The organism is Proteus vulgaris (assembly GCF_016239305.1).
GTDB lineage: Bacteria > Pseudomonadota > Gammaproteobacteria > Enterobacterales > Enterobacteriaceae > Proteus > Proteus vulgaris_C.
The window spans coordinates 1-57671 of record NZ_JAEHOQ010000013.1 but is presented as its reverse complement, the minus strand read 5'-3'; the positions used below and the strand labels follow the sequence as shown (position 1 = coordinate 57671).

The window sequence follows — 57671 nt, the reverse complement described above, 5'->3', positions numbered from 1 at the left end:
AGCATAACGGCTATACATACGGAATAAATCACCAGCAAATAACGCGGCTTCATCCCCACCTGTTCCTGCACGAATTTCAAGGAAACAGTTAAATTCATCATCAGGATCTTTAGGCAGTAACAACACTTGTAATTGTTGCTCTAAATCATCGTTTAGTGCTTGCGCTTCTTTCAGCTCTTCTTGCGCCATTTCTTTCATTTCAGGATCATCAAGCATCATTTCTGCTGCTTCGATGTCGTCTTGCACTTTTCGCCATTGACTAAAACAAGCCGTGACGTCGGTTAATTGAGAGTATTCTTTTGAAAGCGCACGAAAACGCTCCTGAGAGGCAATCACATCGGCTTCTGACAGAAGTGCCTGAATTTCTTCATAACGCTCTTGTAGAGCTTCCAACTTAGCGACAATAGAAGGCTTCATTCGTAGATTAAGATCCTGTTAGACAAAGTTAATTATGGGTAATACCCAAACTTTCACGTAATAGATTCAGGCGTTCAATATCACCATCACTGGCAGCCTGTTGAAGAGATTTTGTTGGTGTGTGAATTAGACGATTCATCAATTGATGCGAGAGTTGCTGAATAACTTTTTCTGCATCTGCTCCGTTTTGTATCAATGTGATGGCTTTTTCTGTCATTTCTGCACGTAACATTTCAGCGCTGTCTCGATATTCTCTAATCGCACCCACGGCACCTTGCGCTCGTAGCCAATCCATAAATTGTCCACTTTCTTGTTGGACAATATGTTCGGCTTGAATAGCTGCAGCTTGGCGTTGTTCGCGGTTATGTTGAATAATCGCTTCTAAATCATCAACACTATAAAGGTAGACGTTATTGAGCTTTTCAACATCTTGTTCAATATCTCGCGGAACCGCAATATCCACCAGCAACATAGGTTGATTGCGGCGTTTTTTAAGTGCCCTTTCAACCATCCCTTTACCAATAATAGGCAAAGGACTTGCGGTAGAACTAATAACAATATCAGCTTGCGATAGACATTCATCAATCTCTGATAATGTAATAACATCCGCATCGACTTCATTGGCTAAACGCTGAGCACGCTCTTTAGTTCGGTTAGCAATAATGATTTTTTTAACTTGATGTTCACGAAGATGACGAGCAACTAATTCTATCGTTTCACCCGCGCCAACCAATAAAATAGTCAAAGAAGATAATGATTCAAAGATTTGACGCGCTAAGGTACAAGCAGCAAAAGCAACAGAAACTGCATTAGCACCGATTTGTGTCTCTGTTCTCACTCTTTTCGCAACTGAAAAAGATTTCTGAAACAAACGTTCCAGCTCTGAAGAGAGCGAATCATAACTTTGAGAATCAGCAAAGGCTTTTTTAACTTGCCCTAAAATTTGAGGTTCACCTAATACGAGAGAATCTAAACCGCTTGCCACTCGCATTAGATGACTGACAGCTTGATTATCTTGATGCCAATAAACACTGCTTTTCAGTTCATTGGGCTCTATTTGGTGATATTGACATAACCAGCGAATAAGCTGTTCATGGCTATTTTCTTTGTCTTCCATACTCAGATAGAGCTCAGTACGGTTACAAGTGGACAGCACAACACCGCCTCTGACAGCGGGTTGCTGTAAGAGGTTATTTAAGGCATCACCCATGGTATCGGGAGAAAAAGAAACTTTCTCACGTAAAGCAACGGGGGCTGTTTTATGATTAATACCTAATGCTAATAACGTCATATCAACTATATCGAGTTATGAATAAATACCGCCTCGCGACTTGACTTAGTGTAAACCTAAAACAGCGCATTTAGTATGGACTCTTCATTTCCGCCATTCTACTTGATGAACAGATTCAATAAAAGAGCTTACTTGAGTGATAGAAGATTTCTATACACAATTTAACGAAATATCGTTATATCATAAGGTTTATGATACTCTTTTTTTTAACTAATAACGAATTAAAGGAATGTCTCAGCTATGCGTTCACGCTTTTTTTCAACCAAACAACTCCTGCGTATCATCCCGCTTACGGCGTTGTTGCTGAGTGCCTGTAATCTAAATCAGATAAAGACACAAGGCTCTGCGTCTGATAACGATGTGCAATGGCAAGCTCGCCAACAAGCATTAAAGAAAATTTCACAATATGAAACTCGAGGCGCTTTCGCTTATTTCGAAGATACAAACAAAACTTATGCCCGATTCTATTGGCAAGATAAAGCAGATGAGCGTTATCGTTTATTATTGACGAATCCGCTAGGTACCACAGAGCTTGATTTAAATGTTATGCCAGGTGTCATTGAAGTCACGGATAATAAAGGCAAAAAATACTATAGTGATAACCCCGCAGAGATGATTTATCAACTTACCGGCATGGTTATTCCACTGAAAAACCTACGCGCCTGGCTTGTTGGTTTACCGGGTGATGCAACTAATTTTGAGTTAGATGCAAATCACTTATTAAAATCTGTCACTTTACCCACACCCGAAGGTGATTGGCATGTAACTTACCAAGCTTATGATTCAAGCACTACCCCCAACCTGCCACAACGCCTTGAGTTAAAACAAGGTGAACGTATTATCAAATTAAAAATGGATAACTGGGATATACAGCAATGACTCTAAGTTGGCCTTCTCCTGCCAAATTAAACCTTTTTCTCTACATCACAGGGAAACGCTCAGATGGTTATCATAATCTACAAACGTTATTCCAGTTTTTAGATTACGGTGACACATTAACGATTACCCCTCGTGATGATACCCAGTTAACTATCTTAACGCCGATTGAAGGCGTAGAAGATAAAGATAATTTAATTATTAAAGCCGCTAAATTATTGCGTGACTATTGCCAACAACATAATATTCCTTTGAAGTATCAAGGGGCTGATATCAGTGTTGATAAAAAACTTCCAATGGGGGGTGGCTTAGGTGGAGGCTCATCTAACGCTGCAACCACATTAATTGCACTTAATTACCACTGGCAAGCGGGTTTAAGTGATGAAACCTTAGCCGAATTAGGGGTAAGTTTAGGGGCTGATGTCCCTGTTTTTGTAAAAGGTCATGCTGCGTTCGCCGAAGGCGTTGGTGAAATTTTGACCCCTGCAGAGCCAAAAGAGCAATGGTATTTGGTCGCACACCCCGGAATTTCGATTCCAACCCCGACAATCTTCACAGATCCAGAATTAAAACGTAATTCTCCTATTCGCTCTCTTGGCGCATTATTAAAGGCTCCGTTCGAAAATGACTGTGAAATGATCGCAAGAAAACGTTTTCGTGAGGTTGAATATCTGCTTTCGTGGCTGTTAGAATATGCACCGTCACGCTTAACTGGGACAGGTGCCTGTGTATTCGGTGAGTTCGGATCACAAGTTACCGCTAGTGAAGTGTTAATTAACGCCCCTGAGTGGGTGCATGGGTTTGTAGCGCAAGGCGTCAACATTTCTCCTCTGCATTTATTCCGCTCAAGGATACCTGTGTTATTGCACCCGTAAGATGATGTTTACAAACCCTATGTTCATAAACACGTTCTTTACAGGTCAACAATATCTCTCTCTGGACGCAAGCCTGAGGTTTTTCTCGTGCCCGATATGAAGCTTTTTGCTGGTAACGCAACCCCGGAACTGGCTCAACGTGTTGCCAACCGACTCTACACTAGCCTAGGAGACGCGGCTGTAGGTCGTTTTAGCGACGGTGAAGTCAGTGTGCAAATCAACGAAAACGTACGTGGTGGTGATGTATTTATCATTCAATCAACCTGTGCACCTACTAATGATAATTTAATGGAATTAGTGGTCATGGTTGACGCATTACGTCGAGCTTCCGCTGGTCGTATCACTGCTGTTATTCCTTACTTCGGTTATGCCCGTCAGGATCGCCGTGTTCGTTCAGCCCGTGTTCCTATTACGGCAAAAGTTGTTGCGGATTTCTTATCTAGTGTAGGTGTAGACCGTGTTTTAACCTGTGACTTACACGCAGAACAAATCCAAGGGTTCTTTGATGTACCGGTTGACAATGTCTTCGGCAGCCCAATTCTTTTAGAAGATATGCTTCAAAAAGATTTGGACAACCCTATTGTTGTTTCTCCAGATATTGGCGGTGTTGTTCGCGCTCGTGCTATCGCTAAACTGCTTAACGATACTGATATGGCTATAATTGATAAACGTCGCCCTCGTGCTAACGTTTCTCAAGTTATGCATATTATCGGTGATGTTGCTAACCGCGACTGTATCCTTGTTGACGATATGATCGACACAGGCGGTACATTATGTAAAGCAGCTGAAGCGCTGAAAGAACGTGGTGCTAAACGCGTATTTGCTTACGCAACTCACCCAATCTTTTCTGGTAATGCTGTTGAGAACATCAAAAGCTCTGTTATTGATGAAGTGGTTGTCTGCGATACAATTCCATTGTCAGCAGAAATCAAAGCATTAAATAAAGTCCGTTCATTGACTCTTTCTGGCATGCTGGCTGAAGCAATTCGCCGTATTAGCAATGAAGAGTCAATCTCTGCGATGTTTGAACATTAATTTGTTATAACATTCATTGCAATTTGAGATAACTAAACCCGCTATAGCGTTTGTTATAGCGGGTTTTTTGTTGCCGTTTTCCAAAAACAAGGTAGTTTAGGCAATAAAAAAACCCGTCATGATATCAACGGGTCTATTGATGTGTATTACACTCATAATAATGACAGTTATTCACTTAATACCAGTTTATCTTAAACTTAGTTATTATTTTATCTATTCTGATATTAATTGTATTAACAATATTATAAATAACGGTGATTATCATGGCGACGATAACGTTCGTCATGATTACGTAACCACCAATATCTTTCTGCTATTGTTTCTCTACCACCGATACGGGCACCTGCTAGCCAAACCAGAGCTCCGATAAAGATCCCCATTAAAGAGATATCAGCTAAAAATTCAGGCAATCCTAATGGGAAAATATGACTAAGAAGTGTATAACCAAGACTACCGAGCATCACAACCATCCCCGTAGCCATACATAAATTACCCACTGCAAATGCATGTTTATATTTCATGTTGCACCTCCAAGCGCGTCGTCAGACGATTCAACAACAAAATGCATCAAATATCTTTTATTCATTGTGGTTATTATAGTCATAAATCCTAAAAAGGTATTGTCGAAGCGATCACATCGTTCTGATATTTATTGACAAATCTTCACAAAAAATGTGTTTTTTTCTTTTCAAAGTAGAAAATAACGCTGTTTTTATCGCTTTCGCTCTTTTTGTTAAATTTAAATAAGGATATTTCCTCGCTCCTCCATTTCTAAAAAACATTCTATATAATCTATTTTGTGCTTCTGTGCTTAGACAGGTAAACTATGGGCTTTCTTTTAAGACGATAACAGTGAAAGGCTATTGTGAGTAAAATTAAACTTATCGTCGGGTTAGCAAACCCCGGTGCAGATTATGCCCAGACTCGCCATAATGCGGGTGCTTGGTATGTAGATTTATTGGCTCAACGTCATCAGCAATCTCTAAAAGAAGAGAGCAAATTCTTTGGTTACACCGCACGCATTAATTTAAACGGTAATGATGTTCGTTTATTAGTTCCGACCACCTTTATGAATTTAAGTGGTAAAGCGGTACAGGCTATGGCGAACTTCTATCGTATTGAACTTGATGAAATTTTAGTTGCACATGATGAACTCGATTTACCGCCCGGCATTGTCAAAATGAAATTAGGCGGCGGTAATGGCGGTCATAACGGATTAAAAGATATTCAAAGTAAGTTTAGCAATAACCCAAATTTCTATCGTTTACGCATTGGTATTGGTCACCCTGGTGATAAAAATAAAGTTGTAGGCTTTGTATTAGGAAAACCACCAATGAGTGAACAAAAATTAATTGATGACGCTATCGATGAAGCCCTTTCGTGCACAGATATTTTAATGCGTGATGGTTATGAGAAAGCAATAAACCGCTTACATAGCTTTAAAGCATAATCATTACATTGATAGATTAAGCGATTTCAATATTCAGAGGGTAAAATCCCCCTCTTCTTTTGTGCGATTAATTCCTGATGATTTAATCAAACAGGGATTTGTTCTATAATAGCGCCAAATTTTTTTAACAGCACACAACAGGAACACTCCCTCCTGTTGTTTTTATGTGACAAGGTGAACGTTTATGGGATTTAAATGTGGTATCGTCGGTCTGCCTAACGTAGGGAAATCTACACTGTTTAATGCCTTAACTAAGGCAGGTATTGAGGCAGCCAACTTCCCATTCTGTACTATCGAGCCAAACACAGGTGTTGTTCCAATGCCTGATCCTCGCTTAGATAAACTGGCTGAAATTGTTAAGCCACAGCGTATTTTACCCACAACAATGGAATTTGTTGATATTGCGGGCTTAGTAAAAGGCGCATCTAAAGGTGAAGGTTTAGGTAACCAATTCCTAACAAATATCCGTGAAACTGAAGCAATTGGCCATGTGGTTCGTTGTTTTGAAAATGACAATATCATTCACGTTGCGGGTAAAGTTGATCCTGCTGAAGATATCGAAACTATCAACACTGAATTAGCTCTTTCTGACTTAGATACCTGTGAACGTGCAATGCACCGTAATCAGAAAAAAGCAAAAGGTGGCGATAAAATTGCTAAAGCAGAAATGGAAGTGTTAGAAAAATGCTTACCGCATTTAGAAAACGCTGGCATGTTACGCGCTTTAGATTTAACAGAAGAAGAAAAAGCAACCATTCGTTACTTAAGCTTCTTAACGTTAAAACCAACAATGTATATTGCAAACGTTAACGAAGATGGTTTTGAAAATAACCCATATCTTGAAACTGTTCGCAAAATCGCAGAAGCAGAAGGCTCTGTGGTTGTTCCTGTTTGTGCCGCTATCGAAGCAGACATTGCTGAGTTAGAAGATGCTGAACGCGAAGAATTTATGCAAGATTTAGGCATTGAAGAGCCTGGCTTAAACCGTGTTATTCGTGCTGGTTACTCATTACTGAACTTACAAACTTACTTCACTGCTGGCGTTAAAGAAGTACGTGCATGGACAATCCCTGTAGGTGCAACAGCGCCACAAGCCGCAGGTAAAATCCACACTGACTTTGAGAAAGGTTTTATCCGTGCTCAAACTATCGCTTATAACGATTTTATCACTTACAATGGTGAACAAGGCGCTAAAGAAGCAGGTAAAATGCGTGCAGAAGGTAAAGAGTATATCGTTCAAGATGGCGATGTAATGAACTTCTTGTTTAATGTGTAATGTTTAATGTTTAATAGCTGCTTATATTAAATGTCATTACTAAACCCACGAGTATATTCGTGGGTTTTTTTATATGTATTCATTTAGTTTTCTAATTAACAATCCAACGCCTCAAATCACGTTATTACATATAGGTTTACTTAGACTCGTGATATTAACACGTCTATATCCTAGAAGCCTCTTTTGTACACAACAAGGCAGATAAAAATAACCACTAAAAATGATGACGAGAAATGCAGCTTTTTTCTATGCTAATGTATAACTTAGTTTATCTTTTCAAATAACTCAGCCACAAAACCATCTACCTAACCATTTTTAGTTATCACTTTCATCCCACACACTCAATAAATATAACTTATCAATAATAATATTAATTATTAAACTATTTTTTACTCGGTAAACAGCATCAATTAAATCACAATAAAACAATAAGCTATGTTTAATTTTTAAAAATAAAACTATCACTCATCATTTAATTACAATAAAAACATTTGAAATACTTATGAATCAGGATAATACTTAATTTGATAATCGATTAATGATTGTTATTTATTTAATAAAGGAATGGCTTTACATGAATAATAATTTTCAACCTAATGTGCGAGATAATAGCGATATAAATCACAACAAAAATCATCATTGTCAATGTGGACAGGAAATAATAACAAACTTAAATAATTATATTAGTAAACACCCTGAATGTACTGTTTATCAAAATTCATTAATGAGTAGTTTAATTGCTGGTGTATATGATAGTGACGTTACTATTGCTGATTTATTAAAGCATGGTGATTTTGGTTTAGGAACTTTTGAACAACTTGATGGCGAACTCGTTGCATTCGACAATAATGTTTTTCAATTACGCTCGGATGGTAGCGCTCGTGAAGCTTTACATTCTCAAAAATCCCCTTTTGCTGTAATGACATTTTTTAATTGTGATATTGAACATCACTTTTCTTATGGCGTATCGCAAAAAGAGATACACAATACCATTAATCAGTTTGTTCCTTCTGACAATTTATTTTGTGCGATCAGAATTGAAGGTGAGTTTGAATTAGTTAAAACCCGTACTGTTCCTCGCCAAGCTCCTCCCTACCTTCCGATGTTAGAGGCTATCGAAAATCAGCCTAATTTCACGTTTCATAATGAAACAGGGATTATTGCTGGTTTTCGCTCACCACAGTTCACACAAGGAATAAATGTTGCTGGATTTCATGAACATTATATTAATCAACAACGCCAAGGCGGTGGTCATGTCCTTGATTATTATTTAAAACAAGGCACCTTACAAATCGGTATTATTTCCCGTCTTACTATTGACTTACCCAGTCATTCCACTTTTTTACAAGCAAACTTAATGCCAGACAATCTTCATCAAGCAATAGAACAAGCCGAAAATTAATTTAAATATCGCTTAACTTTATTCTTAATCTTATTTTTATTCACTTGCAAAATTAAAGAAGGTTATATGAACACTACTCATTGGAAATGTGGTGCAGATTTAGTTGTCAAACAATTAGAGCAACATGGCATTAAACAAGTGTTTGGTATTCCGGGTGCAAAAATAGATCGTGTATTTGATTCTCTTGTCGATTCAACTATTGAAACGGTGGTGGTCCGTCATGAAGCTAATGCTGCCTTTATGGCCGCAGCGGTTGGTCGTTTAACAGGTAAAGCGGGAGTGGCTATCGCAACATCGGGGCCGGGATGTTCTAATCTTGCGACAGGTATTGCAACAGCAACATCTGAAGGTGATCCATTAGTTGCATTGGGAGGATCAGTAAAATCCGCAGATAGATTAAAACTGGTTCATCAAAGCATGGATACCGTTACCATGTTTAATCCTATTACTAAATTTTGCGCAGAAATTGATTCATCAAAATCAATTTCTGAAACCATGGCCAATGCTTTTCGCCATGCGGAATCAGGAAGACCGGGTTCGGCTTTTTTAACTTTTCCAATGGATATTTTAAATAATGAAGTTAATAGTCCAATATTAATACCTAAATCAAAATCCAATATTGGTAGTGCAAATAATGATGCTATCCAAGAAGCCGTTAAATTAATGCTAAATGCTAAAAGCCCCGTTGTCTTATTAGGACTACAGGCTAGCTACCCTGAAAATGCATTAGCATTACAAAAACTACTTGATATTTTTCCTCTCCCGATTGTAGGTACTTATCAATCCGCAGGTGCGATTGCTCAACGCCATTTTCCTTTATTTGCTGGTCGTATTGGCTTGTTTAATAATCAACCAGGTGATGAGTTATTATCTCATGCCGATTTAGTAATTACTTTAGGTTATAGCCCTATAGAATATGAGCCATCATTATGGAATCACAATAATGCCAACATTATTCATGTAGACGAGATCCCTGCTGAAATTGATTTAGCTTACTGTCCTGATTTAGAATTAACAGGTAATATCAAACTAACAATTGATAATTTGACTCAGTATTTTGCTAAACAATCTACATCTCAATTTACACTCTCAAATAATACTCATCAAATTTTAGAGAAAATTCGTCACCAAAGAGAAATTCTGCAGCAAAATAGTTATTTTCGACATGGTTCTCCTATTCACCCTTTAACCATCATCCATGAGATGCAAAATATTATTGATAACGATGTAACACTTTGTATTGATATGGGGAGTTTTCATATATGGCTTGCACGTTATCTTTATAGTTTTAGAGCAAGACAAATGTTAATTTCTAACGGACAACAAACCATGGGTGTTGCATTACCTTGGGGAATTGGTGCTTCTTTTGTTCGACCTTCTGATAAAATTATTTCTGTTTCTGGTGATGGTGGCTTTATGCAATCGTCCATGGAGTTAGAAACTGCGGTTCGTTTGAATACCAATATCTTGCATATTATCTGGGTGGATAACGCTTATAATATGGTAGAAATGCAAGAGCAAGAAAAATATGGCCGTTATTCTGGCGTAAAATTTGGTGCAATTGATTTTAAGCGTTATGCCGAATCCTTCGGAGCTAAGGGGTTTTCTGTCGAATGTGCTTCTCAATTACGTACCGTTTTACATGAAGCGATGGCTGTTGATGGCCCCGCTGTTCTTGCTATTCCTGTCGATTATCGTGATAACGCTAAATTAATGGAACATATTGATTATAATTTGATCATTTAGTTATTTTACTTAAACGTTGTGTTATTAAAAATAAGGGTGAGCATTTTCTACTCATCCTTATCTCTCTCTTTGTTTTTTCTTCCTATTTTATTCTTTTGATACAAAACAACTTCATTGTTAATAAAAAGTTATTATCTATTTCTTCTTTCATTTTTTTTATTAATAATACGTTATGCGATTTTTGTGCATAAAAATGAAAGTAGATCATATAAAGTAAACTAAGTCTTATCTGACGCCGCCATTTTAGTGCTTACAATAACCATATAAATTAAGTATCGAACTTTCAGTTATTAGGATAATCACAATGTCTCACACCTCATTACTTTCTTCCCATGCTCGATTTATTCCACTTCGCCTTCTCCCTAATGAAGATGTGATTATGGCGTTACGACAGATAATGAAGGAACAAAACCTAAAATCGGCATTTATTGCAGGTTGTGTAGGAAGTTTAACAGATGTGGTATTACGCTTTGCAGGACGCGAAGAAAATCGCTATCTTACAGGTAAATTTGAGATTGTTTCACTCATTGGAACATTAGATGACCAAGGTGAACATTTGCATTTAGCTGTCTCAGATGAAAATGGATTAATGTGTGGTGGACATATGATGCCAGGTTGTACAGTGCGCACGACGCTAGAGCTCGTTATTGGTGAGTTAGAGCAAGTGACTTTTAGCCGTCAGCCTTGTAAACACTCTGGTTATGAGGAGTTGGTCATCACACCGCGTAAATAGCTTTTTATAAAAAATTGCTATATATGCAAAATAATAAAACCAATAGTCACTATCCTTTGTAAAGGTTTTTAAACTATGTCTACAACTCCTCAAATTTCGAGTCGTACACTCGTGCTAATTGTTGTTTCTATTGCAATAAATATGATCGGCGGTCAAATTACCTCAATGGTAAAACTTCCTATTTTTTTAGATTCTATCGGTACACTGATTTGTGCTTTATTAGGTGGACCATGGGTCGCATTATTCACTGGATTATTAACCAATTTATTATGGGGATTAATCAGTGGTCCAATGGCGGCTGCATTTGCTCCGGTTGCCATGATGATAGGATTAAGTGCGGGTTTATTGGCTCGTGCAGGTGGCTTCCGTTCTTTAATTCGCGTTATTGGTTCAGGTATTGTCATTACTTTAGCGTTAATGATTGTCGCCGTTCCAATTCGTACTTATTTATTTGGTGGCGCAACAGGTAGTGGTGCTGATTTCTTTGTTGCTTATTTTCATGCCGTGGGTGAAGGACTTATTGAGTCTGTTGCCATTACTGTATTAGGTGCAAATCTCGCAGATAAAATCTTATCAGCGATTATCGCTTGGTTATTAGTGCGTCAATTACCACAACGAACACAACGTAATTTCCCAGCGATTGCCAAGGTTCGCTAATAATGCATCCATTTACCTCATTGGCATTATGGCTTTGGCTAAGTGCTAGTGTGCTTTTTTTATCATTAGGCTTACCACTGCTGATAATCAGCAGTGGTATTTTTATTAGCCTATTAATTTGGAAAGCATCTCGCTGGCGTTGGCGTTTTATTGCTTGGTTGATGATCCCCATGGCAATCGGGTTATGGTTAGTCCATAGTGGCTGGTTAGCTTATTGGTTAACAGGTGAACCTTTAGATACCAGTAAACAGACTATGGCAATAACACTATGGCTAAGATTATTAGCAATAATAAGTGGCGCTCAATTGTGGTTACAACACACATCAACAGAGCAATTTATTAGAGCGTTATTTGCTAGCCGTTTACCTATGAGCCTTTCCTATTTATTAGCAGGACCTTTGTTACTTGTAGAACAATTACGCCAACAATTACACAATATAAGAGAAGCGCAATTAGCACGAGGCGTTCCTCTTGATGGATCATTTTGGCAACGCCTCATCACATTACCGGCTATTATTCTGCCTCTTATTAGTCATATATTAAGTGATTTAACTATTCGAAGTGCAGCATTAGATATGCGAGGATTTCGTATTATTACAAAACGGACAACCTTATATCCCCCAACGGATACGTCACTTCAAACAATGCTTCGCTACTTAATTTTATTGCTTATTTTGGTTGAAGGAGGTATTTGGCTATGGTACTAAATCTTCAACAACTGAGTTTTACTCCCAAAGGTGACGAACAACCCATTTTTGGTCCTATTGATTTGCAGTTAAAACAAGGGGAATGGCTTGTGATTTTAGGGGGTAATGGCAGCGGGAAAAGCCTTCTTGCGCAATTACTAGCAGGTTGGTATCCCGATTTATTAACAGGTTCCGTGCAAGGCTTGGGAATTGTACAAAACATTGCCCTCAATAAAAGTCGATTGGTGTCGCTAGCGCCTGGACGACAGCTCGTTCAACAATCGCCACAATTACAACTTTCAGGATGTGCATTCACCGTAGAGCAAGAAATTGCCTTTGGCCCCGAAAATTTAGGGTTGAGCGATAATGAAATTCGATTTCGAATAAAAGAAGCTATGACATTAACACAATGTGAATACTTACGTTTTCGCCACCCTTCAACCCTTTCTGGCGGTGAGGCTCAACGTGTTGTCATAGCAAGTGCACTTGCTATGCACCCCAAATTATTATTACTTGATGAAGCTTTTAGTCGCTTAACACCCAATGCGACCCAACAATTACAGCAACACATAAAACACTATGCAAAAGAGCATAAATGCAGTGTAGTCATTTTTGAACGCAATTTATTACCTGCAATAAATCTAAGTGAGCAATTTTTATTATTAGAGGCAGGTAAAGTGAAGGCAAAAGGTACTTTAGACTCTATTTTTCCGTTCTTGTTTTCAACGATTAATGCTCCAGATGCATGGCAAGCTTTACATTGGTTAATTGAAAACCATCATTGGAATAAGAATATAGTGAATAATGATAAAGCCTTGCTTAATGCTTTTAAGGAATTTTATGTTACAGCTCAATAATGTGACTTATCGCTGGAGCGATGATGTTCCGCCTTGTATCTCTCAATTATCCTTAACATTAAATCAAGGGGAATGGATAACCTTAGTCGGTGATAATGGTGCAGGTAAATCCACCTTATTACGATTAATTGCAGGGTTATTAGCTCCCAACGAAGGTGATATAACACTCAATAACCAGTCAATTTTTCAACTAAAAGCACAGCAACGCGCTCATTATATTGGGGTATTATTTCAAGAGCCTGAACGACAAATTTTTCATAATACTGTTGAGAAAGAGATCACCTTTGGTTTAAAACAACGTAAATTTCCTAAAGAAGAAATTAAAAAATGTTTAGATGAAACACTGTCGCTTTGTGGTTTAAGTGATGTTGCAGATGTTCATCCTTTAGATTTACATGCAGGCCAGCGTAGAATGGTTGCTGTTGCAAGTTTAAGTATTTTATCACCTCAAATATTATTACTTGATGAACCCACTCGTGATTTCGATGCACATTGGTTAAGCTGTTTTGAGAATTGGCTTCAAGTACAAAAGGTATTAGGTACAACGGTATTGGCGATTAGTCATGATCTTGATTTTACTGCTCGCCATTTTCAGCGTGTTATCCATTTATCTTCAGGTAAATTAATTGCAGATGGTTCCCCTGAAAAAGTGCTAATGAATTCAACACTGCAATCCCTTTCTGATATTCCGGCACCTACGCTATACTCATTAAGCCAGAAACTAAAATTACCAATTAAAAATACACCTATTGAATGGGCGACAATGTTAGTTGAAATGAATAAAAGTTCTAAAATAACCTCATAATAATCTTAAGATTTATCGCTATTATTGTATCTATTTATACGTGATTGGAGATAATTAAATGGAAATTATTCATACTTTATTAGACTCCTTGAGTCATTTATCTCCTATTACCTTATTCTTATCGATTATTTTAATCACAGCTGGAAAATCGACCATCGGTATTTCTTCATTTTTGCCACCTGCTTCTTTAATGTTGATCTTTATTTTTGGTGCCTGTTTACCGCTTTATTCCCCAATATTTCTTTGGTTAGCCACCAGTTGTGGTGCTTTATTAGGTTCAATTTTAAGCTATGAGTTGGGGCGTTCTATTTATCGTTTTCCTCGTCTTAAAATATGGGTTAATCGTTATCAGTCAAAAATTAATCGCACCCAACAGCTATTAAGAAACAAAACTCACTATATTTTGTTTATTTCTCGATTTTTAGCTGTCTTTCGCTATTTAACCCCTTTTAGTGCTGGCTTATTAAAATTACCTGTACCCGGTATTTATATCACCAGTGCCATTTCGGCCTTAGTCTGGTCTGCAATGTTTGTTTTAATTGCAACGGGTGTACTTACTCTTGCTTTGTAAACAGGCAAATTAGTGCTTAATTTTAATCCTTCCATTAATACTAAAAGCGATCTATTTTCTTTTTACATAATCATATTGTTTCAATATCTTCTGAATCCTCCTTTTTTCATTTTATTTTTAATTATCGATAATTAGACTGTTTTTTAGCTTCTTTTATCTTTTCTTCCATACTTTATTGATATTTTCTTTCGCATTTTGTGTCTATCACCATAATTATGATTAAAATTTGCATAATTACTATATTGATCACAATTTGTTATCTTCTTGTTTTAATTTCATTACGCCACATCACAAATTCTTAACAACACTTATTTCTATAAAAGTTGTCATGTTGTATACAAGTTGGTGTGAAACATTCACCTGCGTTTTTATGTACAGGAACAACATCATGAGAATAAGAAAAACAAAGCTTGCCATCGGTATTGTTGCTGTTATTGCTGTTGTCTCATTAGCAATAGCTGGCAAAAAAGAGAATGCGAATAAACAATTTCTCTCTGTAGCAACCGCTTCAACTGGAGGAACGTATTATCCAATGGGAGTGGGATTAGCAAACGTATGGAGTACGCACCTTAAGGATAGAGGCGTTCAAGTAACAGGACAATCCTCGGCAGGCTCGATAGAAAACATCTATTTAATGCAGAAAAATGAAGCTCAACTCTCAATTTTACAAAGTCTTTTAGCTGTAGAAGCTTATGAAGGTGTCCGTAATTTTGAAGGTAAACCAGAAAAAAATCTGCGTTCAATATCTATGTTGTGGCCCAATGTCGAACACTTTGTTTTAATGAATAACAAAGTAAAAACCGGCACATTAGATGATATTCGTGCAACAAGTTTTTCTGTTGGCCCTCAAGCTAGTGGTACAGAACAATCAACGATTATCATTCTTAAAGGTGTTAATTTAACCAAAAAAGATATCACTCCTGAATATCTTGGGTATGGTGACACCGTTTCTGCCATGCGAGATGGCCGTCTTGACGGTGGCGCATTACCTGCCGGTGTTCCAGCCTCAGCCGTCACCGATATGTATGCCAGTGGTGTGAGTGCAAAACTACTCGAAGTCACAGATAAACAACTTGATGATATCAATCATGTGGCAAACTCATGGTTTCGTTTTGAAATACCCGCGAATACTTACCCTCGCCAAACTGAAATAGTCAATACGATAGCTCAACCTAATATCTTAATGGCCACAACCAGTATTGATAATGACTTAGTTTATGAGCTAACAAAAACTATGTTTGAGAACCTTCCTGAGGTTCATCAAGTTCATAGCGCAGCCAAGTACATCACCACAGAAAATGCATTAAAAGGCGTTTCTGTACCATTACATTTAGGGGCTTACCGCTACTACAAAGAAATCGGATTAGAGATCCCTGATTATCTTATTCCACCAGAAGCTCAAACGCAGACTAATAATAAATAACAGGAGTGAGTTATGACTAATAATGACCACCTAACTCCGGTAGAGCCACCAGCATTAGATAAAGAAGCAGGCTCTGGCAGCCGCCAACTTGCCGGCATTTACCTGAAAATCACAACGACTCTTGCAATATTAATTTCACTTTATGCGATTTATTCCAACGCATTATCAAATACTCAAGAGTTTTACCGTAATACTATTTTTCTTAGTGGTATTTTAATTTTAGGCTTTATTCTATTTCCATTCTCTAAGCGTTTTTCCACACCTAAATTTAATGGATGGGATTATCTTTTTATTGCTTTAACATTAATCAGTTATGGCTATTTTTTCTTTAATTACGTTGATCTTCATGTAGTAAGAAAAAGTATTCCAAATACTACCGATTATGTCATGGCTATATTAGGTATTATCGTACTATTTGAAGCAGCAAGAAGAACCACTGGTTATTTTATTCCTGGCCTTGCGACTTTCGCTATTATTTATGCTCTTTTTGGTCAGTATTTTATGGGTATTTTCGGTCATGCCGGATTTTCTGTAGAAAGATTGTTATACCGTTTATTTATGACCAGTGAAGGGATTTTTGGTATTACTCTTTCAACTGCTTCCACCGCTATTGTGGTCTTTATTCTCTTTGGTTCATTCCTGAGTGTCAGTGGTGCTACTGCTTTATTTAACGATTTAGCGCTGGCTATCGCAGGTCGCCGTCGTGGAGGACCAGCTCAAGTTGCTGTTATTTCATCTGCATTAACAGGCTCTTTAAGCGGAAGTGCTGTTGCTAACGTAGCAACAACGGGGACTTTCACCATTCCTTTAATGAAAAGTATTGGATTAACTCCTCGTTTTGCTGGTGCTGTAGAAGCAACCGCATCAACGGGAGGCATGATCATGCCTCCGATTATGGGTGCAGCTGCATTTATTATGGCGGGCTTTTTAGGAATTTCGTATACCACTATTGTTATTGCAGCCATTATTCCAGCACTGTTGTATTACGCCGCGCTAATTATGGCCATTGACATTGAAGCCAAGAAGCAAGGATTAAAAGGGTTAAGCAAAGAAAACATTCCACAAGTTAAAGCTGTATTAAAAGCCCGTGGCTTACTGTTATTACCATTAGTTATTGTAATTGGAACCTTATTAGTAGGTAAAACACCTATTTATGCCGGCTTCTTAGGTATTCTAACCATTATTGTTGCAAGTTGGATAACACCTGACAAAACTGTTCGCATGACTTTAACTAAAGTGGCTGACGCCTTAGCCGAAGCGGCTCGTGGGTCAGTTCAAGTCACTGTAGCATGTGCGGCTATTGGCGTGATTATCTGTGTGGTTACAATGACGGGTATTGGGGCAACATTGGCCTTCAATATCGTCTCAATGACGGATAATACACTATGGATGATCTTATTAGTTGTTATGCTGGTATGCATTGTATTAAGTATGGGGTTACCTTCAACGGCTTTATATATTGTTGTTGCAGTTACAGTGTCACCTATCTTAATTAAAGCTGGAGTTCTGCCTTTAGCGGCTCATTTCTTTGTATTCTGGTTTGGTGCATTATCCAATATTACACCTCCTGTTGCATTAGCCAGCTATACAGCTGCAAGTATTGCAAGAGCAGATCCTATGCAAACATCATGGGATGCAGTGCGACTAGCACTTCCCGGTTTTATTATTCCGTTTATTTTAGTCTATAACCCTGCTTTACTGATGCAAGGTGATAATTTAGGTGTACTTTCTATTGGATTAATGATTATTACTGCATTAGTCGGAATTTATGCACTAAGTATCGCAACAGCAAACTTCTGGATGATTAAAACAACATGGTTTGAGCGTATTGCATTTGCAGCAGCAGCAATTCTAATGATTAAACCGGGCTTATATACCGACCTTTTAGGTGTTGCCTTGATCCTATTAACTGGTGCATTCCATCTATTACGGTCTAAAAAACAGTTAGCTAATATGGGGCATGCATCTGGAGAAAACTAGATGATACAAAAGATCTCACGCCAAAAAGCGTCGCATCAAATTCTTGAGCAGATTAAGCAAAACATTCATAACGGCACCTACCCTGTAGGTGAGAAGTTACCCTCTGAGAATGTCCTTGCTGATGCCTTTGGTGTCAGTCGAGTTCCTATCAGAGAAGCATTAGGTGTCTTAGAGGCCAGTGGTATTGTGACTTCACGCCAAGGAGGCGGTCGCCGTGTAATTGACCATTCTATCCTCAGTAAATATGAACCGATAGTCATGGAAATTGCTTGTCCAAAAGAGGTAGATTCACTGCTTGAGATGCGTGAGGTCATTGAACATGAAGCGGCAGCTATTGCCGCTTTACGCCGAACACCAGAAGAATTACGCGCTATCGAAAATGCCCACGATGCCTTTGTTTTAGCAACAAGACAAAACAAAAGTATTGGTCATGAAGAAGACTATCAATTTCATCGTTCTATTATGGTTGCCGCCCATAATCCTTTTTTTGTCAGGATCTTAGATAATATGCATGAACTTTATCTTGGTGTCTTAATGTATTCATTAAGTCAAAATAAAGGGCGAGAAGCAGAAACAGAGCGTGTTATTGCAGAGCATGAAGCGATTGTTGAAGCAATACGCCAACAAGATCACGATGAAACAAGCCATAAAATGCGTCTTCATTTAACTAATGTACGTGGCAAATTAAAGCGCTTACAACAAGAACCTTGTTAATATAAAATTTATAAAATGGATAAGATTATGACGTATGACGTGATTATTATTGGTGCGGGATTAGTCGGACTAGGGGTTGCAAGTGCGCTACAAGAAAGTCAACCTGAACTAAAACTACTGGTGGTTGATAAAGAATCCGGCCCTGCCGCTCATCAAAGTGGACATAATAGTAATGTTGTTCATTCTGGTATTTATTATACACCAGGGAGCCTTAAAGCAAGGCTGGCTAAACAAGGCAATATCACCACTTATGCGTTTTGCCAACAACATAATCTTTATTACGATCGTTGTGGCAAAGTAATTGTCGCTACCAATGAAAAAGAGCTAAATGCGTTAGAAAATATTTATCAGCGTGGCATTGATAATGGGCTTGAAGTCATCAAAATGACTGAAAGTGAACTAAAAGCAAGAGAGCCTTATGTTAATGGCATTGCTGCATTATTAGTTCCTGATGCAGGGATTGTTAATTATCCTGAAATTGCAGCAAAACACGTTGAAATCATTCAATCTCGTGGCGGTACATTTGCATTCGGACAAGCGGTTACAGCAATTAATGAAACCGATGATAGTGTCACAGTAACGACATCCAATAACCAATTTGCGGGCAAATGGTTGATTAATTGTGCAGGTTTATTTAGTGATCGTATTGCTAAAATGGCAGGTTATGACACGGGTATGAAGATAGTCCCATTCCGCGGTGAATACTTTATGCTTAATGCTAATAAAAACTACTTAGTAAACCATCTAATTTATCCCGTTCCTAACCCTGATTTTCCATTCTTGGGTGTACACTTCACGCGTATGTATAACGGACATCGCGATGTTGGGCCTAATGCGGTCTTAGCATTTAAGCGCGAAGGCTATAAAAAAAGCGATATTAACTTAAAAGATCTCGCTGACGTGCTCACTTATAAAGGCTTTTGGAAAATTGCAGGTAATTATTTAGGTGAAGGAATAGCCGAGCTTCGTCGTTCATATTCACGTAAATTATTTACTGCAAATGCACAAAAATTAATTCCTGATTTACGTGAAGCAGATATTCATCCGGGTCCTGCGGGAGTTCGTGCTCAAGCGTTAACTCGTGAAGGTAAATTAGTAGATGATTTTCATTTTGTGAAAGGTAAACGTTCTTTACATGTGTGTAATGCCCCATCACCCGCTGCAACGGCATCTATTGAAATAGGTAGAGAAATCGTTAAAGAACATTTTTCTTTATAATTAAAAAATATACTGCAAGTAAAAATAATAAATAGCGCTGAAATTAATCAGTGCTTTTTATTTTTATATCACTCACTACATTCTTTTAGCGCTTCATTCATTATCCACTGCTGAAATATTTCCATTGATGCGGTCATTGGTTTTGATTTTAAATACGTTAACCAATACTTACCCATTTCAACTTCTATTTTAAAAGGTTGTATTAGCTGACCACATTCTATTTCTCTTGAAAACATCTTTGCGGGTGCTAATGCAACTCCGCCTTCATAAATCGCACTTTCTACCATTAAACGTGAAGAGTCAAAAACAGAACCTGTGATTTTTATCGGCGATATATCTGCTTTTTCAAACCATTTTGACCATTCATCTTCTCGGTAAGAACGATATAAATTTTCATTTATTAAATCAGATGGATAATGTAGTCGTTCTGCTGTTTTTGATGAGCACAAGACCGTTAATGGTGCAGAAAATAAAGCTTTATTATGAGTTAGAGGCCATAACCCTTCGCCAAATCGAATGGCAAAATCAAGTCCTTCGGTTGCCAAATTAACTACATTATTATTTGTTCTTAAATTCACTTCTATTCTTGGATATTGTTGCTTAAATTCAGCCAATCGAGGTAATAACCAGCCAACAGCAAATGTTCCCACAGTGGCAATCGAAACAACATCACGGTATTCACCTCGTTCAAACTGTTTAAACACCCGTTCAATATCACTAAACGCGGTTGTTAATACCGAAAATAAGATCTGTGCATCATCTGTCATCTCTAAACCACGGGGTAAACGCTTAAAAAGCATCACGCCCAAACGTTCTTCTAGCATCCTCACTTGTTGACTCACCGCGCCTTGGGTGACATAGAGTTCTAATGCAGCTTTGGTGAAATTAAGGTGTCTTGCAGATGCTTCAAAAGCGCGTAGTGCATTGAGGGGAAGATGTGTTCGCATAATATTCTTAGCCATTAGATTTTCTATAAGCTAAGGTGATTTATTATCGATTGTCAATAAATCAATTAAATAGGATATTGCACCTGATAAATAAACAACGTCATCTCCTGTCGATAACTGTCTATTTATATTGAATTTTCTTTATTAAATTAATATGAGTATCAATTTCTATGTTTAAAACAACATGTCGTCAAACAGCAGTGATCGCAGTTTCATTACTATCTCTACTTGCTTCGCCAATGTTATGGGCGAAAACAAATAGCACTATTGAAGAACAATTAACTACACTTGAAAAAAATAGCCAAGGCCGTTTAGGTGTTGCATTAATTAATACTAAAGATAACTCACAAATAACTTATCGTGGTGATGAGCGCTTTGCAATGGCAAGCACCAGTAAAGTCATGGCAGTTGCCGCCATTTTAAAAGAGAGTGAAAAGCAAGCAGGACTGCTTGATAAGAATATAACTATCAAAAAAGCCGATTTAGTCCCTTATAGCCCAATTACAGAAAAATATTTAGCAACCGGAATGACACTGGCTCAATTAAGTGCTGCTACCTTGCAATATAGCGATAATACGGCAATGAATAAAATTCTAGATTATTTAGGAGGGCCTTCTAGCGTTACTCAATTTGCACGTTCAATTAATGATGTGACTTATCGCCTAGATCGTAAAGAGCCTGAATTAAATACAGCCATTCATGGTGATCCTCGCGATACGACCTCTCCAATTGCTATGGCTAAAAGCCTTCAAGCATTGACATTAGGTGACGCGTTAGGTCAATCTCAACGCCAACAACTTGTCACTTGGTTAAAAGGTAATACAACAGGCGATCACAGTATTAAAGCGGGTTTACCAAAAAACTGGATTGTTGGAGATAAAACCGGTAGTGGTGACTATGGTACAACTAATGATATAGCCGTTATTTGGCCTGAAAACCATGCACCATTAATTTTAGTCGTCTATTTCACACAACAAGAACAAGATGCAAAATACCGTAAAGATATTATTGCTAAAGCTACTGAAATTGTAACAAAAGAATTTTCCAATTCATCTCGAAAAAATTAATTTTTTATTGACAATCTAAATAAGAAAATAAATATAGTAATAGAGCTATTTATTGGTTCTATTACTACAAGTGCACGCAAAATAATATAAATAACTTACAGATAAATAATTAAACAGTAATAAACAAGCCTAATATACTGACTCTTATTAAATGGATTTATTTTAAGGAAGTAAGGTGTCCGATCTTTTTGAATTGATTGGTGAATTATTACCCTGCGCGGGTCAAATAACTCTCACGCAGATCAGACTTTGTATCGTTGTTCTAACCATTATCATGCTAATTATTGTCCCTTTATACACTTGGTCATTTGATCTCTATTTTATTAGTACATTATTATTTATCTGTATGTTGCTTTATACACCAGAAATATATCAGTTTCTTAAAAGCTGAATAGTTTAATTTATGGCAATAAAAAAGCCTCTGTTGAAATTTAACTAGAGGCTTTCTCTACTAAACATGTCTGTGATAATTTAAAATCAAATAGCTCTAAATATTTAGAAAATTAAAGTGGTAAAGCAAAACTCACTTTTACCGTTTCCATGGGTACTTCTGTTTTTATACTTTGGATGCTTGGAATTTGTGTTAAATAATCGGCATGAAAACGACGATATGTTGCTAAATCTTTAGTCACGATCCGAATTAACGCATCACACTCGCCGGCCATTAAATGGCACTCAACCACTTCAGGTAACACTTTGATAGCCTTTACAAATTCTTCTATAGTTTCTGCATCCTGAGCTCTAAACCAAATTCTTGCGAATAAAGATAAACCGGCATCAACCATACTGCCATCTAATACAGCAACATAACGCGTGATCACTCCCGATTCTTCAAGTAAACGCACTCGGCGAAGACAAGGAGACGGTGAGAGCCCAACTTCTTTTGCTAGCTCAATATTTTGGATTTTGCCATCACGCTGAAGCACCTGCAAAATATGTTTATCTATCTTATCTAATTTTATTGACATCAAAGATTAACCTTAATTCTATTTGTGGAATTTTATTGCCAATTAATTCTTTTTGTTAGCAACAAAGCAACCCGATTTTTTCGAAAACATCATATAATCTTTCCGCTAAATTTCACAGCAAAAACAATGTTTCTCTTAATCTATCTCTATCAGGTAAAAAGATGGAATTTAACACTTTATTATTATTCGCACTGACTGTTCTACCGCTTATCTGTACACCTGGACCTGATATTCTTTTTATCTCATCCCAAGGGTTATCAGGAGGAATGAAATCAGCATGGATTGCTAATTCAGGCGTGATATCTGGTTACATAGCTCATGCGTTACTGAGTGCTTTGGGGCTTGCAACCTTGGTATCTACATTTCCCATTTTATTTCACTTACTCAAATGGATCGGTGTTTTTTATATCAGTTATCTTGCCCTTAAAATGTTGATATCAGCCTGCAAAAAAGGAAAGTTAGTCCTTGATACCACTAAAACCTCATCTCTATTTCGTAAAGGTTTTTTAACCAGTTTCCTTAATCCTAAAGGCTTATTAGTTTATCTCGCTATTTTACCAAATTTTATTGATAATCATAATGATGTCACAACACAATCATTGCTGTTATCTGGGATATTTATCACGACTTGCTTAATTATTTATGGCCTTCTTGGTAGCTTCTTTGCTTATATCGGCTTAAAAGGTGGTTTAAGTGATAAACGTCGTCGCTATAATGATGGCATTGCCGGTGGATTACTCACTTTTGCTGCCATTAATCTGGCTTTTAATTAGCCATAATCCTAAGCATCATTTATTATTTCAGTCAGTATTTGACCACAAAAACACCTTTATTTTAGTGGTCGAATATCTGCCCATAATAATTGGCAATTTGCCGTTAACGGTCTTATTTCACCCTCACGAATATCTGGTAACCACCATGCACCTTGCCCTTTTGATAAATGCTGACAAGTAGCACCGGTTAAAGTCCATTCACCTTGCGTTATATAAATAAGTCCCGCGTGAGAACTTGGTAATATAAGTGGTTGTGTCACTAATGTGGTTTCTGCTTTCCAGCATGTTCTGCGTACCATAATATTTAAGCATTTTACGCCCCCTTTAATCAGCTCTGATTTAACATGAATATCGCCTGAAAAATCAAAAGGCTGGTAAGGATCAGTGACAGAGTGGCTCAGAAATCCAGTACTATTTAAATTAAGTCCATTGCCTTCTAATAGCACCATTTGCCGTTCAATATCAGGAAACTGCCCTAATGAGCCATTATCTTCGATAGATGTTAAACACGCTCGCCATGAAAAATCATTATTCACTGGCCAACACACAATTTCTTGGGTTGTGCCTTTGTGATTACTCCATGGAATAAACGGTAACTCTTGTTGATCAAAACAACGTAGCTTCATTGTATCCTCCTGCAATATCTGGCTAGTCAGTCTGATAATGAGGTTAAGAATTAATCATTGGAGATTACCGTTCATAAATCAATATCTAACTTTTAAAAATGTGCGCTAACGTCCGCTATTTACGCCGTAATTTTCTACATCCTTCACCGATAATTTCCATTCCTTTTTCTGTCCGGCTATTCCATTGAAAAGAAGAATTTAAACGAAAGGCATGGTTAAATTGAGAGCTGGTGGAAAACATAGAGCCTGGGGCAATACTGACCCCTCTTTCTAATGCAAAGTGATAAAGCTTATTCGCATCAAATGTTGATTCAAATTCTAACCAGAGAAAATATCCTCCTGTTGGAATATTCACTTTTACATCTTCAGGTAAATGTGTCTGTATGGCTTGCAACATACGATAACGTCTTTGTTCTAATAATAATCTTAATCGACGAAGATGAGTATCATAGCCCCCTTGTGATAGGTAATCCGCAATGGCTTGCTGTGTCGGCATACTCGCAGAAACAGTACTCATCATTTGTAGCTGTTGTATTTTTGTTGCATGTTTACCTGCTGCAACCCAACCAACGCGAAACCCTGGCGCCAAGCATTTAGAAAAAGATGCACAATGTAATACGCTATTCGTTTTATCGAAGCCTTTTACTGGCATCGGCGCCTTTTGACTGTTATAGAGTTCTCCATATACATCATCTTCAATTAACGTTATCTGTTTTTTCGCTAATATTTCCACCAGTCTTATTTTATTTTCATCAGGCATTGTTCCACCTAATGGATTTTGGCAATGACTCATCAACCAACACGCTTTTATATCGTATTGATCCACTACTTTTTCTAGTTCATCTAAACAAATTCCTGTTACAGGATCTGTTCTAATAGCAATGGCTTTTAAACGTAAACGTTCAATAGCTTGCAATGCGCCATAAAATGCAGGTGATTCAATCACAACCCAATCACCCGGTTCGGTTACTGCCTGTAAGCTAAAGCTTAATGATTCCATTGCACCCGCAGTGATCACAATTTCATCTGGAGAGACGTGAATACCTTGCAACGCATAGCGTTGTGCAATGTTACGGCGTAACTTTTCATTTCCTGGTGGTAAGTTAATTACTGAACTTTGAGGTGCTAAATGCCTTGCAGCTGATGCTAATGCACTGCTGAGTTTAGGTTGAATAAATAAACTAGGATCGGGAAATGCTGAACCAAAAGGAATAATCTCGGGATCTTTACATGCTTGGAGCACATTAAAAATGGAGGTGCTAATCTCAACATTTTCACTCATGTGTAGCCCTTTACTGGCTGTCACTTGGCCAAAACGTGTATTACGATGTGCAACGTAATAACCTGATTGTGGTCGTGCGGTTATCCATCCTTGACTTTCTAATAACTGATACGATTGTAAAACAGTCATTAAACTTAAACCTGATTGTTTTACCGTATCCCGCAATGAAGGTAAACGGTCGCCAGATTGCCAGATATTATCTTCAATCTGTTGGCGTATTTGCGCTGCAAGCTGTTCATATCGAGTCATATAAAACTGTTCACCTCAAAACTGTTATAGTCATTTTTAAACTTATTGTCACTATTATAGCTTACTGTCATATGGTCTACTAATCCACACGATTTACCTGCAATTTACATTTACATATCAATAAAACGAGGTTTTTTATGCTTGGGTTAAGTGCCTTCGATTTGGCGCGTATCCAATTTGCGTTCACAGTTTCTTTTCATATTATCTTCCCCGCAATTACTATCGGACTGGCTAGTTTTTTAGCCGTATTGGAAGGTTTATGGTTAAAAACTCGCAATAAGGATTATTTAGCGTTATTCCATTTTTGGTCAAAAATATTCGCTGTTAACTTTGCTATGGGTGTTGTCTCTGGTTTGGTTATGGCCTATCAATTTGGAACTAACTGGAGCTTTTTTTCTGACTTTGCGGGCTCGATTACAGGCCCTTTACTGACTTATGAAGTGCTTACCGCATTCTTCCTAGAAGCTGGATTTTTGGGTGTAATGCTATTTGGTTGGAATAAAGTGGGTGAAAAACTTCACTTTTTCGCAACCTGTATGGTTGCATTAGGTACATTGATGTCAACGTTTTGGATCTTGGCATCAAATAGCTGGATGCAAACACCACAAGGATTCGAAATCATTAATAATCAAGTCGTGCCAGTAGATTGGATTGCGGTTATTTTTAATCCCTCTTTCCCTTATCGTCTCGCTCATATGGGCGTTGCTGCATTTCTTGCTTCTGCCTTCTTTATCGCAGCTTCTGCGGCATGGCACCTCCTTAAAGGCAATAAAACATCAGCAATGAAAAAGATGCTTTCAATGTCTTTGTGGATGATTTTAATTTTAGCACCAATTCAAGCACTCATTGGTGATGTCCATGGTTTAAATACTTTAAAACATCAGCCGGCAAAAATTGCAGCCATTGAAGGGCATTGGGAAAATAAACCGGGTGAAGCAACGCCTCTGATCCTTTTTGGTATGCCGGATATGGATGATGAAGAAACAAAATATAAGATAGAAATTCCTTATCTTGGCAGCATGATCTTAACCCACAGTTTAGAAAAACAGGTTCCTGCATTAAAAGAGTTTCCGAAAGAAGATAGGCCTAACTCACTTATCGTTTTCTGGTCTTTCCGCATTATGGTTGGCCTGGGAATGTTAATGATTTTAGTGGGTGTTTGGGGAACTTGGCTGCGATATAAGAAGAAACTTTATGAATCTAAAGCCTTCTTACGTTTGACTTTTTTAATGGCACCATCAGGTCTTATCGCTATTCTTGCCGGTTGGTTTACAACAGAAGTAGGTCGTCAGCCTTGGGTTGTTTATGGCATACAGCGAACACGAGATGCTGTCTCTGCTCATGGTGAAATGCATATGAGTATAAGCCTGCTGATCTTCTTTGTTGTTTATGGCTCTGTGTTCGGTGTTGGATATGCCTATATGTTAAGACTGATCCGTAAAGGTACTTCGGAGGTTCATCATGGGAATTGATTTACCCGTTATTTGGTTCGTCATCATCGTATTTAGTACATTAATGTATATTGTGATGGACGGTTTCGATCTCGGTATCGGTATGCTCTATCCATTTATTAAAAGTGACCAAGATCGTGACTTAATGATGAATACCGTTGCCCCTGTATGGGATGGTAACGAAACATGGTTAGTCTTGGGAGGTGCTGCATTATTTGGTGCATTTCCGCTTGCTTATGCCGTTATTCTTGATGCATTAGCAATGCCTTTAACTTTAATGCTGGTCGCGCTAATATTCCGTGGTGTTGCCTTTGAATTTCGTTTTAAAGCAGACAACAATCACAAAGGTTTTTGGGATAAATCCTTTATTTTTGGATCAATGCTAGCAACCTTTATGCAAGGAGTTGTCGTTGGTAGCGTTGTTCAAGGTCTGCCTGTTGTTAATCGTACATTTGCAGGTAGTTATTTTGATTGGCTGTCGCCTTTTGCACTCTTTTGTGGTTTTGGCTTAGTTATCGCCTACTCCTTATTAGGATGTGGCTGGCTAATCATGAAAACCGAAGGTCACTTACAGCAAAATTTATACAAAATTGCTAAACCGCTGACACTGATAATGCTTGCTGTGATTGCTGTTGTTAGTGCATGGACACCGCTAGCACAGCCTGCCATTGCTGAACGCTGGTTCACATTACCTAACTTATTCTTCTTTTTACCTGTTCCACTTTTAGTGTTATACAGCTCATGGCTAATTTTGCGCTCAATAAAAAAACAAGGACATTATCTTCCTTTCTTCGGGGCTCTGGCTTTAATTTTCTTAGGTTTTGCAGGATTAGGTATCAGTATTTGGCCTAACATTATACCGCCTGCCGTTAGTTTTGTAGCCGCTTCTGCACCACCAGAAAGCCAAGGATTTATGTTAGTTGGGGCATTGTTTATTATCCCGATTATTCTCGTTTATACGTTCTGGAGTTATTACGTTTTCAGAGGAAAAACCAATTATGAAGAAGGCTATCACTGATCCACAAATACAAAGCAAACCCTCATTATTAAAAAAATGGGGTTGGCTAATTACAATTTGGTTTTGTAGTGTTTTAGCTTTATTTGCGGTTTCTTCTCTTTTTCGATTCTTAATGACGCTTGCGGGAATGAAAGTGAAGTAAAGGCAAAACACACAGCAATATAAAAAGCAGTACCGCACCACGGTAAAAAATAAACACAAAGGGCTGATATTATTTTAGCCCTTTTTTATTTTCTCATAATTAACTAAAATTAAATCAAACGCATTGATAAAATAACTATAAATACATCATTTTTGATTAATAGTAAGGGATAAAATCTTTTTTTATTATGTTATGACGATAAATAAAGATATAAACAATCCTATAAAAAGCCATCTTCACTAGAAATAAAATAGAGTACTTGTTGAATTCAATTTCTAAAGTAATTATGATACCCGCCACTTAGCACTCCACATCAGTATTACTTTAAAAAGACGTATATTGTGTATCATTTAGATCTTTCCTATTTGATTAACTTAAAAATTAAGCTCATATCCCTATAAAATAGAGGGAATGACCATAATGTCTTATTAAAAAATATATTTTGATAATTTAGAATTATCTTAATTGCTAAGAAAGATCACCTAAACTAGGCTTACGTATTGTTGCTACTAAATTAAGGATGAAGTCATGAATTGGTATTTGGAAGTCATTAAAAATAATTACGCTAACTTTTCAGGCCGTGCTCGCAGAAAAGAATATTGGATGTTTACTCTGGTAAATACCATTATCATTACTGTTTTATACGCTATTTTAATGTCATCAATAGATATGAACACTGGTGAAATGAGCTCATTAGGTTCGATTGTGGGTATTATTATCGGTATTTATTCTTTAGCTATTATTGTACCTAGCCTTGCCGTAACTATTCGTCGTTTTCACGATCAAGATAAATCAGGTTGGATGTTCTTACTTGCATTTATTCCTGCTGTTGGTGGATTAATTGTTTTTGTCTTTATGTGCCTAGAAGGAACTAAAGGCGATAACAGATTTGGCCCAGATCCTAAAGCTTAATCTATTGCTTGATGTCATATAAAAATACAGTGAGTATAATATTTTTGAGTTTACTCACTGTATTAATTGAATTTTCTGCCTTTATTACAACTCTCTGAAGCCATCCCTTTCTTTAAAGAAATTAATACCGCTCCATCTCCCACCACATTGTACTTTAGTGTTTTTATTTCCCTCTAAATTATTACCTCAAGCTTATTACACTGATTTTTAAGTTTTTTTCTTTATTATAGTTTGAGCCTAATCACACAATAATAAGTAAAACATACACCTTACTTTACTAAACCAGAGTTAATGTTGATAATGACTATCATTATTAATTGAAAATGATAATATCTACATCGATAAAACAATTAAATGAGTCAGGTAAAAAAACGTGAGTAACCCAAAAATACCTCAAGAAAAAAATATTTATAAACCAGCTCCTCCTCGCCTAGTTCAAGTAAAACATATTACTGACGTCACTCCAGGAATGCGTTGTATTACCTTTACTAGTGATGATTTAGATACTTACCCTGCTGATACTGCGGGCGCACATTTAAAAATATTTTTGCCATTAAAAGGCCAAGTTAAGCCAACAGTACCGGGTTTTTCTGAAAAAGGCCCTAAATGGCCTGAAGGTGAACCAAGATCGATTGTACGTACTTATAGTGTTCGTGCTATTCGCCCTGAGCAAAAAGAGCTAGACATTGAATTTGCTGTTCATGACGATGTCGGTCCTGCTATTCATTTTGCGTTAAATGCTAAGCAAGGCGACTATATTGGGATCACTAATCCAGGCGGCCCTGATCCTTTATTAGCACCAGCGTCACATTACTATATGGCAGCCGACCCAAGTTCATTACCTGCTTTAATGGCTTTAATTGAAACCATGCAGCCTAATGTTCAAGGAAAAGTCGTTATACGAGTAGAAGACGAAACACATCGTCAAGAAATTAAACGTCCTAGTGGCTTAGAAATAATCTGGTTGATTGGCTCAGTTGAAGAACAAACTGAAAACTTAATTAACGAATTTATGTCATGGAAATTACCTGCTGAAGATGTAGCATTTTGGATTGCAGGTGAAGATAAAATTATTCGAGCATTAAGACGTCATATTCGTCGTGATAACGGTTACGATCGCAGCTTAATTTATGCAATTCCTTATTGGCGTTTTGGTTATGACGAAGAAGGTTATCATGCTGAACGTCACCATGTTATGGATAATGAAGACGTGAGCTAAATGATTAATTAAAGATTAAATGTTGGCTGTGCAGGCTGCATATTAACTCCCTCAATAATATGCAGCCTTTTTTATTTTATACAATATTTCTTATGTTCAATTTAATCATTATAAGCAGCTAATACATGCTGACATAATGTAGATCGTACACAATCTTCCTGCATAAATTTAATCACACCCACTCGACTATTAGCTTCAAATCGAATAAGAGCATCCGCTAATCCAGATGGTACACTAGAAGGTAAATCACACTGTGTAATATCTCCATTTACCACAACAGTGACATTCTCTCCCATTCTAGTGAGAAATAATTTCATTTGATTGACTGTCACATTCTGCGCTTCATCTAAAATAACAAATGCATTTTCAAAGGTACGCCCTCGCATATAAGCAAAAGGGGCTATTTCGACTTTACCGATTTCAGGTCGTAAACAATATTGTAAGAATGAAGCACCTAAACGTTTCACTAATACATCATAGACAGGACGAAAATAAGGTGCGAATTTTTCCGTAATATCACCAGGTAAAAAACCGAGATCTTCGTCTGCCTGCAACACAGGTCGAGTAACAATAATACGTTCGATTTCTTTATTAATTAAGGCATCAGCAGCCATTGCAGCACTAAGAAAGGTTTTACCGCAACCCGCTTCCCCTGAGGCAAAAATAAGATCCTGATGTTGTATTGCATTTATATATTGGTGTTGTGCTTCGTTACGAGGAGATAATACACGTTCATCACGCTTTTCTCTCGCCATTCCAATCGCATCAATTTCCCCAAACCCAGTTAAAATCATTACATTATCTCGATGTGCTCCGTTACGTTGTTCTTTACGTGAAGTGCGCTTATTTTCTCGGCGTAAACGTGTTGCTGCTTTTTGTCTACTCATAATGGTATTTACCCTTGTTAGTCTTCAAAAAGTCATCGACATCTCAATTTGTATTCCATTCGCTTACCGATGAGTCCCCTTTAGACTCTATTTAATCGCAAAAAACAAAAAAACCGGTCACAATCCTGAACATTAAACATCAATGAACGGTTGTTGCCGGTTTTCTGTAAGTAACGAGATATTTTCATTGCTTCTATCATTCATATTCCCCATCATGGAGTTAGAGTGAAAATTAACGAAGCTTTATGACAGTATAATGACAAAAGAAAAATATTTTCAATACTGAGATGATCTATAACGAGATGGACTTAACATAAAAATAACAATAAGTGTTATTTAGGGGGAATAAATGAATTTCTTTCGATTACCTTTTGTTTATTGGTTACTACTCAACCTAATTCCATTTATTGGTTTTGAACTTCACTCTGGCTCTCTAAAAATGGGCTTCTTTTTTTATTTAGGCTTACTCACTATTACAACGTCTGGGATCTGGCTTTTTTATTGCCTCTCATTTTTTATTAAACAAAAAACATCTCCTAATCCCAATCACACACCTCGACAATTAGTGACAACGGGCCCTTATAAAATTAGCCGTAATCCTATGTATCTCGGTTTTTTAGATATCAGTATTGGGCTGTTTTTTATTTTTGGTAATTGGGGATTTTTAGGTGCTACGATTGCATTTTTCTTTATTACTGATCGCTATACGATAGTACGTGAAGAGAAGATCTTAAGTGAATTATTTCCAGAAGCGTGGCAACAATATTGTCGCCACGTTCGTCGTTGGATGTAATCTAAATAATTACCCTTAAGGCTGTTTGCAATTATTCGCTAAACGGTAACCTGCCTTAATCGCTTCACTTTCAGTTTTAAAGAAAACAGCATTTTTATCTGACATGGTTTTATAACCAGAGCAATGGGCAAAATGATAAATCTTGCTATTTATATTACCCTTAATACTTTCAGATTGTGATGCATTTACTTGTTTAGGTGTTTCAGTTTTGGCTTTAGTGACAGGTACATTATTTGTTGCAGATAATCCGGCACCACTATTTTTATGCCCTAATTGCCATTTCACTTCACCAGTCACAAAAGGATTATGATATCCAACAATATGAGCAATGCGATTATCACGCTCTTTTTCCCATACTGTAGGTGGATAGGCCTTATCCCATGCCATTAATAATTGTTGTTGCTGACGTGACATTGAGAGGTTATAGCGATCATGTAAATAGAAATAGACTCTTGCTACCTGGCCTTTTACTTCATTACGAGGCTCAAAGGTGCGTGAAGCAAAATCAACACGGCTACGGCATTGACCATATTGGTAAGGCGCTTGTGCGGGTAGTTGTCCAAAACTGAAGTTACTGCGATCGCCATTAACTTCACCAATAGAAGGTGCTAAATTATGTAAATCGGCTTCGATCTTGCCAAATACAGGATCGTTTTTCACACAATTAGCTCTTCCTCCATTTTGCCAACATTGACGCTGATGCCCAAACACCCATGCAGGAACAATATGTTCCCACTCAATACGTGCAGCTCTTGTTTGTTGTGTCCTTACTTGATAGCCACAACTGGCTAAATCGACACGACCACCCGATTTCCCTACCCATTCCCAATCACAGCCACAATAAATCGTTCCTTGTGATTTTTGATTTTGATCATAATAAATACGTTCTTTTGCTATCTCTTTTGCTTTTGTAAAATTTTCTGGGGCTTGTGCTTGAACATTTAATGTAAAAATAAATAAACCCAACACAACCGCGGTATAGTGTAATATTTTTCTCAAAGTGGTATCTGCCTTACGCTTTATTTTATTAAACCCAATAAGAATTATCTTTAATAACCAACTGATAAACTTATTTTTATTTTTCTTTATATTACCTTTTTTAAATTTATTTTGGGCAATCTTTCTTACTATTTTTTATGTGAAAAATAAAACAATAAGCGCGAATGGTAATAGAAAAAGCCGTTATTCTCGACATTAACGCAAAAGGGATTTGCTATGGTTTAGTCCATCAACAATTTTGGGAAATTTAAAAATGAATGAGAATATGCTGAATTTGATGGATGAATTAGTAGAGATCACAAAAAAGCATGCGAATAACGAAGATGTTAAAGCGCATGCAAGTTTGGAGTCTGAAAATAAATTACGAATTCAAATTATTATTTCTGACAAAAATGAACTGGATATTACGTTAAATTCACTACAACACGCGATGTAAGAAATTATACACTCGGACGCTTGCGATATAACCATAATCCCGGCAAGGATAGCCCAATAGAGAGCGCTCCGACAATAAATGAAGCTTTAAGGAAATTAGTAACTAAAGCTTCAAAAATCTCCTCGCTATAACCGATTTGTGTTAATTTCACTACAGAGATCATCGCAATATAGGCATTAATTCCGGGGAACATTGGAATAACAGCTGCGACAGTAAAGACTTTAGGATGAGCAAGCCACCAGCGTGACCATTGAATGCCAATACAACCGACTAAAATAGCAGCACAAAAACTCGCCCATTCAATATTCATTCCACTCATAATCAGTACAGTACGTGAGCCATGTCCTATTGCCCCTAATAACGCACAATATTTTAAAGCACGTAAAGGTACATTGAATACCATTGCAAAGCCCACCGCAGGAATGGCAGCTAAAATCATGTCTTCAATAAGGCTAAGAATAATCGTTATTATGCCCAATCTCTTAACTCCCATACTGCCATGGCTAAAATAACCCCTAAGCAGGTTGCCAATGTTAACATTGTTGCCATTGCCCAACGCGCTAAGCCCGTATTGACATGACCTTTAAACATATCAGCAACAGCATTAATTAAAGGAAATCCAGGAACCAGTAATAAAACACTAGCGGCCATTGAAATAGTTGCAGTTGTTTGAAAGTAAGAAAGTTTTAATAATAAACCTGAAACAGATGTGGCAACAAAAGCGGTTATACAGAAATTAATTAATGGATTCATTTGACGATGCGTTAATACTTGGCGCACAAACATACCAAGACCGCCACCAATAGCCGAAACTAAAAAACCATCCCAATTACCACCATTTAATTTAGAGAAACAGCCACAAGATAAGGCAACCATAAATATAATCGCCCAACGTGGATAACGTAATGGTTTTATATGTTCAAAGCGTTTTCTTGCTTCATGAATATCTGCAAGATGATGTTCAACCAAAATAACAATATGCTGAACTTCTGTCACAACATGCATATTAATGCCACGATCGACTATCTTTCGTGTTGATGTTTGGCAATGTCCATTGACTATTGTCGTTAATACAACTGCATTAGCGGAAATTGCACTTTCGACTTGATGTACACCTAAAGCTAAGCCTAGACGGGTTGAAAGCTGTTCAACCAGCATACTTTCTGCGCCATGTTGCAATAACAATAACGCAGTTTGAATACATAACTTGGTAATTTCACGCTGTTTATCTTGTGAAATGGCAGTACAGTCCGCCATTATCTCATTATCCATACTATGCCTTAGTTTTAATCCAAAACGAGCCATTGCTAATATAAAGTTTATCAGCATAGCTCGTTTTTCGCTCTATTATCTTTTCATACTATTATGAACAAATAAAATATTTAAGGCAGTAGGTAGATCAATCTTTATTTACTCACTCACTTATTCATAGATTTCTTCTTTAAAAAAACCAGTAAATAATATGTACTCTAAATCATTCTAGGTATAGCTAGCCAATAAGTAGCGCTTTTAGGATACGAGCAGTGGTATATAACTTGCGCTAATAGACGCCGTCTATAACGCTGTAATTTGAAGTATACGAGTATATAAAATAATAAAGGTGCCAAAATCACTGGCACCTCAAATAGCTTTTCATTATTTTATAATGAAGTTTAATTACGCAACTAACTCGTTAGCTTTAACATACGACTCATTCAACGTTTCTGCAACAAATACAGGAACACCATAAACGGCTGAAATAACAGAAGAAAATTGCACCAGTTGCGCTTTATCATTTTTTTGTGGATCAGCTGTCATTATCATACCTGCACAATATTCACTAAGAAGTACCTTACCCTCTTTTAGCCAACGCCTTACTGCTTTCATTCCTTCCATATCTTCTTTTTGATGCTCTTTCTCTTTTTTATTAATGGACGGATAAATCAAAACAAATTTTTTCTTTTCGTTTAGTACTACATCCATTTCAGCTGTCCAATTGTTGGCATCTTCCAAAGTTTCTGGAAATATTTTCATGGTAACAACAGGAAATTGTTCAACATCCATGACAACAAAATTTTGGTTATTCAACATAATACTCATCTCTCATTAAAAAATAACAGACTCTACTTTAGAATGCCTATCATTCTCAATCAATGAAGTTCCTTATGTTTGCATAAAAACCGCATTAATAAACAATTGCGCCCTATCTATATTTTTTATCTAGTATTGAAGTGAAAATGTATATCCAAAATGATAAATAATTTTTTATAAACTAAAGTAAAAAAGCCCCTAAATAAATAATTTAGGAGCTTTTACTCTTTTTACTTTTATGAGAAATTTTAGCGGACAACTAAAACAGATTGCTTAGCGTAAGCAACGATACCTGACGCATTTGAACCTAATAAATGTGTTGAAATACTCGGACGACGTGAACCAATCACAATCAAATCAGCATTAATTTTTTCAGCTAGCTCTAAAACTTTATCTCTCGCAGAGCCAAATACGGCTGAATACTCAACTCTTTCATTAGGCAAATCGATACTATTAGCTAATTCTTGCAGTTGTTCTTGTACACGCTCAAGTGCTTTGTTGGCAAAAGAACTTAACATGTCATAATGATAGCTATAGCTAATAGAAAAACGTGAAATATCTGGAATAGCATGGAAAAGATGCAGTTTTGCACCTTCTAGTTTGGCAATATAAACAGCATGTTGTAAGGCTTTTGTCGTTAACTCATCTTCTGAAATATCAACAGGTACTAGAATTGTTTTGTACATAGCAACTCCTCATTATCAGATTACTGTCTGTTTTTATTGTAGCGTTAAACCCACAGCTTGCTTATTTAATCTTCCTCAAGATGCCATTTATGCAATTGTCGATGAATAAATGGCGTGACAACCAACCCAATTGATAAAATAAAAACACACTGAAGAAACAAACCATAAATTGCAATAAAAAAGCGCCCTGTTGGGGTTGCAGGTGCAGGCTCTACAGGTTGTCCACTCAACATAGAAATTGCATTTAATGAGGACTCCATAAAGCTATGCCCTTCAATTAAATAGAATCCTAATACGCCGGGTAATAACCCTAAAAAAAAGAAAATAGAGCCTATTACATAATAGCGTAAGATGCGTAGAATAAAATGATCGAGCCTTAAAAGTTCTTGGGTAAATTTTTCCATTCTTATTCACTCTATAGAGTGTTTGCTCAATGGCTTATTAAATAAATAAGATAAACTACGCAAAAATAAAAATATGCTACGAGGAATACTCATAGCATATTAAAGAATATATTAACGAACAACTAGCACTGAAATTTCCGCGTAACGAACTACGCCCGCTGCAGTTGAGCCTAATAAATGAGTGCTAATATTAGGTCTACGTGAGCCAATAACAATTAAGTCAGCTTGAATGTCTTTTGCTGTAACTAAAATCTCATCACGAGGCGAGCCAAAAGTAACCGTATAAGCGACCTTTTCAGCAGGTAAATCCACCGAATCTACCAACATTTGCATATCATTTTCTGCTTTCACTGTCGCTTTATCTTTAATCTCTGGATAACCCAGTGAATAAGCATTAATGATTGCCGAAGAGATAGGAAGAACATGAATTAAATGTAAGTTAGCTCCCGTTTCTTTTGCTAAATACACAGCATGTCGTACTGCTTTACTGGTTAACTCTTCTTCTACAATATCAATAGGTACTAAAATCGTTTTATACATAATAACTCCTCTCAACGCTCCATTTGCCTTAATCCTACCGCAATAACCCAAAGATTACTGTGAGTGAATTAACTAAAAACAATCTAATCTTAATATAAACCTACTTTAATTATTAATACGTTATACGAAAAAACGAAAGATCTTACTCAAAATAATCGGCATTATGTTGTTGTATTAGCGCCCATATTTGATTACGAACATCCCGGACAGTATCTATCAATTCTGAAGCTGTTAATCCTATTGGCCCAATACCCTTTTTAACTAAAATATCAGCAGCAATACCATGTATCCAAACCGCGCTTTTAACGGCATCAGACATTACCATTCCTTGTGCTAAAAAACTTCCCATGATACCAGTTAATACATCTCCACTTCCTGCTGTTGATAATCCACTGTTACCTGTTTTATTAATTATTATCTCACCTGTAGGAGAAGTAATAACTGTATTTTGCCCTTTAATTATTGCCCAACAGTGATAAAGTTTTGCCATTTCTTTGGCGGCTTGTTCTCGGTTATTTTGAATATCACTCAATGTGCAATTAAGTAAAATAGCAGCTTCTTTGGGGTGTGGCGTTAATACACAATGTTGATTAAGTGAGATTTGTGATTTAAATTTTGCCATCAGCACTAGCGCGTCTGCATCAAAAACATAAGGCAAGTTTTCATCTCGTTGTGCTAATACATTTAATAAAATATTTTCAGAATTTGCTGATGATCCTAATCCACAACCAATCGCCCAAGCGGAAATATCTTGCCTATCCACTAACTCAGACGCCGTTTTTAGCATGAGTTCTGGTGCACTATCAATAAAAGGAAGAGGAAGTTGTGATTGTGCAAAACCAAGAAAAACTTTTCCACAGCCCGCTTTTAATGCACTTTTACCAGCCAATACGATGGCACCACTCATTCCTTCAGCGCTACCAATAATACCAATTGTCCCAAACGTACCTTTATGTGTATTTCCTGTTTTACGCTGATAAAGTGCCGGGTAATGTGTTATTGCATATAATAATTGCTCTTTTTTCATCTTATGCCCTTTCACCATTTCCTGCATTTTTTCTTATTATTAATCACAATAGATATACAATCTCTTGTTCACGTCTGATATTCAAAGTATAGCGCGATTTTGGTAAGTAAATGTGAGAGCGTATTATTTTGACTAATTGTCGCTCTAACGGCCTCAATCTTATAGAATGCTTGAGGCTACACTATTCATCCCTCATCAAGACTTTGCTATTCTATCGGCCTAATTTGATATTATTGGCCAATTAAACACAAAGGAAGTAGATAATGAACGAAAAATTTAAAACACAAGCAGATGTTGAAACATTGGCAGAAGAAGTGGCTTGTTTAAAAACGCTTGTCACTTATATGTTAAAGGCATTAGGCCAGGCTGATGCAGGTCGTATTATTTTAAATATTGAACGCGCGATTGCAGAAGTTGATGACGAAAAACAAGCAGAAACATTCCGTAATACTATTAGCCAAATTAAAACTGTTTATCGCCAATAATTGATTTACTTTGGGTTGAGTACTGGTACATATTTTTATTCTATTTTCTGAACTTTTTGTGCTGCACAAATAAACAAAAATTAGTTTTAAATTCCTATATACTCAACTTCGAAATAAACCATTCTTTATTCATTTAGCTACCCCTCTACCTTTATAGAGGGGATTTTTTTCTCTTTCATTCCCCCACTCTTAATTCTCCCAGTAAAAAATTTTTCATATTTTATAAATGATAATTATTTTTTTATTCGTTATTTTTAGCTAACAATGTGAATAACAAACTCTTTTTGTTAAGTGTTTTTAATGTTATTTGAATTAAAAAATAAGAAAAATCCTTACATCATAGTGTGATGGTTATAAATCAACCTATAGAATACAGTAAATTAAGTTTATCTTAGTGTTAAACTATTATTATTTTATCCTTATTTTTATATTTAATTCTCTATTTTTTATTATTAACGTAAATAAAAATCAATATCATAAAATGTAAATAAAGATAAATCCTAATATTATTACAATTATGTTGTTTTATTTATTATTGATTATAAATTTTTATTAAAAATAAAAAGCTAGCTTATTGTCATTAAACACAATTATAGCTATGAAATTAGATTCAATCGGATTAAAAAAATTAACATTTTATATTTTTACTCTTATTCTGATTTATCACCATCCCCGTTTATATGTTACACTCAATGAGTACGTACCAAAAAATAAACATGAGGCTAAAATGAAACCACTTCTCTTATCTCTGCTATTATTGCCCGCGGTTGCTTTTGCTAACCCAACAAAAATGGCTGATGATTACTGCGATGCTTTTAAAGATATCTCTATTAAAGCTTATGATACAAAAGAGCCAGCAGAAAAAATTGCCAAAGATGCAGTAGCCTCTTTAAATGCAAAGAAATTCGATTTTGCAAAATTAGAAGCAACTGAAGCACAATTTACTGAAGGCACTATCGAAGTTGTTAACTCTTTACGTGACGCAAAATCTGAAATTGGTTCTCGAGCAGAATTCCAAGAAGGTCTAACTCAAATTGTTGCCGCTTGTAAAATTCAAATGATCGCTGCATTAGAAGAGCAAAAAAAATAATCTTCTCATTAAGAAATGAGTAGTAATCAATTTAAAGAGTAGAAATTATCCTGCTCTTTTTTGTTTCGCCTCTCCATCACTTATTTTTCTTCCTTTTGCTTTTCTTTTCTCTTTCTCTATAACTAACTCTCTATACTAATAATTCGAGGTATAGCTAGGCGACAAGTGAATGAGTCGCTAGGAGCATACAATAGTATGTGACTAGTGCGAGTGAACGCAGTCAACAACGCTACGGCTTGAAGTATGACGAGTAAATACTCTAAATAATTCGAGGTGTAGCTAGGCGACAAGTGAATGAGTCGCTAGGAGCATACAATTCGAATAAACACAGTCAACAACGCTACGGCTTGAAGTATGACGAGTAAATACTCTAAATAATTCGAGGTGTAGCTAGGCGACAAGTGAATGAGTCGCTAGGAGCATACAATAGTATGTGACTAGTGCGAGTGAACGCAGTCAACAACGCTACAACTTGAAGTATGACGAGTATCAATTATAGAGTATCTATCTATTGATATTAAGGTTTATAATACCTCGGTAAATATTTGTTAGTACTGGCCATAAAAAGGAGATATTGTGAGCAACGAACAATCCATCCAGCGTTTAAGAAGACTACGCCAGTCAGAAAACCTGCGCGCTCTCTTTCAAGAAACAACCTTAACTAAAAATGATCTCGCTCTGCCTATTTTTGTTGAAGAAGGGCTTGATGATTATCAGCCTATTAAAAGTATGCCGGGTGTGTTTCGTATTCCTGAAAAGCGTCTTGCTTATGAAATTGAACGCATTGCCAAAGCTGGCATTAAAACTGTCATGACTTTTGGGGTATCCCATCATCTTGATGAAACTGGGAGTGATGCTTGGAAAAGTGATGGCTTAGTTTCTCGCATGTCTCGTATTTGTAAAGATGCAGTACCAGAAATGATTGTGATGTCTGATACTTGTTTTTGTGAATACACTTCACATGGTCACTGTGGCGTTTTACATGGTGAACATGTCGATAATGATGAAACTATCTATAATTTAGGTCTTCAAGCTGTTGCTGCCGCACAAGCTGGCGCAGATTTTATCGCTCCATCTGCAGCGATGGACGGCCAAGTCGCGGCTATTCGTGCTGCACTTGATAAAGCAGGATTTAGTGATACTGGCATTGTTTCTTATTCAACTAAATTCGCTTCTGCTTTATATGGTCCTTTCCGTGATGCAGCTGGCTCTCGTTTAATTGGTGATCGCAAAACTTATCAAATGAATCCAATGAACCGTCGTGAAGCTATCCGTGAATCATTAATTGATGAACAAGAAGGCGCTGATATGCTGATGGTAAAACCCGCAGGCGCTTATTTAGATATTATTCGCGATGTGCGTGAACGTACGTTATTGCCTCTAGCCGCTTATCAAATCAGTGGTGAATATGCCCAAATTAAATTTGCGGCATTAGCTGGTGCAATCGATGAAGATCGTGTCGTAATGGAAACTTTAGGTTCAATAAAACGCGCAGGTGCGGATTTAATTTTATCTTACTTTGCACTTGATTTAGCTGAAAGAAACCTACTTTAACCATCTTATGCTCTATATGATCTAAGATATATTAAGGTACAGCTATACGACAATGTCTCATTTGAGTACATACAGTAAACAACTTATTGAAGATACTCTAAATAATTCAAGGTGTAGTTAGGTAATAACGCTACACCTTGAGATATGACGAGTAATTTTATTATGGGGCTACTATGGATAACTGTATTTTCTGTCAAATCGTTGCGGGAAAAGCACCTTGTCATAAAATTTGGGAAGATGATCATCATCTCGCTTTTCTCTCTATATTTCCTAATACCAAAGGCTTTACTGTTGTTATTCCTAAAGAACACTATCCAAGTTATGCGTTTGATTTAAGTGATGAAGCCTTAGCCTTACTCGTTATTGCGACCAAAAAAGTCGCTAAGATCTTAGATAAAACATTTCCCGATGTTTCTCGCTCAGGAATGTTTTTTGAAGGGTTTGGTGTTGATCATGTTCATAGTAAACTTAGCCCAATGCATGGTACTGGTGATATGACTAAATGGGCACCTATTGAAAACAAGCAAAAGATTTTTTTTGATAAATATCCTGGTTATCTTTCATCTCACGATTTTGAACGCGCGAGTGATGAAGAGCTTGCACAATTAGCGGCCTTGATCAGAAAATAAAATAAAATAAAATAAAATAAAAATTTAACTTATTCTTTTTATACTCAAGGCTTTCAAATATAAAAAACGCTCAGTCTTATATTTTAAGCTGAGCGTTTTTTTATCAAGATAAATGAATTATTTAGTTGAAAGCTTTGCTTCCATCGGTAAATAAGGCTGAACTTTCTGTTCAAGGAGTTCAATTAATGCCAGATCATTAAAGCGATAATTATCAGGTATTCCCAATACATGTGCTTTTTTATAGCGCATGGTTGCCGGAAAATGTGCAGATAAACGATTTAAATGTTTAGATTCCATGACAAGCACTAAATCAGCCCATTTTAGCAATTCATTATCAACAACACATTGCGCATCTTTGCGCGTACCTGCCGAAAGTGTATTGGTCCCTTCTCTATCTGCAAACAATAGTTCAGCGGTTGGGCTTCGCCATTGGTTTTTACTGCAAATAAATAAGATATTCATTATTACTCACTATCAGATAACGCATTTAATCGACGCTGACTACGAGAAATTCTTGGGTATTCAATTCCTAATTGTGCAGCTCTGGTCATTTTGAGTGATCGAGTATATAAATTAGACCATTTCTTTTCTGGTTTAAACATTTCTCGAGAACAACCCATTTCTTGATGTTTATTTTTGCGGTTAACACATTGACGCCAACCACGATCTCTTTGTGTAGACATAAAAACCTCTCAGATTAAAGGGATAGCAGCCGCAGTAATACGGAGAGGGTCTAACCGTATGTATAATACATGATAGAAATAAAATTTGAAACTCAATAATAAAAGATGTCTTTTATCTTTATGCGTAGTTATCCTTAATAGTAATTAAATAAGTTATATTGCTTTAAAATAAAAAATAACAAAATATGATACTGAATATTTGATATAAAAAGAGAATAATTAAGTTATTAACCGTGGTGTTAAATAACTAACTAGGCTAATCTATTATGATTGAATAAATTTAACTCGAGAATAAAGAATGAAAAAAATAGTGCTCTTATTTTTAAGCTTATTAATTTTAAGTACAACTGGATGTGTAACAGGTGCTGTTTGGTATAGTAATCCTGTCGTAGATTCAGAATACAAAAAACAGGCCAGTGTAAATGATAATATAATAAATGCCTTTGAGTATAAAAATCTCAGAGTTAAATATAATCAAAATAATGAAAACCTAGCACCTATTCAATTACCAGGATCTGGGTATGGGTTCTTAGGTGAAAATTATATTTATATATTAACTCAAGGTGCTGATGAGTTAATGCAATTAAATGAAATCATTAAAACAATCCCATTGAAAGCATTTGATAATTCTGAAGGTATCATTAAATTAAAGCTTACCCAAAAGAATGATAACGTCATAGAGTTTAAAGAAAATTACTATGTTTACATCAGTAAAAAATTCACATTAACTGGAGAGCAAACCGAAATATTAAAAGATTTAGGGTTTAAAGAAACACGTAATTCTAATGATAGTTCATGGGTAAAAACAATACCTATCAAAGGATATGTATTTCAGAAAGACGTTATGGAAATGCCTGAAACATTGAAAGGCAAATTAAACGAAAATTATAAAGTCGAACTGTATACTTATGAAAAGAGCGACTCATTTAAACCTGGTAATTTAGCTGGCAATATTATCATTACTCCGATCACTCTTGTGGCAGATGTGATTGCTACCCCTGTGATTATTTTTGTCTTTTGGGATTATATTTGGCGATAGAAAACTCGGAGATAATGGATCAGTTATTATTTACTGATCCATTATTAAGATAAATTAAAAATTACTTGTAAGTAATTCGAGTTGGCTTATCTAACATAATTTCTGTTTTTGCTGGCTCTGTTTGTGCGATCACTTTACCTTGACGAATTGAATAGCGCACAGGTACTTGACGACGCAAAGCGTCAAACCCATTATCCGCTGGCAGAATAATAAAGTTTGCACTATTTCCTACTTCAACACCGTAATCCGCTAATGCCAATGTTTTAGCACTATTATGACTAATCAATTGTAATCCATTATCAATCTGGCCATAGCCCATTAATTGGCAAACATGTAATCCCATATGCAAGACTTGAAGCATATTTGCCGTACCTAATGGATACCAAGGATCAAAAACATCATCATGACCAAAACAGACATTAATATTACTTTCTAGCATCTCTTTTACGCGAGTAATACCACGACGTTTGGGATAAGTATCAAAGCGCCCTTGCAAGTGAATATTAACCAGGGGATTAGCCACGAAATTAATACCAGACATTCTTAATAGCCGGAATAATCGCGAAGTATAAGCCCCATTATAAGAATGCATTGCAGTTGTATGGCTTGCCGTAACCCTTGAACCCATATTTTCTTTATGGGCTAAAGCCGCAACAGTTTCAACAAAGCGCGATTGTTCATCATCAATCTCATCACAATGAACATCAATTAAACGATCATATTTTTGCGCTAAAGCGAATGTTTTATGCAGAGATTCAACACCATATTCTCGTGTAAATTCAAAGTGAGGAATGGCACCAACAACATCTGCGCCTAATTTTAATGCTTCCTCTAATAAAGCTTCACCATTAGGGTAAGACAAAATACCTTCTTGAGGAAAAGCGACTATTTGTAAATCAATCCAAGGTTTAATTTCTTCTTTCACTTCCAACATTGCTTTTAATGCTGTGAGCGAAGCATCCGAAACATCCACATGAGTTCTAACATGCTGAATACCATTAGCAATTTGCCATTGCAGTGTTTGCCATGCACGTTGTTTAACATCATCATGCGTTAACAGTGCTTTTCGCTCTGCCCAGCGCTCGATACCTTCAAATAACGTACCTGATTGATTCCAGTTCGGTTGCCCTGCGGTTTGTGTAGTATCTAAATGAATATGAGGTTCAACAAAAGGCGCATGAACCAATCCGCCTTGTGCATCTAAGGCATCTGGATGAAAACCATTTTCAGGTTGAGATGTAATGGCTTCAATTTTGTTATTTTTTAGCGTAATGCGCCATAAACCTTCTTTTCCAACTAGGCGAGCATGGTTAATTTGTTCGATATTTTTACCCAGCATGACTTATCTCCGCTTGTCGAGCCGTACGACGATTTAATATTGGATTTAACACAGCGTAGCTTATTGCTCCCCCCAACACGGCATTAACGGGCACAATACCCGGCAACCAATGCCCTGCCATAATACCAATTGCAACAGCGAGTAACGCTACCCAGTTAACCGATTGCATTGTAGCAACATTAAAGGTGTTATAGCGTGCTTTATTCATCAGATAATCTGCAATAATAACACCTCCTACTGGTGGTATTGCTGCAGATAAAAAGGTAAGCCAACCGACAAAGTTATTATAAAGCCATAATGCACACAACGTACCAATGATACCGTTTATTACTGAAAGCTTTTTACTTGATAAACCAGTGATATTGGCAAAACCTAATCCTGATGCATATAACGCATTGTCATTTGTTGTCCAGATATTTAAACCTAGCACCACGATAGCTGGAAGTAATAATCCTTGCGCAATCATCACATCAGAAATATCTGCCATTCCCAGTGAAGCTGCTCCAGCTGCACCAAAAACAAACATCAAGGTATTTCCTAGGAAGAAGGCAATAATCGCGACAACTACGGCAACTTTAGGGTTTCGTCCAAAGCGGACAAAATCAGCTGTCAGTGTACCCGCACTAATAAACGATCCAACAACCATTGCCAGCGCTAAATTAAAATCTAATGGCTGAGCAGGTTTTACTGCCATCAATGTTGAAAGCCCCCCCATATCATGCACTGCAAGATAAACAGAATAACTTCCAAGGATAGCGATAGCCGGAACAGCGATAATAGAGAGAACAGTGAGTGCAGAAATACCGAAGAATACAGTGATAGTCATTAAAATGCCGGAAATGGCGATAAGGAGATTGATATCAATACCTGTAGCTTTTCCTACTGGAATGGCAAACATTGCCACACCCACACCAAACCAGCCAACCTGAGTACCACCGAGTAAAAATGAGGGAAGCCAAGAACCTTTAATACCGAAAGAGTAACGCGCGAGGAGATGAGTAGTAAGACCTGTTTTTGAACCAATAAAACCAAGAAATGCGGTGTAGATACCAAGAAGAAGATTACCAATTAGAACTGCGAGGAAGAAATCATTAAAGGAAAGACCAGTACCAAGAGCGCCGCCAGTCCACATACTGGCTGAAAAAAACGTTAATCCCAACATTACAAAGGTTAACGCCAATCCACCCTTTCTTGCGGATATGGGCACTGGGCCCTGACTGTAATTGTTGTCCTGAGACACTTTAACCCCCTATTAATTTCACCAGGCCAAAAAAATCTGACGAATTCTATCTACATAAAAATATTATGCAAACGTTTTCGTCGTCTGTTTATTATTATTAATGGAATGCTTTACTTAAGGAGAGTTGATATCTATCACATAAATGACAGAAAAATCTTTGTTTTACTTGAATTTATCTCGTTATTTTGAATTTCTTTTATAAAGTAATTTTATTTAGAAATATTTATGATAAAAATTAATCATATTTTTCCTGAATACTTGGACTTTTATATAAGTTATTTTTATACAATATCAATATTAACTAAGAGGAAATAATGATAAAAAGACAAAAAAGGGATTTACACCCCTCTTTTGCCTATCGTAATTTATACGCTTAGATTCATTTTTCTTACAGGCCGATCACCTGCAACATAATATTTAGTCTCACTTTTAGGTAAAGGTTTAATTCCTCTCACCTTATCAGCTAACTTTTCTGCAATCATAATTGTAGTCGCATTCAAATTCCCAGTAATTATTAGGGGCATAATAGATGCATCAATAACTCTTAAGTTTTCAATACCATGTACGCGACCATCCCCATCGACAACGGCCATTTCATCCGTTCCCATCTTACACGTTCCACAAGGATGAAATGCGGTTTCAGCTCGTTCTCTAACAAAAGTATCAAGCTCTTCATCACTTTGAATATGTTTACCTGGGCTAATTTCTTCGCCACGATAAGCATCTAAAGCCGGTTGTGCCATTATTTCTCGTGTAATACGGATAGCTGAGCGAAACTCTTCCCAATCTTGTTCTGTGGACATGTAATTAAACAAAATACTGGGATGTTGATGAGGATCTGTAGATGCTAGTTTTACTCGCCCTCGACTAGGTGAACGCATAGATCCCACATGCGCTTGGAAACCATGCACTTCTACCGCATTGGTTCCATTATAATTAATGGCAACAGGCAAAAAGTGGAACTGAATATTAGGCCACGCAAATTTTTCACTAGAGCGAATAAATCCCCCCGCTTCAAATTGATTACTTGCGCCTATTCCTACTCCTTGAAATAGCCATTGTGCGCCAATCTTAGGCTGGTTATACCATTTTAAAGCAGGATAAAGTGAAACGGGTTTTTTACATTCATACTGCAAATACATTTCTAAGTGATCTTGCAGATTTTCCCCAACACCGGGTAATATATGTACTGGCTGAATATTAAATTCGTTTAATACCTTTTCAGGGCCAACACCAGAACGTTGCAGAATTTGGGGCGAAGCAATTGCACCAGCGCAAAGTAATACTTCTCGATTGGCTTTGACATGATGAGGTTTGGTGTTTTCTCCTGAAAAATAACGGACACCCACGGCTTTTTTACCTTCAAACTCAATAATATCGGTCGTTGCATGTGTCTCAATCGTCAAGTTTTTACGTACTTTTGCTTGATCAAGATAGCCTCTGGCTGTACTTGCTCGACGACCTTTAGGTGTGACGGTTCTATCCATCGGGCCAAAACCCTCTTGCTGATAGCCGTTAAGATCGATCGTTCTTGGGTATCCTGCTTGTACACCTGCCTCAATCATTGCTTGAAATAAGATATTATTACCTTTTTTCGGCGTAGTCACACTCACAGGGCCTTTATCACCATGATAATCATTGGCGCCAATATCGCGACTTTCTGCCTTACGAAAATAAGGTAAACAGCTTAAGTAATCCCACTCATCAAGACCGGGTAATTTAGCCCAACCATCAAAGTCCATCGCATTACCACGGATATAACACATACCATTGATTAATGATGATCCACCAAGCCCTTTCCCACGACCACATTCCATGCGTCGATTATTCATATGGGGTTCAGGCTCTGTTTCATAAGCCCAATTATATCGCCTACCTTGTAACGGATAAGCTAATGCCGCTGGCATTTGTGTACGAAAATCGAACCTGTAGTCCGGACCTCCAGCTTCAAGGAGCAGCACAGTAACTTCAGGATCTTCTGTCAAGCGGGTAGCAAGAACGTTACCGGCTGAACCAGCACCGATAATAATGTAGTCATAGACCATTGTTATCTCCTCTGTTTCAGTCATTAAAAAAAGAATGGATTAAAAAACGGATGAAAACTCCCCAAGTTCAACTTGAATAGATTTTATTTGAGTATAATTTTGTAGTGTAACAAGCCCATTTTCGCGTCCCACTCCAGAATGTTTATAACCACCAACTGGCATTTCTGCTGGAGACTCGCCCCATGTATTAATCCAACAAATTCCTGCTTCCAATTGGTGAATAACACGGTGAGCTGTTGTGAGATCTTTAGTGACAAGACCTGCAGCCAAACCATAAATGCTATTATTTGCACGTAAAATCACTTCATCTTCAGTTTGATAACTAAGAATACTCATCACAGGGCCGAAGATTTCATCTTGTGTGATATTCATATCATCAGTGCAATCCGTGAAAACAGTAGGTTCAACATAAGCACCTTGAGCAAAATTGCCTTCTAATAAACGATGACCACCACAAAGTAATCTTGCTCCTTGAGTTTTGCCTAACTCAATATAATTCAAGACTTTTTCAAGATGAGGGAAACTAACCAGTGGACCAAAATTGGTGTCCATTTCAAGAGGAGAACCGATCCTAATACGTGATACGCGCTCTATAATTTTTGCTTCAAATGCAGGTTTTAATCTTTCAGGAACAAAAACACGAGTACCATTGGTACACACCTGTCCTGAACTATAAAAATTCGCCATCATCGCAATATCAGCCGCAGTATCTAAATCTGCGTCATCAAAAATAATTAAAGGTGATTTTCCACCAAGCTCCATGGTTACTTCTTTTAAACTTGAAGCAGAAGCATTTGCCATGACTTTTTTACCCGTTTCAATTCCGCCAGTAAAAGAAACCTTCGCAATATCAGGATGCTGTGTTAACCATTGCCCCACATTAGCTTTACCTGTAACAACATTAAAAACGCCCTTTGGTAATCCTGCTTCAGTGTATATTTCGGCAAGTTTTAATGCTGTTAATGAAGTCATCTCACTTGGTTTAAAGATCATGGCATTACCTGCAGCGAGTGCAGGCGCTGATTTCCACAACGCTATTTGAATGGGGTAATTCCAAGCACCAATACCAGCAACAATTCCCAATGGTTCACGGCGAGTATAAGCAAAAGCGGTTTCTCTAAGCGGGATTTGTTCTCCTTCAAGTGCAGGAATAAGGCCGGCGTAATACTCTAAAACATCAGCTCCCGTCACAATATCGACATAACATGTTTCTGATAGGGGTTTGCCCGTATCTAAGGTTTCTAAATGAGCCAATTCATCATTACGTTCACGTAAAATATCAACAGCACGTCGCAAAATCCGAGAACGTTCCATCGCGGTCATTGAACGCCAAATTTTTTGACCTTGCTTCGCGCTCTCGACGGCCCAATTGATATCTTCTTCACTTGCAGATTGTAAATGTGCGATCACTTCGCCATTAGCTGGGTTAATCGCTTCAAACTGTTCACACTCCGGTTGTGCGCAATCAACATATCCACCATGAATATAGAGCTTATGTAACAGCGGATCTGGCATAGTTTCTCCTTTATTATTAGTTTATTAAGTCTTTATTTGACTTCGATTTGTAAGTTGCATATCGATATATTCATTAGTAATGGTTTTGGCCTCTTCAAGAGAAAATGGTGCATTACTTAATGCACTTCGTAGCCATAAACCATCTATTAATGCGGCTAAACCTTTCGCAGCCAAACGTGCTTGATCTTTAGTAAGAATACGCCCAAACTCGTAACTTAAATTGGAATAAAGCCTTCTATCATTGACCTTTTGTAGTCGATTCAAATTAGGCTGATGCATACTACTCGCCCAAAATGCTAGCCATGTCTTCATTGCTGCTTCACTGGTTTGAGTGGTATCAAAGTTACCTTCAACAATGGCTTGGATACGTAGCTTAGGTGTTGCATCGCTTAACATTCTTAAACGTATCGCCACCGCAAAACCCAATTGATACTGAATATGGCGCATTGCAGCTTCCAATAATCCATTTTTATCACGAAAGTAGTGACTAATAATGCCGTTAGAAACACCGGCTTTTCGAGCTATCAATGCGATGCTCGCCTCTTGCATTCCAACCTCATTAATAACTGCTAACGTCGCTTGGATTAATTGCTGTTTACGTATCGACTGCATTCCTATCTTCGGCATGTTTTAAAGACCTAAAAAATACATTGAACACATTCATTAAACGTTTTTTTAATTGAACATTCAATCAATATTAACTATTGTTTATCACAATTAATTTACATTTCAATATGGGAGGATATTGTGAAAATTTGAATCTTTGCAACTAATTCAATTAGTTAACAAAGAATGCAACTTTTAACTTTTAGATAAATAATTTTTTGGAATTTCTGATGACAACTCTTAACAGCACAAAAAAACCACAGAAAGACAAGCTAAACTCTGTCGTTTTTTTCGCTTCAGCAACGCTGATTTTAGCGTTTTCTTTTTTCACTATTTTGATGACAGAAACAGCAAATAGATGGATTGTTGCAACACTGGGATGGGTATCAAAAACCTTTGGTTGGTACTATCTATTGGCGGCAACGTTATACATTGTTTTTGTTATTTTTGTTGCCACATCTCGTTTTGGAAATATCAAATTAGGACCTGAACAATCGAAACCTGAATTTAGTGTTTTAAGTTGGTCTGCGATGTTATTTGCGGCAGGTATTGGGATTGATTTGATGTTTTTCTCTGTAGCTGAGCCCATTACACAATATATGTTACCGCCAACCGGCGAAGGTGAAACTATAGAAGCAGCCCGTCAGTCGATGGTGTGGACTTTATTCCACTATGGCCTGACGGGCTGGTCTATGTACGCACTTATTGGTATCGCTCTGGGCTATTTTAGTTATCGTTACAATTTGCCCTTAACCATACGCTCTGCACTTTATCCTATCTTTGGAAATCGTATTTATGGCCCAATTGGTCATACAGTTGATATTGCAGCAGTATTAGGCACCATTTTTGGTATTGCAACAACGTTAGGTATAGGCGTTGTACAACTTAATTATGGGCTAAAAGTTCTTTTTGATTTACCTCAAGGATTGGGCGTTCAAGGCGGATTAATTCTATTATCTGTTATTATGGCCGTTATTTCTGCAACATCGGGCGTAAACAAAGGGATCAGGATTTTATCTGAACTGAATGTATTACTCGCACTGGGGCTGATTTTATTTATCTTATTTGCGGGTGATACTGAGTTTTTATTAAATGCGCTGGTATTAAATGTCGGTGATTATACGAATCGTTTTTTAGGCATGACATTAAATAGTTTTGCATTTGATAGACCAACAGATTGGATGAATAGTTGGACTCTGTTTTTCTGGGCTTGGTGGGTTGCATGGTCACCTTTTGTTGGGCTCTTTTTAGCACGTATTTCAAGAGGACGAACAATTCGACAATTCGTCATAGGTACCTTAATTATTCCCTTTGTTTTTACACTGCTATGGTTATCCATTTTTGGTAATAGTGCTTTATATGAAGTGATCCATGGCAATAAAGAACTCGCACAAACAGTATTAGAAGCTCCCGAAAAAGGATTTTATTCATTATTAGAACTCTATCCTGGTTTTGGTTTAACGGCTTCTGTCGCTACAATTACAGGATTATTGTTTTATGTCACTTCTGCTGACTCCGGCTCATTAGTATTAGGCAATTTCACCTCCCAATTAAGCCATGTTAATAACGACGCACCCAATTGGCTTCGCATTTTCTGGTCTATTGCTATTGGTTTATTAACGTTAGGTATGTTAATGGCTGATGGTATTTCTGCCTTACAAAACACGACAATAATAATGGGGTTGCCCTTTAGCTTTGTTATTTTCTTTATTATGGCCGGACTCTATAAATCATTAAAAGTCGAAGATTTTAGACGAGTTAGTTCGCTAAATACCAATGCGCCAGCACCACTTTATGGTAATGCTACGATGAATTGGAAACAGCGTTTAGGGCGGGTTATGAATTTCCCAGGAACGACCTATACGCAACGCATGTTAGATTTAACCTGTATGCCGGCAATGCAAGATGTGGCTAAAGAGCTTTTATTACGTGGAGCGAAAGTTGAATTCAATTACTATCCAATTGAAGATAATGAACGCTTACATCATTTAGAGCTTGTGGTCGATCTTGACCAAGAACAGAACTTTATTTATCAAATCTGGCCACAAAAATATTCAGTACCTGCGTTCACTTATCGTGCTCGTCGAGGTAAATCAGATTATTATCGTTTAGAAACCTATTTATGGGAAGGCACCCAAGGAAATGACTTAATGGATTACACTAAAGAACAGGTAATTACTGATATTTTAGATCAATATGAAAAACATCTAAACTTTATTCATCTTAGTCGCGAAGCTCCGGGATCGACATTAACTTTTCCTGAATCAAACTAAATCATAACTTAAAATAAAGAAAAGGAGATCGTTATCTGATCTCCTTTTTATTTGATTAACTTTCTACTTCACTGAAATAAACAGCAATCCAATACCTAAAAGAATTAATAACACGCCAATAATTTTATCTGACATTCTTTGATGTGAAAGTATTTTTGTGCGTAATAAAGGTGTAGAGAAAAATAGCGCAACACAGCTAAACCAAATCCAATGAGCAGCAGAGATAAACATACCATAAGAAAGATTTACCCAGAGTGGATTACTCAAATTAGCCACTTGTGTATAAAGCGCAATAACAAATAACATTGTTTTAGGATTTAATGCATTTGTAAAAAAACCAACACGTAATGCCTGAAACACACTAGGGGCTGAATTTACCGCATTTTCAATCGTCAATTGTGTTTTATTCGTGAATGACTTAAATCCTAAATAAATTAAATACCCTACTCCCAATAGCTTCATCATAAAAAAAAGAGTTGGCGACTCTATAATAATAAAAGAGATACCAAATACAGTATAAAAGACATGAACCTGAACACCAATCGCAATGCCAATTGCAGTAATCAGCCCAACTCTCACACCATAGGAATAACTATTTTTTGTCACCATAGCAAAATCAGGGCCTGGACTAATCACAGCCAATATCGTGATCATCGCGACAGCAATTAACTCACTCATTTCTTTCCTTATTCTCACATTTGAGTTTATTATAAGTAATAAAAAGTGACATAAATAAGTTTTTATTTTAATAAAATACTTATTAAATCCACCTGAAGTCCCTCTATTTTGCTAATTTGACTAGAAATAAAAAGCGATTTATCTTGCAGTATATCTGTAATTTTTCATCGTCTATTTTATTACTTACTTTATGGCTTACTTTTATGAAAATGCCTTCTTTAACATCCTTACGTTTTTTTAATAGTGCGGCACAAACAGGCAGTTTTGTCAGTGCGGCAGAACAACTTCATGTTACACACAGTGCTGTAAGCCGACAAATACGGTTATTAGAAGATGAATTAGGCATTGCTTTATTTGAACGCCGTAATCGTGCAGTTTATTTAAATGAAGCAGGTCAGTATTTATATAAAACAACGTCAGCAATATTTGAACAACTTGAAGAAACCGTTACCCATCTGCGCTCTCCTTTAAATAATCCGGTGTTAGTGGTTTCTTGTGAACCCACTATTGCGATGAAATGGCTTATTCCTCGTTTATCTCACTTTTATACTTTACATCCTGAAATCACGTTGCACTTAGTTGCCGCTGGTGGTGCGATTGATTTTAATAAAGAAGGCGTCGATTTAGCATTTCGACGAGATGATTTTTTTTGGAGCAAGAATATTTATGCAACCAAGATTTGTGATGAAAAAATAGGTGCTGTCATAAAATCGAATAATCTTCATCATTCACATAAACAGTTAATAACATTGTCACGACCTCAAGCTTGGCAAGATTGGTTTCAATACTCAGGAATTGTATCAACCTATACAAAAACGAGTGAATATGAGCATTTTTATCTCGCTATTCAGGCGACATTGGCAGGATTGGGGGTAACAATTGCCTCTTTTCTCATGGTACAAGATGAATTACACAATCAGCAATTAGTTGCCATAAATGGGTTCGTAAAAGATAACTCAAGTTATTATCTACTTTCACCAATAGAAATTGCCCCGAACTCTAAACAAGAAAAATTTAAAAATTGGATAATCGCTGAAGCTGAAAAGAGTTCAAAAGAGATTGATGAACGATCGTTCTAATGCTGTTTTCACACAAATATAACTGTATTCTTAATTTATCCCTTTAAAAAAGATTGAATAAATAACTATTTTTTAAGCATAGATATTTACTTTGATCTATTTTTTAGTAATCTATGTGAACTAATAAAACATAGAATAATTTACTTGGGAAACATCACATGAATCGTCGTTCATTCTTAACATCATCAAGCTTAGTGATTGGGGGGCTTTCATTAAGCTCCTTTGTTAGCTCTGCTTATGCCAATGAAACACTGAAAAATAACTTAGTTTTTAACGCAGAAAATCCGTTATTACTTAACTTTAATGAAAACTCATTAGGCATGTCGCAAAAAGCTAAGCAAGCCGTTATTGATGCCTTACCTAATGCATTTAGATATCCAGATGACGCACGTAGCGCATTAATTAGCGAATTAGGGAAAGAATTTAAACTTTCAGATAAACATATCACTTTAGGCAATGGTTCATCTGAGACGATTCAAGCGGCCGTACAATTTGTGGCAAACAAAGCACAAAAAGAAGGTAAAGCGATTCAACTTATTGTTCCTGATCCAACATTTAACTATGCCGAGCTTTATGCAGAACCTTTAGGGGTAAAAATCGTTAAAATCCCTGTCGATAATAATCTGGCTTTTGATTTAGCCACCATGCAGAAAAAAGCACAAGAGTTTGATGGTATTAGCATGGTTTACTTATGCAACCCAAACAACCCTACAGCAATGTTAACCCCTACCTTAGAATTATCGAATTGGGTAAAATCGGCAAAAGAGAATGTCTTTTTTATTATTGATGAAGCTTACGCTGAGTTTGTTTCAACACCTGAATTTACCAGTGCAATTGCGTTAGTTATTGCGGGATATAAAAATCTAATTGTCGCCCGTACATTCTCAAAAATTTATGCCTTAGCTGGATTACGTGTAGGTTATGGCGTTGCCGTCCCAGAAGTCATCTCGCAGATTGATGCTTTTGTTTCTATTGATAATACTAATACTGCAGGTGCAGTTGCCGCATTAGCCTCACTAAAAGATAAAGCCTATGTGGAATATAGCCGTAAATCGATTGATGTTTCACGTCAGATGGTAGTTGATGTCTTAAAAGAGCTGAATATTGAATACGCACCTTCTCATGCAAATTTTATATTCCATAAAGTTAAAGGTGATGTAAAAACCTATCAAAATAGAATGAAAGACGCGAATATTATGGTCGGCCGTGAATTTCCACCCGCTTTTGGTTGGAGCCGTTTAACATTAGGCACCCCCGAAGAGATGAGCTATTTCGTCACTACATTAAAAGTCTTTAGAGCTAAAGGTTGGATTTAATCTGATTTAACGCTTAGTTAGCTGTTGATGAAAATAACGCCCTTGTAAATACAATCAAGGGCGTTTTTATTTATCGTTATTTATTACTGTTCTTGTAATTCTAACTCAGCAATAACAGGAAGATGATCACTTGCGTCTGACCATTTAAAAGTTGCTGAATCTTGTGGGATTTTCATATTTTTGATATCCCAGACTTGACCTTTAAATGTAAATATATGGTCGATATCTATAGCTGGATTAATTGCTGGCCATGTACGTTTATCGCTATTTGGCTTTTCAACAGGGTTCCAAAAATAATTAATTTCTTGGATTGGTTGCTCATTGGCGGTGGAGTTAAAATCACCAGCCAATATTTTTATTGAAGTTGAAATATTATCAAAGCCGGTTTCTGTATCACCAATTGCGGCATCTAATATATGTCTTACTTGACCGATGCGAATAGTGGGATCTTTTTGCCAATCAAGGTGTGTTCCCATAATAATAATCGGCGAATCAAACCCTGGTTTAGTAATCTGTGATAATAAAACAATACGTTGTTCTGCATTACCTGAAGGCAGATTAACGACCTGTGATTTATCAATTTTATATTTTGATAAAATACCAACACCATATTGCCCACCATCAAAATCGAGCGCTTTGCCAAAAGCAAACTGCATATTATTGGCTTTTGCTAATTCTTCAAGCTGGTTAATATTTTTACTGCGTGCTGTTTTATTATCAACTTCAGTGACAACAATAACATCAGCATCGATATTTTTGATTGCTTGGTTAAGCTTGTCAAAATTGGTGACATCTGCTGAAACTTCATTTTTACCAATGTTATAGGTAGCTACTTTCAGTGTCGGTTTATTATTTTGATACACCTTATTGGGTGTACCGCCTGATTGCACAGCAAGGATTTCTGAGCCTGTGGTGTTTGCTACTGCCATTGATGACAGTAATACGCCAGTGCTGACTAGGATAGATATTGCACTTTTTTTCATAATTTTCCCGAAAAATAAACAGAATGCTAATGGATGGTCAACAATAAACTATCACACTGAAAATATGACGCAGTGATACAATCCACAAAGTTATTTCGAGATGCAAAAAATCAACCCAATGTTACTACATCAAAAGCCTTTAGAGCTAAAAGCTGGATTTAGTCTGATAATAATACTATTAAATAGTATCAGTTTTATTTATTTTTAGTTTTCAACTAATATTCCATTAGACTATAAATATTTAATATTATTTAAAATAAAACATCAGTGTATTCGCTATTCTTATTATTTCAATTAAATCTAATAAAGGTTAATAATACCAATTCAATTACGTATAACCACTATAGTAAAAATTTATTTTTGCGAATCTTCCCTTAATAATATAATCAACACATTGATAATTAGCATATTGCTTGCTATAACTAAAATTATCGAATAAAAATATAACTTCCAACTTAAAAATAATAAATAAGCTTTATTATCTTTAATAATTAAGATCTTTTTTATCATTTTCTGAAACATGGTTATAACCGCCAAGGACAGCAATATTATTGAATTAGTATGATGTTATAAATCACAATTTTTTATAGATACTGTGATTAATTATAC

Annotated in this window: 59 protein-coding genes (1 of these 59 running past the window's edge); 34 read left to right on the top strand and 25 right to left on the bottom strand. The window is 36.8% G+C overall.

Translation table 11 applies throughout. From position 1 onward, the window contains the following. Both prfA and hemA read right to left on the bottom strand, forming a co-directional pair. Positions 1–417: the start of a peptide chain release factor 1 gene (gene prfA / locus JEP40_RS10970; protein ID WP_198623584.1), read on the bottom strand. 666 nt of this gene lie to the left of the window's left edge; the window shows 417 of its 1083 coding nt (coding positions 1–417); the start codon lies at positions 415–417; its stop codon lies beyond the left edge, outside the window. Positions 418–445: 28 nt separating this feature from the next. Continuing rightward, positions 446–1708 carry a glutamyl-tRNA reductase gene (gene hemA, locus JEP40_RS10965; protein WP_198623583.1) on the bottom strand — a complete coding sequence of 421 codons (1263 nt, stop codon included), beginning with the start codon at positions 1706–1708 and terminating at the stop codon, positions 446–448. Positions 1709–1948: 240 nt separating this feature from the next. Between hemA and lolB the strand changes: the two genes are divergently transcribed. The 3 genes from lolB (at position 1949) to prs (ending at position 4494) form a co-directional block, all read left to right on the top strand. Beyond that, positions 1949–2587: a lipoprotein insertase outer membrane protein LolB gene (lolB, locus tag JEP40_RS10960; RefSeq protein WP_198623582.1), complete on the top strand. Its 639-nt coding sequence runs from the start codon at positions 1949–1951 to the stop codon at positions 2585–2587. Then, complete coding sequence (ispE, locus tag JEP40_RS10955) at positions 2584–3459, top strand: 4-(cytidine 5'-diphospho)-2-C-methyl-D-erythritol kinase (RefSeq protein WP_198623581.1); 876 nt, start codon at positions 2584–2586, stop codon at positions 3457–3459. The genes lolB and ispE overlap by 4 nt, the downstream gene beginning before the upstream one ends. Positions 3460–3546: 87 nt before the next feature. Next, the gene (gene prs / locus JEP40_RS10950; protein WP_036912921.1) at positions 3547–4494 is read left to right on the top strand and encodes a ribose-phosphate diphosphokinase; all 948 of its coding nucleotides are present in this window, start codon (positions 3547–3549) and stop codon (positions 4492–4494) included. Positions 4495–4736: 242 nt separating this feature from the next. On the opposite strand, the gene ychH is transcribed toward prs, so the two are convergent. Continuing rightward, positions 4737–5015, bottom strand: a complete 279-nt coding sequence (ychH, locus tag JEP40_RS10945) for a stress-induced protein YchH (protein WP_198623580.1) — start codon at positions 5013–5015, stop codon at positions 4737–4739. Between the two features lie 344 nt (positions 5016–5359). On the opposite strand from ychH, the gene pth reads away from it, so the two are divergent. The 14 genes from pth (at position 5360) to lhgO (ending at position 20012) form a co-directional block, all read left to right on the top strand. Further along, positions 5360–5944 (top strand): aminoacyl-tRNA hydrolase, encoded by a 585-nt coding sequence (gene pth, locus JEP40_RS10940; RefSeq protein WP_099075502.1) that lies wholly within the window; start codon positions 5360–5362, stop codon positions 5942–5944. A 184-nt stretch (positions 5945–6128) separates the two neighbouring features. Beyond that, complete coding sequence (gene ychF / locus JEP40_RS10935) at positions 6129–7220, top strand: redox-regulated ATPase YchF (protein WP_198623579.1); 1092 nt, start codon at positions 6129–6131, stop codon at positions 7218–7220. A gap of 574 nt (positions 7221–7794) precedes the next feature. Beyond that, the gene (gene budA, locus JEP40_RS10930; RefSeq protein WP_198623578.1) at positions 7795–8622 is read left to right on the top strand and encodes an acetolactate decarboxylase; all 828 of its coding nucleotides are present in this window, start codon (positions 7795–7797) and stop codon (positions 8620–8622) included. Positions 8623–8688: 66 nt separating this feature from the next. Continuing rightward, the gene (alsS, locus tag JEP40_RS10925; protein WP_198623577.1) at positions 8689–10368 is read left to right on the top strand and encodes an acetolactate synthase AlsS; all 1680 of its coding nucleotides are present in this window, start codon (positions 8689–8691) and stop codon (positions 10366–10368) included. Between the two features lie 295 nt (positions 10369–10663). After that, on the top strand, positions 10664–11101 hold the full coding sequence (locus JEP40_RS10920; RefSeq protein ID WP_198623633.1) for a PPC domain-containing DNA-binding protein: 438 nt from the start codon (positions 10664–10666) through the stop codon (positions 11099–11101). Between the two features lie 75 nt (positions 11102–11176). Continuing rightward, positions 11177–11758, top strand: coding sequence for an ECF transporter S component (locus tag JEP40_RS10915; RefSeq protein WP_072068244.1), 582 nt, complete (start codon positions 11177–11179; stop codon positions 11756–11758). 2 nt (positions 11759–11760) lie between these two features. After that, positions 11761–12465 (top strand): energy-coupling factor transporter transmembrane component T, encoded by a 705-nt coding sequence (locus tag JEP40_RS10910; RefSeq protein ID WP_198623576.1) that lies wholly within the window; start codon positions 11761–11763, stop codon positions 12463–12465. Further along, a complete protein-coding gene (locus JEP40_RS10905) occupies positions 12456–13301 on the top strand; it encodes an energy-coupling factor ABC transporter ATP-binding protein (protein WP_198623575.1) in 846 nt (281 codons plus the stop codon). The genes JEP40_RS10910 and JEP40_RS10905 overlap by 10 nt, the downstream gene beginning before the upstream one ends. Continuing rightward, positions 13285–14106, top strand: coding sequence for an energy-coupling factor ABC transporter ATP-binding protein (locus tag JEP40_RS10900; RefSeq protein ID WP_198623574.1), 822 nt, complete (start codon positions 13285–13287; stop codon positions 14104–14106). Before JEP40_RS10905 ends, JEP40_RS10900 begins: the two co-directional genes overlap by 17 nt. A gap of 58 nt (positions 14107–14164) precedes the next feature. Then, a complete protein-coding gene (locus JEP40_RS10895) occupies positions 14165–14677 on the top strand; it encodes a DedA family protein (protein WP_198623573.1) in 513 nt (170 codons plus the stop codon). A gap of 388 nt (positions 14678–15065) precedes the next feature. After that, a complete protein-coding gene (locus tag JEP40_RS10890) occupies positions 15066–16100 on the top strand; it encodes a TAXI family TRAP transporter solute-binding subunit (RefSeq protein ID WP_198623572.1) in 1035 nt (344 codons plus the stop codon). Between the two features lie 12 nt (positions 16101–16112). After that, positions 16113–18080, top strand: coding sequence for a TRAP transporter permease (locus JEP40_RS10885; protein WP_198623571.1), 1968 nt, complete (start codon positions 16113–16115; stop codon positions 18078–18080). Then, on the top strand, positions 18081–18794 hold the full coding sequence (locus JEP40_RS10880) for a FadR/GntR family transcriptional regulator (RefSeq protein ID WP_198623570.1): 714 nt from the start codon (positions 18081–18083) through the stop codon (positions 18792–18794). It begins immediately after the preceding gene. Positions 18795–18809: 15 nt separating this feature from the next. Continuing rightward, complete coding sequence (gene lhgO, locus JEP40_RS10875) at positions 18810–20012, top strand: L-2-hydroxyglutarate oxidase (protein ID WP_198623569.1); 1203 nt, start codon at positions 18810–18812, stop codon at positions 20010–20012. Between the two features lie 68 nt (positions 20013–20080). Here the strand turns inward: lhgO and JEP40_RS10870 are convergent, their stop codons facing one another. Then, positions 20081–20959 carry a LysR family transcriptional regulator gene (locus JEP40_RS10870; protein WP_198623632.1) on the bottom strand — a complete coding sequence of 293 codons (879 nt, stop codon included), beginning with the start codon at positions 20957–20959 and terminating at the stop codon, positions 20081–20083. A gap of 170 nt (positions 20960–21129) precedes the next feature. Between JEP40_RS10870 and bla the strand changes: the two genes are divergently transcribed. Beyond that, positions 21130–22026 (top strand): class A beta-lactamase, encoded by an 897-nt coding sequence (gene bla / locus JEP40_RS10865; protein ID WP_198623568.1) that lies wholly within the window; start codon positions 21130–21132, stop codon positions 22024–22026. A gap of 503 nt (positions 22027–22529) precedes the next feature. On the opposite strand, the gene JEP40_RS10860 is transcribed toward bla, so the two are convergent. Beyond that, positions 22530–22994, bottom strand: a complete 465-nt coding sequence (locus JEP40_RS10860; protein ID WP_036936508.1) for an Lrp/AsnC family transcriptional regulator — start codon at positions 22992–22994, stop codon at positions 22530–22532. A 161-nt stretch (positions 22995–23155) separates the two neighbouring features. Here JEP40_RS10860 and JEP40_RS10855 point away from each other — a divergent pair, with 161 nt between their 5' ends. Beyond that, positions 23156–23767 carry a LysE family translocator gene (locus JEP40_RS10855; RefSeq protein ID WP_198623567.1) on the top strand — a complete coding sequence of 204 codons (612 nt, stop codon included), beginning with the start codon at positions 23156–23158 and terminating at the stop codon, positions 23765–23767. Between the two features lie 56 nt (positions 23768–23823). On the opposite strand, the gene JEP40_RS10850 is transcribed toward JEP40_RS10855, so the two are convergent. Both JEP40_RS10850 and JEP40_RS10845 read right to left on the bottom strand, forming a co-directional pair. Next, positions 23824–24393 (bottom strand): HutD family protein, encoded by a 570-nt coding sequence (locus tag JEP40_RS10850; protein WP_198623566.1) that lies wholly within the window; start codon positions 24391–24393, stop codon positions 23824–23826. A 115-nt stretch (positions 24394–24508) separates the two neighbouring features. Beyond that, the gene (locus tag JEP40_RS10845; protein WP_198623565.1) at positions 24509–25924 is read right to left on the bottom strand and encodes a PLP-dependent aminotransferase family protein; all 1416 of its coding nucleotides are present in this window, start codon (positions 25922–25924) and stop codon (positions 24509–24511) included. Positions 25925–26061: 137 nt separating this feature from the next. Here JEP40_RS10845 and JEP40_RS10840 point away from each other — a divergent pair, with 137 nt between their 5' ends. The 5 genes from JEP40_RS10840 to JEP40_RS10820 all read left to right on the top strand — a co-directional run bounded on the left by JEP40_RS10840 (position 26062) and on the right by JEP40_RS10820 (position 30666). Then, the gene (locus JEP40_RS10840; RefSeq protein ID WP_198623564.1) at positions 26062–27396 is read left to right on the top strand and encodes a cytochrome ubiquinol oxidase subunit I; all 1335 of its coding nucleotides are present in this window, start codon (positions 26062–26064) and stop codon (positions 27394–27396) included. Next, a complete protein-coding gene (gene cydB / locus JEP40_RS10835; RefSeq protein ID WP_198623563.1) occupies positions 27386–28393 on the top strand; it encodes a cytochrome d ubiquinol oxidase subunit II in 1008 nt (335 codons plus the stop codon). The genes JEP40_RS10840 and cydB overlap by 11 nt, the downstream gene beginning before the upstream one ends. Continuing rightward, on the top strand, positions 28374–28535 hold the full coding sequence (locus JEP40_RS10830; protein ID WP_072068259.1) for a DUF2474 domain-containing protein: 162 nt from the start codon (positions 28374–28376) through the stop codon (positions 28533–28535). Before cydB ends, JEP40_RS10830 begins: the two co-directional genes overlap by 20 nt. 528 nt (positions 28536–29063) lie before the next feature. Then, entirely contained in the window at positions 29064–29447 is a 384-nt protein-coding gene (locus tag JEP40_RS10825; protein ID WP_072068260.1) for a DUF805 domain-containing protein, read from the top strand. Between the two features lie 373 nt (positions 29448–29820). Further along, entirely contained in the window at positions 29821–30666 is an 846-nt protein-coding gene (locus tag JEP40_RS10820; protein ID WP_198623562.1) for a siderophore-interacting protein, read from the top strand. 101 nt (positions 30667–30767) lie between these two features. Here the strand turns inward: JEP40_RS10820 and phoH are convergent, their stop codons facing one another. Next, a complete protein-coding gene (phoH, locus tag JEP40_RS10815) occupies positions 30768–31553 on the bottom strand; it encodes a phosphate starvation-inducible protein PhoH (RefSeq protein WP_198623561.1) in 786 nt (261 codons plus the stop codon). Positions 31554–31902: 349 nt separating this feature from the next. Between phoH and JEP40_RS10810 the strand changes: the two genes are divergently transcribed. Beyond that, entirely contained in the window at positions 31903–32346 is a 444-nt protein-coding gene (locus JEP40_RS10810) for a methyltransferase family protein (RefSeq protein WP_198623560.1), read from the top strand. A 15-nt stretch (positions 32347–32361) separates the two neighbouring features. Here the strand turns inward: JEP40_RS10810 and JEP40_RS10805 are convergent, their stop codons facing one another. Continuing rightward, positions 32362–33345, bottom strand: a complete 984-nt coding sequence (locus JEP40_RS10805; protein WP_232799247.1) for an endonuclease — start codon at positions 33343–33345, stop codon at positions 32362–32364. Positions 33346–33598: 253 nt separating this feature from the next. On the opposite strand from JEP40_RS10805, the gene JEP40_RS10800 reads away from it, so the two are divergent. After that, positions 33599–33781, top strand: a complete 183-nt coding sequence (locus JEP40_RS10800; protein ID WP_036912881.1) for a hypothetical protein — start codon at positions 33599–33601, stop codon at positions 33779–33781. A 4-nt stretch (positions 33782–33785) separates the two neighbouring features. Here the strand turns inward: JEP40_RS10800 and JEP40_RS10795 are convergent, their stop codons facing one another. The 7 genes from JEP40_RS10795 to JEP40_RS10765 form a co-directional block, all read right to left on the bottom strand. Next, the gene (locus tag JEP40_RS10795; protein WP_198623559.1) at positions 33786–34259 is read right to left on the bottom strand and encodes a threonine/serine exporter; all 474 of its coding nucleotides are present in this window, start codon (positions 34257–34259) and stop codon (positions 33786–33788) included. After that, positions 34250–35053 carry a threonine/serine ThrE exporter family protein gene (locus JEP40_RS10790; protein ID WP_109407607.1) on the bottom strand — a complete coding sequence of 268 codons (804 nt, stop codon included), beginning with the start codon at positions 35051–35053 and terminating at the stop codon, positions 34250–34252. The genes JEP40_RS10795 and JEP40_RS10790 overlap by 10 nt, the downstream gene beginning before the upstream one ends. A gap of 384 nt (positions 35054–35437) precedes the next feature. Further along, positions 35438–35851 (bottom strand): hypothetical protein, encoded by a 414-nt coding sequence (locus JEP40_RS10785; protein WP_198623558.1) that lies wholly within the window; start codon positions 35849–35851, stop codon positions 35438–35440. 248 nt (positions 35852–36099) lie between these two features. Further along, the gene (locus JEP40_RS10780; RefSeq protein ID WP_109407609.1) at positions 36100–36537 is read right to left on the bottom strand and encodes a universal stress protein; all 438 of its coding nucleotides are present in this window, start codon (positions 36535–36537) and stop codon (positions 36100–36102) included. Positions 36538–36602: 65 nt separating this feature from the next. Then, positions 36603–36941 carry a hypothetical protein gene (locus tag JEP40_RS10775; RefSeq protein WP_075674296.1) on the bottom strand — a complete coding sequence of 113 codons (339 nt, stop codon included), beginning with the start codon at positions 36939–36941 and terminating at the stop codon, positions 36603–36605. 111 nt (positions 36942–37052) lie between these two features. Next, positions 37053–37481: a universal stress protein gene (locus JEP40_RS10770; protein ID WP_036912874.1), complete on the bottom strand. Its 429-nt coding sequence runs from the start codon at positions 37479–37481 to the stop codon at positions 37053–37055. Positions 37482–37623: 142 nt separating this feature from the next. Then, positions 37624–38508: an NAD(P)H-hydrate dehydratase gene (locus JEP40_RS10765; RefSeq protein WP_198623557.1), complete on the bottom strand. Its 885-nt coding sequence runs from the start codon at positions 38506–38508 to the stop codon at positions 37624–37626. A 263-nt stretch (positions 38509–38771) separates the two neighbouring features. Here JEP40_RS10765 and JEP40_RS10760 point away from each other — a divergent pair, with 263 nt between their 5' ends. The 4 genes from JEP40_RS10760 (at position 38772) to JEP40_RS10745 (ending at position 42266) form a co-directional block, all read left to right on the top strand. Beyond that, positions 38772–38993, top strand: coding sequence for a DUF2594 family protein (locus JEP40_RS10760; RefSeq protein ID WP_036936466.1), 222 nt, complete (start codon positions 38772–38774; stop codon positions 38991–38993). A 727-nt stretch (positions 38994–39720) separates the two neighbouring features. Then, positions 39721–40083, top strand: coding sequence for a hypothetical protein (locus tag JEP40_RS10755; protein ID WP_198623556.1), 363 nt, complete (start codon positions 39721–39723; stop codon positions 40081–40083). Positions 40084–40659: 576 nt separating this feature from the next. Then, positions 40660–41637 carry a porphobilinogen synthase gene (gene hemB / locus JEP40_RS10750; protein ID WP_198623555.1) on the top strand — a complete coding sequence of 326 codons (978 nt, stop codon included), beginning with the start codon at positions 40660–40662 and terminating at the stop codon, positions 41635–41637. Positions 41638–41810: 173 nt separating this feature from the next. Next, positions 41811–42266, top strand: a complete 456-nt coding sequence (locus JEP40_RS10745; protein ID WP_198623554.1) for an HIT family protein — start codon at positions 41811–41813, stop codon at positions 42264–42266. Between the two features lie 117 nt (positions 42267–42383). On the opposite strand, the gene JEP40_RS10740 is transcribed toward JEP40_RS10745, so the two are convergent. Then, positions 42384–42728, bottom strand: a complete 345-nt coding sequence (locus JEP40_RS10740) for a low molecular weight protein tyrosine phosphatase family protein (RefSeq protein ID WP_198623553.1) — start codon at positions 42726–42728, stop codon at positions 42384–42386. A 2-nt stretch (positions 42729–42730) separates the two neighbouring features. After that, on the bottom strand, positions 42731–42949 hold the full coding sequence (locus JEP40_RS10735) for a hypothetical protein (RefSeq protein WP_198623552.1): 219 nt from the start codon (positions 42947–42949) through the stop codon (positions 42731–42733). Between the two features lie 298 nt (positions 42950–43247). Here JEP40_RS10735 and JEP40_RS10730 point away from each other — a divergent pair, with 298 nt between their 5' ends. Continuing rightward, a complete protein-coding gene (locus JEP40_RS10730) occupies positions 43248–43988 on the top strand; it encodes a hypothetical protein (RefSeq protein ID WP_198623551.1) in 741 nt (246 codons plus the stop codon). 61 nt (positions 43989–44049) lie between these two features. Here the strand turns inward: JEP40_RS10730 and JEP40_RS10725 are convergent, their stop codons facing one another. From JEP40_RS10725 to betI, 5 genes are all read right to left on the bottom strand, one after another. Beyond that, positions 44050–45327 carry a cytosine deaminase gene (locus tag JEP40_RS10725; RefSeq protein WP_198623550.1) on the bottom strand — a complete coding sequence of 426 codons (1278 nt, stop codon included), beginning with the start codon at positions 45325–45327 and terminating at the stop codon, positions 44050–44052. Beyond that, positions 45317–46567: a cytosine permease gene (gene codB / locus JEP40_RS10720; protein ID WP_198623549.1), complete on the bottom strand. Its 1251-nt coding sequence runs from the start codon at positions 46565–46567 to the stop codon at positions 45317–45319. The genes JEP40_RS10725 and codB overlap by 11 nt, the downstream gene beginning before the upstream one ends. A gap of 365 nt (positions 46568–46932) precedes the next feature. Next, positions 46933–48612: a choline dehydrogenase gene (betA, locus tag JEP40_RS10715; RefSeq protein ID WP_198623548.1), complete on the bottom strand. Its 1680-nt coding sequence runs from the start codon at positions 48610–48612 to the stop codon at positions 46933–46935. Positions 48613–48651: 39 nt separating this feature from the next. Beyond that, positions 48652–50127: a betaine-aldehyde dehydrogenase gene (gene betB, locus JEP40_RS10710; RefSeq protein ID WP_198623547.1), complete on the bottom strand. Its 1476-nt coding sequence runs from the start codon at positions 50125–50127 to the stop codon at positions 48652–48654. 24 nt (positions 50128–50151) lie between these two features. Further along, on the bottom strand, positions 50152–50754 hold the full coding sequence (gene betI, locus JEP40_RS10705; RefSeq protein WP_198623546.1) for a transcriptional regulator BetI: 603 nt from the start codon (positions 50752–50754) through the stop codon (positions 50152–50154). A gap of 209 nt (positions 50755–50963) precedes the next feature. Here betI and JEP40_RS10700 point away from each other — a divergent pair, with 209 nt between their 5' ends. Further along, positions 50964–53006, top strand: coding sequence for a choline transporter (locus JEP40_RS10700; RefSeq protein ID WP_198623545.1), 2043 nt, complete (start codon positions 50964–50966; stop codon positions 53004–53006). A 63-nt stretch (positions 53007–53069) separates the two neighbouring features. Here JEP40_RS10700 and JEP40_RS10695 read toward each other — a convergent pair whose 3' ends face one another. After that, a complete protein-coding gene (locus JEP40_RS10695) occupies positions 53070–53684 on the bottom strand; it encodes a LysE family translocator (RefSeq protein WP_198623544.1) in 615 nt (204 codons plus the stop codon). A gap of 203 nt (positions 53685–53887) precedes the next feature. Here JEP40_RS10695 and JEP40_RS10690 point away from each other — a divergent pair, with 203 nt between their 5' ends. Together JEP40_RS10690 and JEP40_RS10685 are read left to right on the top strand one after the other, a co-directional pair. Then, positions 53888–54763, top strand: a complete 876-nt coding sequence (locus tag JEP40_RS10690) for a LysR family transcriptional regulator (protein ID WP_198623543.1) — start codon at positions 53888–53890, stop codon at positions 54761–54763. A 158-nt stretch (positions 54764–54921) separates the two neighbouring features. Further along, a complete protein-coding gene (locus JEP40_RS10685) occupies positions 54922–56079 on the top strand; it encodes a pyridoxal phosphate-dependent aminotransferase (RefSeq protein ID WP_198623542.1) in 1158 nt (385 codons plus the stop codon). Between the two features lie 83 nt (positions 56080–56162). On the opposite strand, the gene JEP40_RS10680 is transcribed toward JEP40_RS10685, so the two are convergent. After that, positions 56163–57062, bottom strand: coding sequence for an endonuclease/exonuclease/phosphatase family protein (locus tag JEP40_RS10680; RefSeq protein ID WP_198623541.1), 900 nt, complete (start codon positions 57060–57062; stop codon positions 56163–56165). Between the last annotated feature and the right edge of the window lie 609 nt (positions 57063–57671).

Excerpts from the sequence above, each read along its gene's own strand:
- hemA (WP_198623583.1), bottom strand. The coding sequence starts at position 1,708 with ATGACGTTATTAGCATTAGGTATTAATCATAAAACAGCCCCCGTTGCT.
- lolB (WP_198623582.1), top strand. The coding sequence starts at position 1,949 with ATGCGTTCACGCTTTTTTTCAACCAAACAACTCCTGCGTATCATCCCG.
- ispE (WP_198623581.1), top strand. The coding sequence starts at position 2,584 with ATGACTCTAAGTTGGCCTTCTCCTGCCAAATTAAACCTTTTTCTCTAC.
- ychH (WP_198623580.1), bottom strand. The coding sequence starts at position 5,015 with ATGAAATATAAACATGCATTTGCAGTGGGTAATTTATGTATGGCTACG.
- ychF (WP_198623579.1), top strand. The coding sequence starts at position 6,129 with ATGGGATTTAAATGTGGTATCGTCGGTCTGCCTAACGTAGGGAAATCT.
- budA (WP_198623578.1), top strand. The coding sequence starts at position 7,795 with ATGAATAATAATTTTCAACCTAATGTGCGAGATAATAGCGATATAAAT.
- alsS (WP_198623577.1), top strand. The coding sequence starts at position 8,689 with ATGAACACTACTCATTGGAAATGTGGTGCAGATTTAGTTGTCAAACAA.
- JEP40_RS10915 (WP_072068244.1), top strand. The coding sequence starts at position 11,177 with ATGTCTACAACTCCTCAAATTTCGAGTCGTACACTCGTGCTAATTGTT.
- JEP40_RS10910 (WP_198623576.1), top strand. The coding sequence starts at position 11,761 with ATGCATCCATTTACCTCATTGGCATTATGGCTTTGGCTAAGTGCTAGT.
- JEP40_RS10905 (WP_198623575.1), top strand. The coding sequence starts at position 12,456 with ATGGTACTAAATCTTCAACAACTGAGTTTTACTCCCAAAGGTGACGAA.
- JEP40_RS10900 (WP_198623574.1), top strand. The coding sequence starts at position 13,285 with ATGTTACAGCTCAATAATGTGACTTATCGCTGGAGCGATGATGTTCCG.
- JEP40_RS10895 (WP_198623573.1), top strand. The coding sequence starts at position 14,165 with ATGGAAATTATTCATACTTTATTAGACTCCTTGAGTCATTTATCTCCT.
- JEP40_RS10890 (WP_198623572.1), top strand. The coding sequence starts at position 15,066 with ATGAGAATAAGAAAAACAAAGCTTGCCATCGGTATTGTTGCTGTTATT.
- JEP40_RS10885 (WP_198623571.1), top strand. The coding sequence starts at position 16,113 with ATGACTAATAATGACCACCTAACTCCGGTAGAGCCACCAGCATTAGAT.
- JEP40_RS10880 (WP_198623570.1), top strand. The coding sequence starts at position 18,081 with ATGATACAAAAGATCTCACGCCAAAAAGCGTCGCATCAAATTCTTGAG.
- lhgO (WP_198623569.1), top strand. The coding sequence starts at position 18,810 with ATGGATAAGATTATGACGTATGACGTGATTATTATTGGTGCGGGATTA.
- JEP40_RS10870 (WP_198623632.1), bottom strand. The coding sequence starts at position 20,959 with ATGCGAACACATCTTCCCCTCAATGCACTACGCGCTTTTGAAGCATCT.
- bla (WP_198623568.1), top strand. The coding sequence starts at position 21,130 with ATGTTTAAAACAACATGTCGTCAAACAGCAGTGATCGCAGTTTCATTA.
- JEP40_RS10860 (WP_036936508.1), bottom strand. The coding sequence starts at position 22,994 with ATGTCAATAAAATTAGATAAGATAGATAAACATATTTTGCAGGTGCTT.
- JEP40_RS10855 (WP_198623567.1), top strand. The coding sequence starts at position 23,156 with ATGGAATTTAACACTTTATTATTATTCGCACTGACTGTTCTACCGCTT.
- JEP40_RS10850 (WP_198623566.1), bottom strand. The coding sequence starts at position 24,393 with ATGAAGCTACGTTGTTTTGATCAACAAGAGTTACCGTTTATTCCATGG.
- JEP40_RS10845 (WP_198623565.1), bottom strand. The coding sequence starts at position 25,924 with ATGACTCGATATGAACAGCTTGCAGCGCAAATACGCCAACAGATTGAA.
- JEP40_RS10840 (WP_198623564.1), top strand. The coding sequence starts at position 26,062 with ATGCTTGGGTTAAGTGCCTTCGATTTGGCGCGTATCCAATTTGCGTTC.
- cydB (WP_198623563.1), top strand. The coding sequence starts at position 27,386 with ATGGGAATTGATTTACCCGTTATTTGGTTCGTCATCATCGTATTTAGT.
- JEP40_RS10830 (WP_072068259.1), top strand. The coding sequence starts at position 28,374 with ATGAAGAAGGCTATCACTGATCCACAAATACAAAGCAAACCCTCATTA.
- JEP40_RS10825 (WP_072068260.1), top strand. The coding sequence starts at position 29,064 with ATGAATTGGTATTTGGAAGTCATTAAAAATAATTACGCTAACTTTTCA.
- phoH (WP_198623561.1), bottom strand. The coding sequence starts at position 31,553 with ATGAGTAGACAAAAAGCAGCAACACGTTTACGCCGAGAAAATAAGCGC.
- JEP40_RS10810 (WP_198623560.1), top strand. The coding sequence starts at position 31,903 with ATGAATTTCTTTCGATTACCTTTTGTTTATTGGTTACTACTCAACCTA.
- JEP40_RS10800 (WP_036912881.1), top strand. The coding sequence starts at position 33,599 with ATGAATGAGAATATGCTGAATTTGATGGATGAATTAGTAGAGATCACA.
- JEP40_RS10790 (WP_109407607.1), bottom strand. The coding sequence starts at position 35,053 with ATGGATAATGAGATAATGGCGGACTGTACTGCCATTTCACAAGATAAA.
- JEP40_RS10785 (WP_198623558.1), bottom strand. The coding sequence starts at position 35,851 with ATGTTGAATAACCAAAATTTTGTTGTCATGGATGTTGAACAATTTCCT.
- JEP40_RS10780 (WP_109407609.1), bottom strand. The coding sequence starts at position 36,537 with ATGTACAAAACAATTCTAGTACCTGTTGATATTTCAGAAGATGAGTTA.
- JEP40_RS10775 (WP_075674296.1), bottom strand. The coding sequence starts at position 36,941 with ATGGAAAAATTTACCCAAGAACTTTTAAGGCTCGATCATTTTATTCTA.
- JEP40_RS10770 (WP_036912874.1), bottom strand. The coding sequence starts at position 37,481 with ATGTATAAAACGATTTTAGTACCTATTGATATTGTAGAAGAAGAGTTA.
- JEP40_RS10765 (WP_198623557.1), bottom strand. The coding sequence starts at position 38,508 with ATGAAAAAAGAGCAATTATTATATGCAATAACACATTACCCGGCACTT.
- JEP40_RS10760 (WP_036936466.1), top strand. The coding sequence starts at position 38,772 with ATGAACGAAAAATTTAAAACACAAGCAGATGTTGAAACATTGGCAGAA.
- JEP40_RS10755 (WP_198623556.1), top strand. The coding sequence starts at position 39,721 with ATGAAACCACTTCTCTTATCTCTGCTATTATTGCCCGCGGTTGCTTTT.
- JEP40_RS10745 (WP_198623554.1), top strand. The coding sequence starts at position 41,811 with ATGGATAACTGTATTTTCTGTCAAATCGTTGCGGGAAAAGCACCTTGT.
- JEP40_RS10740 (WP_198623553.1), bottom strand. The coding sequence starts at position 42,728 with ATGAATATCTTATTTATTTGCAGTAAAAACCAATGGCGAAGCCCAACC.
- JEP40_RS10735 (WP_198623552.1), bottom strand. The coding sequence starts at position 42,949 with ATGTCTACACAAAGAGATCGTGGTTGGCGTCAATGTGTTAACCGCAAA.
- JEP40_RS10730 (WP_198623551.1), top strand. The coding sequence starts at position 43,248 with ATGAAAAAAATAGTGCTCTTATTTTTAAGCTTATTAATTTTAAGTACA.
- JEP40_RS10725 (WP_198623550.1), bottom strand. The coding sequence starts at position 45,327 with ATGCTGGGTAAAAATATCGAACAAATTAACCATGCTCGCCTAGTTGGA.
- betA (WP_198623548.1), bottom strand. The coding sequence starts at position 48,612 with ATGGTCTATGACTACATTATTATCGGTGCTGGTTCAGCCGGTAACGTT.
- betB (WP_198623547.1), bottom strand. The coding sequence starts at position 50,127 with ATGCCAGATCCGCTGTTACATAAGCTCTATATTCATGGTGGATATGTT.
- betI (WP_198623546.1), bottom strand. The coding sequence starts at position 50,754 with ATGCCGAAGATAGGAATGCAGTCGATACGTAAACAGCAATTAATCCAA.
- JEP40_RS10700 (WP_198623545.1), top strand. The coding sequence starts at position 50,964 with ATGACAACTCTTAACAGCACAAAAAAACCACAGAAAGACAAGCTAAAC.
- JEP40_RS10695 (WP_198623544.1), bottom strand. The coding sequence starts at position 53,684 with ATGAGTGAGTTAATTGCTGTCGCGATGATCACGATATTGGCTGTGATT.
- JEP40_RS10690 (WP_198623543.1), top strand. The coding sequence starts at position 53,888 with ATGAAAATGCCTTCTTTAACATCCTTACGTTTTTTTAATAGTGCGGCA.
- JEP40_RS10685 (WP_198623542.1), top strand. The coding sequence starts at position 54,922 with ATGAATCGTCGTTCATTCTTAACATCATCAAGCTTAGTGATTGGGGGG.
- JEP40_RS10680 (WP_198623541.1), bottom strand. The coding sequence starts at position 57,062 with ATGAAAAAAAGTGCAATATCTATCCTAGTCAGCACTGGCGTATTACTG.